Genomic DNA, 54,415 nt, shown 5'->3' on the forward strand with positions numbered 1-54,415 from the left:
GTTGCAGACAGTGGTTAAGATGAACCCATAACAAAGCATCCGGAACACTTGGATCAAGAGGTTTTGTCATGGTCGATTTCAGGCCGCTGCTGTTCATCAATGCACTTGCGCTCATGCTTCTGGTTACTGCCGGATTCGCATCGGTTCGCAAGGGTCTGGATACCACCGACACCACAGTTCCGGCTATGGCGCAAACCGTGGAGCATGCCACCGCGCCGGAAACCTCAGCCGCGAAAACACCCACAACCCGGATTGAAGCCGAAACACCCGCACCTGTGGCTGAAGAGCCGCTGTTTGCTGATACCCGCGAGACACCATTGGCAGACACTCCGGAGACGCCGCAGCCCGTCGACAACGCGCTTCCGGCCACCGGCGAACAGACCGAAACAGCAGCAAACAGCGAACCGTTCACCGTTGAACCAATGCCCGAAAACCCGGAAATGCTGGCCATGGCCGAACCAGTTTCGGCTATGCGTTCCCAACGCGACGTGCCGGAGACGAAACCCGCGCCCGAGCCTCCGAAAACCGGCACCCTGGTGTTACGCTCCAACGTGGTGGGCGATCAGGTTACGATCAACGGTAAATCCTATGGCGCCACCCGCCTGGACCTGGAGCTGGACCCCGGCCTCTATGACATCACCATCGAAAAGCCCGGATACCAGTCCTGGAGCAATTCAGTGGCACTGGAAGCCGGCGACGAACTCACGCTGGTCGGCAAACTGGAAGCCTTCACCACCGTAAACTACAGGAATGGTGAATGGCGCGGCGGCATCACCACTGGTGATGGCACCTGGGAAGATAGCTCCGGCCTGCGTTATGAAGGCCACTTCGTGGACGCCGAGTTTGATGGTTCCGGTACCGCCTGGTACTCCGATGGAAGCCGCTACGAGGGCGACTGGAAACGGGGCGAACGGCACGGTGAGGGGCGCTGGCGCTCCGCAGACGGCACGACTTATACCGGCCAGTTCCAGAACGATCAGTTCCACGGCAAGGGCACGCTTACCCTGGCCAACGGCGACATATTGACCGGAAACTGGGAGCAGGGCCGTATGAATGGCCATGGTTCCCTGACCACCGCCGATGGCATGCTGTACGTTGGCGGCTTTCGGAATGATGAATTCCACGGCCAGGGCGCCCTCACCTACCCGGACGGACGCTCCTACGAAGGCGAATTCTCCAACGGCGAATTTCATGGCAAGGGCTCGGAAGTCTTTGCTGACGGAAAGAAATACGATGGCCAGTACATGGAAGGCAAGTTCCACGGCAAAGGCCTGCTGCGCAACCCTAACGGCAGCTCCATCGAGGCCACTTTCCGCCATGGTGAACCCTATGGACAGGTTCGCCTGACAACCGCGGCCGGCGAAGTGTTTACCGCCCGCACCACGGAACCCGGTGTCTGTTATCGGGAAAAGAGTTATCGGGCAACCCAGTGCCCGCAACTGGAAGGCTGGTAATCACCCGGTCGCAGCACCCACGCGTTTGCAGTAACAGGTTGAGGTAGTGACATGGCAATCAAAAATGCTCTGCTGGTGGACGACTCCAAAGTTGCCAGGTTTGCGCTAAGCAAACTGCTCGAGAGTCGGGACATGGAAGTGAACATGGCGGGATCAGCAGAAGAAGCGCTGGATTTCCTGAAGAGCCACGACCGGCCAGACGTGATCTTTATGGATCACCTGATGCCCGGCATGAATGGCGTGGAAGCCACCAAGGCCATCAAGAACAACCCGGAAACGGCCGGCATTCCGATCATCATGTGTACCTCCAAGAAATCCTCTTCCTTTATGGAGGAAGCGCGCAACTTTGGTGTCTACAACATCCTTACCAAGCCGCCTCACAACGAAGGTCTCAACCTGATGCTGGAGCAGTTGGCCAGTGACGTCGAGCAGGGGAACGTGCCAGAAGCACCTGTTGAAATGAACGGCCATGACCTGCGCGAGTCAGATGACGAACCCATGGACTTTCCGGAGGATGCCTCTGTGCAACTGTCGCCAAAAGCAGAAAGCGGCCTGAACGGCCAAAGCGCCCCGAATGTGGTGCCTCTGACCAGCGACCTGATTGAGCAGATTGCCCGCTCGGCGGTCAAGACTCATATCAACAACCGGCTGCATGAACTGCTCAGCTCCCTTTTCGATGAACAGTTCGATCACCTCAAGCGTGCGCTGGACGAAACCCGCAGCAGGCAGGAAGCCACTATCGAGGAGCGCCTGGAGTCACTCAGCAAGATGCTGGATGAACGCACCCGCAACCTGCGCGACGAAGTGGCTGCCGAAGTTAACCTGAACCTGGGTCGCGAGCTTACTTCCCTGAAAAAAGAACTCTCCAAAAACGCCGGATTCACCTCCGAGCATATGGCAGAGCTGAAGGACCACATCACCAGCGTACAGACCATCGACACCGAGTTCTGGCAAACCCTGCAGTCGGAAGCCATTCAGCAGGCCCACGAGATTTCCCGGGAGACCGCCGAGGACATTGCCCAGCGCACCATCGATCTGTACGTGTCTCAGCAGCGCTCGGCCAACTCGCGCATCTATACCGTTGGCTTGGCCATCAGTCTGGGTATTTTCAGCGTAGGAATCGCCTGGTTATCCGGCCTGTTCGGCTAATTGCCCACGGACCTGCTGCCAGTCCTGAGGGGTGTCAACGTCCTGTTGCACCCCGGCTATTTCAACCGGACGGGTTCCGGCCCGGTTCAGAACCACCCCCGCCCCCGCATCGCCCTTAAGCAATAACAGATCTCCCCAGAGCGATTTCGGAATCCAGGCTGGCACGCCTACCCGCTTGCCATAACTGGCTGCCCAGGGCACCTCTGGCTTCCGCCGGGCGTTTGCGGACAGCCGTCTGAGCCCTTCGGTATCCAGTAAGGGCTGGTCTGCCAACAGCACAAACACACCCAAAGCAGCGGGAGAAAGCGCCTGCAGGCCGGCAATCAACGACGTCCACAAGCCCTCCCGCCAACGCTCGTTAACCACCCAGTGCGCCGGTTGCCGATTGCAGCGAAAGCGCACCAGAGGGTAGCCTGCGCCCGCAACCACCCACGTCTGCGCCGATAGCTGCCGCGCCTGACTAATGGCGTGCCCCAGCAATGAATCGCCACCTGGCAGTTTCAAGGCCTGCTTGTAACACCCCATTCGTCTCGCCTGGCCGGCTGCCAGCACCAATGCCGGAAACTGCGGATCCTTGATGCTATGATTCGCGTTTATGATGCGCCCCCTGAAACTGCTGAATGCAGCGATTTTTGCTAGAATTCCGCCATCATGCAACCTGACCACGCCGGACCCTCCATGAACCATCTCTTTGTCGACAACCTCACTGTGATTGATTTCGCCTATCTGGATCCCGCTCGAGGCCTGGTTGGCGAAAGCTGGATTGCCGATGTGGTGCTGGGAGGAGAACTGGACGAACAGGGTATGGTCTTTGACTTCAGCAACGTCAAGCGCACCATCAAAAGGGTGATTGACGAACGCGTTGACCACCGGTTGGTGATTCCCCGCGGATACGAAGGCCTGCAATGGAGCGAGGACGCGCCCAACACTTTCCGCTGGGCACTCTCTGGCGGCGGTCACATCGAGCACAGCTCGCCGGACGAAGCCGTTGTCTGGCTGTCCTCGGACCGGGTCGTCCCGTCTGCTGTGGCCGCCCTGCTGGAAAAAGAGCTTAAAGCCGTTCTGCCCGGCAATGTCACCTCCGTCGACATCAACCTGCGCGAAGAAGTCATCGAAGGCGCTTACTACCACTATGTTCACGGCCTGAAAAAGCACTTGGGCAACTGCCAGCGCATTGCCCATGGGCATCGCTCCCCGATACGCATTGACCGCAACGGACACCGGGCCTATGACCTGGAAGAACGCTGGGCGAAGCTCTGGCAGGATATCTATGTGGGCACAGAAGAAGACGTGGCTCGCCGGTTCGTGGGCGAGGATGGCATTGGCTATATCACCTTCGAGTATGAAGCCAACCAGGGAGAGTTTGCCCTGACACTGCCTGAGCACCGGGTATACATGCTGGAAACGGACACAACCGTAGAGCTGATTGCCGCCCACATTGCGGACAAACTGAAAGCGGAGTTCTCCGGAGAGGAAATTCGGGTAAAAGCCTACGAGGGAGTGGGCAAAGGCGCTATTGCCATACGAGCCTGAACCGGCCATCCGGGATTGGCGCCCTAAACGGCGCGAATCCCGCAGCTCATTCGTTCAGACACAAAAAAACCGCCCGAAGGCGGTTTTTTTGATGGCTATCCGGTGGACTAAACCGTCAAGCCTAATTGGCGTCCCCTAGGGGGTTCGAACCCCTGTTGCCGCCGTGAAAGGGCGGAGTCCTAGGCCACTAGACGAAGGGGACTAGAAATTGGTGGAGCCAAGCGGGATCGAACCGCTGACCTCAACACTGCCAGTGTTGCGCTCTCCCAGCTGAGCTATGGCCCCTCAACGGATGCGTATATTAAGGATCCGCCCTTGGGGCGTCAACACCCGATTCCGCTTTTTTTAAAGTTTTTTGAACATCCCTGTTCTCATCGTTCAATTAACCAACAAACCGCTCATCAAACACCCAGAGCGGCGTATTCCTTCTCTACTTTTTTGGTTTCTTTCTTGGAAAAACCACCCATAACCTCAAGGGCATGACGCAAACGGGAGCGAGTCATGTCCGGGCCCAGCAACGCCATGGAGTCCATCACTGACCAGGAATTGGGCGTTCCGGCAATGGCCACAAAGATCGAGAACATGAAATCGCCCATCTTCAGGTCCATGGCTTTCGCCAACGCCTTGATGTCGGCAAAGATGGTGTCCTTGCTCCAGTGGCGCTGAGCTTCCAGCTTCCAAAGGGCGAACTGCAGCACCCGTTTGACCTGGCTCTCATCCAGCTTGTTATGGGCAAAGTCCTCCGGCTTCAGATTCAGCATGCCGCTGAACATGAACTGGGCCATTGGCGCCACATCGGAAAACACTTCTGCCCTACCCTTGATATGGGGCACCAGGGCTTTCAAGTCGTCCTGGTTAAACCACCACTGTTGCATCCGCGCCATGAACTGCTCGTCGCTCAGCTCCTCACGAATCCACTGGCCGTTGAGCCAACGCAGTTTTTCCACGTCAAACACGGGGCCACCCAGGGACACGCGCTGGATATCAAAGTTCTCGATCATCTCATCCAGAGTGAATTTCTCACGCTCGTCCGGCATGGACCAGCCCATACGGCCCAGGTAGTTGGTCACAGCCTCTGGCAAGAAGCCCATACGCTCGTAAAAGTTGATACTGGTCGGGTTCTTGCGCTTAGACAGCTTGCTCTTGTCAGGGTTACGCAGCAGCGGCAGGTGACACAACTCTGGCATATCCCAGCCAAAGTACTGATACAGCAGCTTGTGCTTGGGCGCAGAATTGATCCATTCCTCACCTCTCAGCACGTGGGTAATGCCCATCAAATGGTCATCAACAACATTGGCCAGGTGATAGGTCGGCATCCCATCAGACTTCAAGAGGATCTGGCAGTCCACCTGAGCCCAATCGATCTCAATGGTACCCCGGAGCATATCCTGAATTTCACACACGCCTTCGTCGGGCACTTTCATGCGGATAACATACGGATCACCCGCATCCAGACGGCGCTTTACCTCTTCTTCCGGCAACTCCAGATCGCCCTTGATGCCGGGATTCAGGCCCTGAGCCTTGCGCTCTTCGCGGATAGCATCCAGCTCTTCCGGTGTACGGAAGCAATAGAACGCATGACCAGCGGTGACCAGGTCCTCGGCATACTGACCGTACATGTGCTTGCGCTCAGACTGGCGATACGGGCCGTGGGGGCCGCCAACGTCGGGACCCTCGTCCCAATTCAGACCCAGCCACCGCAACGCTGTCAGAATATCCTGCTCGGATTCAGCGGTACTGCGGGCCTGATCGGTGTCTTCGATGCGCAAAATGAACTGGCCGCCGTGCTGACGGGCAAAGCAAAGGTTAAACAGGGCCACGTAGGCGGTACCAACGTGTGGATCGCCGGTGGGCGACGGGGCAATTCGGGTGCGTACTGTCATGAAACCATCCTGAAAATAAGTGGCCGATTTATAAAGGGCGCATTATAGCGGCCATCCTGAGGTTTCGCATGGGCGGCTTTTGCATCCCCGACACAAACTGTTATATTATAACGTTTCACGTACACGCAGGATTCGATACACCATGCCACAGAATGTCACCCGCCTGGCCCTTGCACTCTCAGCCCTGGCTATAGCAACACCCGCCGCCGCAACCAATGTGGTTGCGTCCATTAAACCTGTCGAACTTCTGGTCAAAGCTGTCGCGGGTGACAGCGTGGAGGTATCAACGCTGGTACCACCCGGCTCCAGCCCCCATAACTACAGCATGAAGCCCTCTCAGCGGCGTGCCCTGGAACAGGCGGATGTCATCTTCTGGGTCGGCCCGGATATGGAAACCTTCCTCAACCGTCTGCTCGGTGGCAAGGAATTCGCTGGCCGGTCGGTGGCTTTCCTGGAAAGCGAAGGCGCTGAATCTGAGCACGACGAGCATCATGATGAGCACAACCATGAGCCTGAACATGAAGAGCACGATGATCACGGGCATCATGACGAACCCGATGTCCATCACCACGATCACGGCGACGGCGAAGACCCACATATATGGGTAGACCCGATGCTGGCACTGGACATGGCGAAAGACATCCGGAATGTACTGAGCGAACTTGAGGGCGTAAACCCCGAGGAACTGAATGCCAACCTGGAGCGTTTTCAAACCGAACTGCTCAACAAAGAGCAGAGTATTCGAGCGAGCTTTGCCGGCCTGGATGACATCAGCCTGTTCGCCTATCACGATGCCTTTACCCGCTACGCCGAGCACTATGGGCTGACGCTGGAAGGCGTTCTGACCCTGAACCCGGAACTTTCCCCTGGCGCCCGACACATCGCCGATGTTCAGGCCAAGCTCGAAGCTGCCAATCACCCGTGCCTGCTGACCGAGCCCCAATTCAACCGCCAGTGGTGGCGTTCCATTACCGAAGGACTGAACGTCACCTTCAGCACCTGGGACCCGCTGGCAACCGACATTGAATCGACACCGGCAGGCTACATCGAGTTTCAGCAATCTGTGGCCGATGCGGTTCTCAAGTGCTTACCAGAGCAGGCTCAGTAGCACCGGAATAGAGACCATCGCCAACAGGGTTTGCCCGCTGATGATCCCTGCCATCAGCGGCGCATCCCCGCCAAGCTGGCGCGCCAGAATGTAGGCCGACGTGGCAGTAGGCAAGGCCGCCAACAGCACCGCCACTTGCACCAGCAGCCCCTCCAGCCCGAGCATCCAGGCCAGGCCCGCGGTCATCAGTGGAAACGCCACCAGTTTAAGAGCCGAGGAGACAATAAACGGAACCGAACCGCCACGCAGGGCACTGAGCTGCAAACCAGCCCCCACGCACATCAGCCCCATCGGCAGCGCCAGATTACTCAACGGCTCCAGTATGCCCGCCAGCAAGGGATGAAACCCTACCTGAAAATAGCTCCAGAGCACGCCAATGACCGAACCGACGATCAACGGGTTGGTGACAATCGCCCGAATCACCGCCGCCAGATTGATTTGCTCTCGCCCTGCTACCAGAGCGAACATCAGAATACACAGCAGGTTCAACAACGGCACCATAATGGCCACGGCGATAGCCGTGAGCGAGAGCCCATCATCCCCCAGGAGCATGCCACCCGCGGCCAGACCCACGTAGGAATTGAAACGAATCGCACCCTGGTATAGCGAAGAAAACACCGGACCAGACCAGCCCCAGAGCCACTGCGCAGCCACCAGCACCAGCGTCATCGCCAGCAGCATGGCGATAATCAGCATCGCCGTATCACCGTAGGCGGAAGGAGGCAGCCGGGCCTGCCCAAGCTTGAACACCAGCATGGCAGGAAACAGTACGTAATAGGTGAAGCGCTCCGCACGGGGCCAGAAATCACCTCCGGGAAAGTCCACGCGGCGCAAGCCATGGCCCAACATGATCAGCACGAAGACAGGAATCAAAGCCTGAACCACCATTGGCATCACCACCTCCCGACTACCAGACACCAGCCCGTTCACAGGTGCAAGACACTAGCACAGATCTTCGGCAAGTTCGCAGTTGCCATTTTGCTCACCCGGGGGTAGATTCAGAGCTTCTTCAACTCTAAAGGCGAAGTGCAATTCCCGTGAACATTCTGCGTTCAGGCAATTACACGATATCTCTGGCACTGCGGTCCTCCTTCGGGAACACCGGCAGGGCTGCCATCCGCCTCTGATTTCGCTGAATCCACTCTCTTCCCCGTCCGGATTCAGCGCCTAACCAACAATCGATTGTTTACCTGGAGATTGCTATGGCTGAATTGCCACCTATCACTGTTGCAGAAGAAGATTATAACCGTCTCAGCACCTTGCTTGAGCGGGTCGCCGGCCAGTCTGATGTGGCCGATGGGCTGGAAGACGAACTCAGCCGTGCCGACATGAAGCCACTGGCCGACATGCCAGAGGGCGTGGTGACCATGAACTCACGAGTGCGCTTCCTGAACGAAGACACCGGCGAGGAGCACGAAGTGGCGTTGGTGTACCCCCATGAAGTAGGCGACGCCGATCACAAAGTCTCGATACTGGCACCGGCCGGTGCCGCCATGCTGGGGCTGAGCATTGGCAGCAGCATCGAATGGCCCATGAAAGGCCGCAAGCCCATCCACCTGAAAGTGATCGGTGTTACCCGAAACCCATAAGCACTTTCCTTTACAAATATCAGGACTTGATATTTCTCCAAAGGCAGAACGGCCTCCGGTGGTAGCATTTCATCAATGCTAACCGACAGATCAGGAGGCCGTATGGCAGAGCAGCACCACGAAGACTGGGACCCCAGATCAGCCGAGGTTCAGACGGACCAGATCCGCGCCTACGATGCCATGCGCAAGGAATGCCCGGTAGCCTGGAGTGATTACCAGCAGTGGACGTTGTTTCGCCATGCCGATGTCATGCGGGCACTGGAGGATCATCACACCTTCAGTAACGCCGTCTCCGCGCACCTGTCCGTACCGAATGGCATGGACCCGCCCGAACACACCCCTTACCGCAAGGCCATCGAACCCTATTTTGCGCCGGAGCCCATGGCACGCTTTGAACCGGTATGCCGGGATGTGGCCCGGGCGCTGGTACAGACCCTGGACAAAAACAAGCCGCTGGATGTGGTCAATGCTCTAAGCCGCCCCTTTGCGCTACAGATTCAGTGCGCGTTTATGGGCTGGCCGGATAGCCTGCATCAACCGCTAGCCGAGTGGGTGATGAAAAATCACCGGGCAACCCTCGCCCGCGACCGTGCCGCCATGGCCGACGTTGCTGAAGAGTTTGACGGGTACATCCGCGACCTGCTGGATTCCCGGCGCCAGCCCAATAAGCCTGCGCCAGATGATGTCACCACCCGGTTAATGCGTGAGCAAATCAATGGCCAACCCATGACCGACGAAGAGCTGGTCAGCCTCCTGCGCAACTGGACAGTCGGCGAACTCGCGACCATTTCTGCGAGCATCTCGATACTGACCAACTATCTGGCCCACCACCACGAGTTGCTGAACAACCTTAAGGCCGCGCCAGAGCAGCTCCCCGAAGCCATTGACGAAATCCTGCGAATGGACGCCCCACTCATTTCCAACCGCCGAGTAACCACCCGAGAGGTCGAGATAGGCGGCAGAACCATTCCCGCCGGCGAGAAAATCACCCTTCTCTGGGCATCTGCCAACCGGGACGAAGATACTTTCGGCAACCCGGACCAGTTCTGCCCGCAACAGAACGCCTCGCAGAACCTGCTCTACGGAGCGGGCATACATGTATGCCCAGGCGCACCGCTGGCGCGAATGGAACTGAGAGTTTTCATGGAAGAGTTGTTGAAGCAGATCGACACCATCGAACCAGTGGCAGGCGAACGGCCTGAGCGGGCGATGTTCCCTACGGGCGGATTCAACGCTCTGCCGCTGGTATTCCGGTAAATGCCACACTGAAAAACAGAAAAGCCGCAGCGGAGCAACTCCGGTGCGGCTTTAAAGTACTCTGGGATCAGTCTTCGATAAACACCAGGCTTTCATCGGAGCCCGCGGCTTCCAGGCGCCCGAGAGGCTGCAGATCCAGCCCATGCTCACGGGCGATGGCCTCAAAGGCTTCCCGACTCGCTTCTTCAACACTTACCATCAGACCACCGCTGGTTTGCGGATCACAGAACAACAGTTTGTCGGCGTCGGTCATGCCGGAAATCGCCTTGCCGAAGGCCGCCGCATTGCGGTGGGTACCACCCGGGATGCAATCAGCATCTATATAGGGTTTCAGGTTGGGCAATACCGGCACGGCTTTGCGGCTGACCTTTGCGACCAGCCCACTGCCCCGGCAGATTTCCAACAGATGCCCGGCAAGACCAAAACCAGTGACATCAGTCATGGCATTGACACCGTCCACCTCGGCAAACGCTTCCCCAACCTTATTAAGGGTCGCCATGCTCTCCACCGCCACGGCCAGATCTTCCGGGGTAACCTTACCTTTCTTGGAAGCACTGGTGAGAATGCCGACGCCCAGTGGCTTGGTGAGATACAACAGATCGCCCGCCTTGGCGGTGTCATTGCGGATAATACGGTCAACAGCCACCTGGCCGGTTACTGCCAGCCCGAAAATCGGCTCCGGTGAGTCGATGCTGTGGCCACCAGCCAGAGCAATACCCGCCTCGGCACACACTGCGCGACCACCATCGATCACCTTGGCGGCAATTTCCGGTTCCAGCTCATTGACCGGCCAGCCCAGAATCGCGATGGCCATCACCGGCTTTCCGCCCATGGCATAGACATCGCTGATGGCGTTGGTGGCAGCAATGCGGCCGAAATCAAACGGGTCGTCCACCACCGGCATAAAGAAATCGGTGGTACTGATAATGCCAAGGCCGTTACCCACATCGGCAACCGCAGCATCGTCTCGGCTGCTGTTGCCCACCAGCAGTCGCGGATCGTGAAATTCCGGGGCATCCGTGTGAAGGATGCGGTCCAGAACGTCCGGAGCAATCTTGCAGCCACATCCGGCGCCATGGCTGAACTGAGTCAATTTGATGGACAAAGCGTCTTCCTTCTTTCGGTTGAGCAACTCGGTTACGTCAGAATACGCAACAGTCTACAATGCAGCTCATTCTCCGGCCACCAAATACCCGAGAGCCCAACTTCTGAACACTTATCCTCGATAAAGGATAAATAGACTTTATCCGCCCGAGGGTATAATGTTTACAAAATCCTTTGCAGGGGATAGGCGTGAAAATCACTTCACCAGAAATGTTGGCGCAAGCCCTGAAGAATATCCGGAAAGAGCGTCAACTCAGCCAAAGCACGGTTGCGGATAGTGTTGGCGTGAAGCAGGCGACCATATCTGGATTCGAGAACAGGCCGGAAGCATCCCGGGTAGAGACCCTTTTCAAACTGCTTACAGCCCTTGACCTGGAACTGCATTTGAGTGACCGCAACTCAAAACAAACTGAGTCCGGTTGGGATCAGGAGTGGTGAAATGTCACAACTACTGGTAGCGCTAAACGGGATAGAAGTTGGCATCCTGGAAAAGGCTCGCTCAGGAGCAATGACCTTTCAATATCTCCGGGAGTGGGTAAACCGACCTGGTGCCCGTGCCATTTCACTATCTTTACCGCTCACCCTTTCGCCTTACAAAGGCGAAAGGGTGTATAACTTCTTCGATAACCTGCTACCAGATTCCGATACCCTTCGAACGCGTATGCAGGCCCGATTTCGTGTCGCCAGCAACCATCCATTCGATCTACTCGCCAGCGTTGGCAGAGACTGCATAGGCGCCATCCAGCTCTATCCCAATGGGACGACGCTTCCATCCACTGAACAAACCGTAGCGATACCACTCAGCAACCAAGAGATCGAACACCTTCTGGAGGGCTACCAAGATGCCCCTCTGGGCATGAGCAAGGATCACGATTTCCGCATTTCTCTGGCCGGTGCGCAGGAAAAAACCGCATTATTGTGGCACCAAAACCAGTGGCAACTTCCACAGGGAGTAACCCCCACCAGCCACATATTCAAACTACCGATTGGTTTTCTGGAGCACAGCAACATAGATCTGCGCGACAGCAGCGAAAACGAGTGGCTCTGTCTCCAGATTCTGAAGGCCTTTGGACTGCCCACCGCCAATGCGGACATTGCGCACTTTGGTCGCAAAAGTATCCTGATTGTTGAACGTTTTGACCGGAAATGGTCCAGCGATGGCTCGTGGCTTATGCGCTTGCCGCAGGAAGATTTGTGCCAGGCATTGGGAGTCGCGCCCGCCCTTAAATACGAAAGCGATGGCGGCCCCGGCATTCAGCAATGCATGAAGCTGCTGGAAGGCTCCCAGAATGCCCGTCACGACCGGGAAACCTTCTTCAAAACCCAGCTGGTGTTCTGGCTACTTGCCGCCATCGACGGACATGCAAAGAACTTCAGCCTGTTCATTGAACCTGAATCGGCCTACCGAATGACGCCACTCTACGATGTCATATCAGCCTTTCCACTCATGGCAAAAGGAAGCTTGCCGCCCGCAAGGATCAAAATGGCCATGTCGCTAAAAGGCCGCAGTCGCCACTACCACTGGAGCAGAATGCTTACCCGACATTTCCTGTCAACGGCAAAGGCCGCCGGCTTTTCACCAAAGCGGGCTACAGCCATAATGCAGGAAACGGCAGCCAACACTGATAGCGTCATCGAATCCGTCAGCGCATTACTACCCACAGAGTTTCCCGACAAAGTCGCCGGTCCAATTTTCGCAGGTCTCAGGGAACAAGCTCAGAAACTGTTGTCGGGCCAAAAGACATTTTGAGTCACAAAATGTCTGCGGCTCCATCCAATACAATTTAGCGACGAACAGGAACCACCATGACCACCCCAGACAACCAAGGCCCCGCTACCCGCATCATCCACAATCGCCGCCACAAGGATGCCTTCGGCAGCCCCTACTCGCCGGTATACAACACCACCACCTACCGGTTTGAGAATACGGCAGCCCTACTGGATGTGATTGAAGGGCGAAGCGACGGCAACCTGTACACCCGCTGGGGCACCAACCCGAGCATTCAGGAACTGGAGCAGGGACTGGCCGGGCTGGAAAACGCAGAAGCGGCCCTGGGGTTTGCCTCCGGTATGGCGGCAATTTCGGCCACTCTTCTGGCCCATGGCCGTAACGGAATTGTGTGCGTGGGCGATCTGTATGGCGGCACCCAGGAACTGCTGAAGAATCACTGCCAGGCGCTGGGGATTCCAGTGACTTTCCTGTTCCGTGAAGAGCAGGACCAGCTGGCGAAAACGCTCACCGAACCGGGCAAGCTTGTCTATTTTGAAACCCCGGCCAACCCGAACATGGCGATCCTGGACATTCGCACCATCGCTGAAACGGCCCACCAGCAAGGTACACTGGTGGCGGTGGACAATACCTTCGCCAGCCCCATTAACCAGAAACCGCTGGAACTGGGCGCAGATCTCGTCTTGCACAGCGCCACCAAATACCTGGGCGGCCACAGCGACCTGACCGCCGGTGCCCTGATGACCTCTGCAAGCCTGGCAAAACCCGTGGTTGCCTGGCGCAAGAACCTGGGCCAGCTGATTGCCCCGGAAACCGCTGCCCTGCTTTCCCGCAGCCTGCGCACGCTGCCATTACGAGTCCGCCAACACAACGAAAACGCCATGGCCGTAGCTCAAGCCATGGAAAAACACCCGAAAATCACCAAAGTACACTACCCGGGCCTGCCTTCATTCGAAGGCCACGAACTGGCTAAACGGCAGATGACCGGCTTCGGCGGCATGCTCAGTATTGAAGTGGGAGGTGGCCAGCAGGCAGCCGAAAAAGTGGCGGATTCCCTGAAAGTCTTTCTGCTCGCCACCAGCCTGGGCGGCGTAGAAAGCCTGGTGAGCCAACCGAGCGCCACCAGCCATCATGGCCTGACCCGGGAAGAGCGCCTCAAACGGGGCATTGGCGATGGCATGCTGCGCCTGTCTGTTGGCCTGGAAGATGCGGAAGACCTGATCGCCGATCTCAACCAGGCACTTGGCTGAGATTGGGGTAGCGTCAGCACCGAGACATTTCGTGGCCTGAAATGTTCAGGAGATTGCCCCGGTACTTCAGCGGCTCACCAGAAAGTCGGCAAACTTGCGGGTAAGCGTGCCAGGCAAAAGCTTGTTCGTGAACCAAAGCCCCCTGGCCCGCCAACCCGGGATAATCATAAACCGGCGGCGATCGATACCTTTACGTATTTGCGCCACAGCAACTTCCAGAGGCAAGGTGCCGGCCATCAGCTTCAGCGCTTCGGTTTGCCTGGGGCGGTTCAGGCGCTCAGCCTCCACCATTGGCGTTTCCACTTCCGGAGGGCACACCACAGACACATCAATGCCCCGGCTAGCCAGTTCGATCCGCAACACCTCGGCAAGCCCCACCACGCCATACTTGGAGGCACAGTAGGCGGCGTACCCGTAACAGCCCACCAATCCGGCCATGGAAGCAACCATCACCAGGTGCGCCCCCGCTTTCATATGGGGCAGCACGCCAGCCACCACATTGCGTGAGCCCACCAGGTTGATGTTGATCACCCGGGCATAGGCATCGTCGTCTATGGCTTCGAAATCGGCCGCAATGGCAATACCCGCGCAATGAATAACCAGGTCTGGCGGTAAAGACTCCGCCGCGGATGCAAAGGCCTCTCTCACTCCGCCCGGTTTGGTCACGTCCATGGCAAACGCCCGAACGGATTCCGGCCCGGCTATGGCCGCCAACGCCTGCACAGCGGATTCCGTGGGCTGAATATCGAACAGGGTAACCGCCGCTCCTGAACGCAGGTAAGTCTTTGCCAGTTCAAGGCCAATACCACTGGCACCGCCGGTGATGTATACCTGCTTCTCAGAATGCTTGTGTGCCTTACCACCCTTCATACCGCATGCTCCGCAAATCGTTGTTATCCCGCCAGCCTACCCCCGGCCACCAGAATCCTCCATGCCTTCAATGCTGGCCAATGCCCCGAGTTTGGCTATTGACGCAACGAGGGCCGGTGTGATGCCGCCATCGTCCTATTTCCCGGGCCACGCGTTTATGAAACACTCTACCCCTTTCACGGACTCTCACAGAACAAAGGACGCAACATGGCCGTAAAATCCGTTGCCCTGGTGGCGCACGACAACAAGAAAAAGGAACTTGTGGACTGGGCGAACGAAAACCGCACCCGGCTTGCCCCGCTGCGCTTGTACGCCACCGGTACCACCGGCCGGCTACTGAGTAAAAGCCTCGGGCGCAAAGACCTCAACTGCCTGCTGAGCGGGCCTTTGGGCGGCGACCAACAGATTGGCGCCAAGATTGCCGAGGGCGAAATCGACCTGCTGGTGTTTTTCTGGGACCCTCTCGAACCTCAGCCCCACGACCCGGACATCAAGGCCCTGCTGCGCATAGCCGCCCTCTGGAACATCCCCGTCGCCTGCAACCGGGCCACCGCAGAGTTCGTGCTGACCTCCGCCTATATGACCGACGACCAGCACCAGCCACAGAAGCCGGACTTCTCGGAATACACTGGTCGTAAAGTTCAGTAACTGAAAAAAACAGCCAGACGTCCAGATCGGAACTAACATGTAGGAACACCCTTGAAAGGAGCCGAGGGGAAAGACTATGGAAGCAATACGTCGATTACTGATCGCAGTGCTTGCCTCTCTGGCATTCGTTGCACCCCATACAACGGCCAACGGGTTGCCGGCAGAAGTCAGACTGGCAGCCATTGAGGGGGTGCCCAGTGCGAAAGCCGCAAGGCAAATCCTGGAAATCGCCTACCAACGCTTGGGTGTCGGTGTCTCCGTGATGGAGGTGCCCACCAAACGCGCTCTTCTGCTGGCCGACAATGGCGGCCTGGATGGCGACCTCTACCGGGTTGATGCCGTCGCATCGAATTACCCCAACCTCGTCAGGGTTGAGTTCCCTCTTCTACAGGGCAAACTTCTGGCCGTTGTCCGGGAGACAGAAAACCACGACCTGCCACACTCGCCCAAGAATCAACCTCTTCGGGTATCTGTACTGCGGGGGGCCATCATCGCCGAGGACAAAGCCAGAGAGCTCGGCATGGAGCCTATCCTTGCAGACGATTACGATCAGGTCCGCTCCCTTCTGGAGCTAGGGAGAGTTGACGTGGCTTTCGTCTCGGATGTTGAGGGCATATCGCCGCTGACAAACGAACATTGGCATCGGCTAAAGCCGATCCGAAAGCCCGTGACGACTTTTACGTTCTACCACTACCTTAACCAGCGACATGCTGTGCTCGCTGATCAACTCGCCAAGGTGCTCGAACAACTGGAACGCGAAGGAATCAAAGCCGAAGTACTGGAGTCCTTCCGTCGAGATCAACACAGCAAAAGCTGACTCAGCATCGGAAAACCGCCTTTAAGGATCCCACATTATGCCCCGATCATGGCCGCATCCACTGTTGGACATACTGCACGTAGAAAAACCCGTCATCCAGGCTCCGATGGCCGGCGTTCAGGATTATCGCCTGGCAGCGGCAGTTACCAATGCCGGCGGCCTCGGCTCTCTGCCCTGCGCCATGCTCGGCCCCGATGCACTGAAAAAAGAACTTCAGGCACTGAATGAAGCCACCCAGGGTGGCCCCTATAACCTCAATTTTTTCGCCCATACACCGCCCACCCCGAATGACCCGCAGGAGGCCGGATGGAGGCAGGCACTGGCGCCCTATTACAAAGAATTCGAGATAGATCCAGCCTCCATCAGCAACGGCCCCGGCCGCATGCCTTTCAACGAAGAATCGGCAGCTATTGTGGAAGCCTTCCGCCCGGCAGTGGTGAGCTTCCATTTCGGGCTACCAGAACCGGCTTTGCTGGATAGAGTCCGGCAAGCCGGGGCAAAGATATTCTCTACCGCCACGACTGTGGAGGAAGCCATCTGGCTGGAACAACACGGCGCAGACGCAATTATCGCCCAAGGGTTGGAAGCGGGCGGTCATCGAGGAATTTTTCTTACAAAAGACATGAGCACCCAGATGGGCACCTTCGCCCTGTTGCCTCAGATTGTGGGCGCCGTGAACATTCCCATTATCGCGGCCGGTGGCATTGCAACTGCAGAGGGAGTACAGGCCGCGTTGAAGCTTGGCGCAGCGGCAGCGCAGATTGGCACGGCGTTTATGCTGTGTCCCGAGGCAACCACCCGCCCCCTGCACCGGCAGGCACTCAAAAGCCCGCAGGCCAGGCATACCGCCCTGACAAACCTGTTTTCCGGAGGCCCTGCACGGGGCATTGTTAACCGGATAATGCGAGAACTCGGGCCAATATCAGAGCTCGCACCGGCATTTCCACTGGCAACCAACGCCATCGCGCCGCTCAGGGCAGCGGCTGAAGCGGCGGGCTCCGGCGATTTTTCACCGTTGTGGAGTGGGCAGAATGTGAGTGGGTGCAGGGAGGTTTCGGCGGGGGAGTTGGTGAAACAGCTTATGCTTTAACTGGAAGGTTTTTCTGCAGCCAGGTAAACGGCGGTCTCCCACCACACATCGGAACGGTTTAACTGATCGGCCCGAGGTGAATCCGCCAAAGGCACCGACATAACCGCGCGACGAAGAGCAAAGCTGTCCAGCTCGGCCTTGGTGACTTCATAAAACTGCCGTTCACCATCCCCCGGCCCATGGCGCAGGGTGATCACCAGCATGCCGGACGGCGCCAGCAGCTCAGTCAGAATCCAGAACGCCCGCTCCCGGTGTGTGGGGGGCAGGTGCATCCAAACGGCAGACACTAGCACCAGATCAAACCGGTAACTGAGTTTGCGGATCTCGCTCAGATCCGGCAGGGCATCATCCACCCACTGGATACTGCGGTGAGCCGTTGCCGACTCGCTCAGCCGGCGCAACTCTGCAGCGGGTTCCACCGCCACCACGTCCCAGCCAAGCTCCGCCAATGCCAGCGCATCGCGGCCACTGCCGGCGCCCACATCCAGCGCGAGGCCGGTTACATTATCCAAATGAGGGAGCCAGTGGCTATGGACCTGTTCGAAGGTCAGGGACTGGTATTGGGTGAAGAATTTTTGGGCGTTTATGTTGTATGTAACAACGGTCATTAACGCGACCTCCGCGGTCGACTCAATGAGAAAGCAGCTTGGCTTGGAATAACTGAGAGCGTTTTATTTCGCGAATTGTCATATGAATATTACTCGGTCAAGATAGCTCCACCTACTTGAGCTTGCAGTCTTAGAGGATTCTTTATGCCAAGGGCAGATCGTTGGAGCAACGAAGAAATAGCACTTACAGTGGCAGATTACATGAAGATGTTGACCCTCGAGCTTGCAGGTCAGCGGTATAACAAAAGTGCCCACCGCCGAAAGCTACTAGAGAACCTCAATAATCGCAGCAATGCTGCTGTTGAGCTGAAGCACCAGAACATTAGCGCAGTACTCCGGGATTTGAATTGCTTTTGGATACCTGGCTACAAACCCAGAAGTAACTATCAAGAAGCGCTCGCGATTTACGTTGAGGACTGGATTGCTTCACATCCAGAATTCGATCGTATCTCCCAAGCAGCTGTCGAACAGCCAGCAACCGTTCCGAGCTCAGTAGAGTTTTCTAGACTTGTCGTTGAGGCACCGTCGACAGCTGCAGAAATCAGGGAGCCATCATCCGCGTACCATCCACAGCGCGCAGCCTCCCGAAGAGACTATGTTGCGCAGGAGGCCAGAAACTCAGCTCTAGGAAACGCGGGCGAGTTACTGGTACTTGAATACGAAGAGTATCGCCTCAGATCTGCGGGCGAAATCACTTTAGCAAATCGTATAGAACACGTTTCTCAATCTAAGGGAGACGGACTGGGTTACGATATCCTATCGTTCGAAACATCTGGGAAAGAACGATTCATTGAGGTCAAAACTACGGCATTTGCGAAAGAAACTCCGTTTTATGCATCTCGCAATGAAGTTTCGTTTTCGTCCGACTTCCAAAGCCAGTTTCAGCTATACCGCCTTTTCGAATTTCGGAGATCTCCCAAGCTATTCTCATTGAAGGGTTCAATCAGCGATCATTGCCATATGGATGCCGCCAATTTCCTCTGCAGGTTGCGATAGCCTATAGCAAATCGGACAACCAAGCCGCCCCCCTCACCCCACTGGAATCTCCATGGGCGGCTTTCACAATCGACGTATGACACTCACCCCCAAACACATAGCTCGAAAGCCTTCCCGGCAGTTCCCGATAGATCTGTTCCGCATTACTCATGCCGCCACCCAGCACAATGATGTCCGGATCCAGCACGTTGAAAACGGCGGCCAGGCCCCGGGCCAGGTGCTTCAGGTATTGCTGCAGGGTTTCGGTGGCTTGCGAGTCGCCATTTCGGGCGTTTTCAACAATGTTGTGGGCGGGCAGTTGCTGTCCGGTGTGCAGTTTGTGGGTGAGTGACAGCCCGGTTCCGGAAAGAAAGGTTTCGTTGCAGCCGTACCGGCCACAAAAGCAGGGGCGCTTTTGAAGTTCGGCTTCCGGTGTCCAGGGTAACGGGTTATGGCCCCATTCGCCGGCTACGCCGTTGGGGCCGGTCAGCAGCTTGCCGTTCACGCTGATGCCGGCGCCACAGCCCGTGCCCAGTATGGCGGCGAATACCGTGTGGTGGTTGCGCCCTACTCCGTCTGTGGCTTCGGAAAGCGCCAGGCAGTTAGCATCGTTGGTCAGGGTTACGGGCCGTTGCAGGAGTTCACGCAGGTGTTGCTGCATGGGCTGGCCGTTCAGCCAGGTGGAGTTGGCGTTTTTAATGCGGCCGGTTTTGCCCGAAACGCTGCCGGGTATGCCTATGCCCACGGGTATTCCGGTGGTACCGGCGTGGGCTTCAGCCTTTTGTACCAAGGCGTGGATGGTTTGCAGGGTGGCTTGATAGTTGCCGACGCTGGTCGGTACGCGTTGGCGAAAATGCTCCTGGCTATGCCGGTCCATCAGGATGACTTCGGTTTTGGTGCCTCCCAGATCAATGCCTATCAGCCAGTTGCTTCCCATGCCGCACTCTTTGTTCAACGGTTTCCCAGAAAATACGGTGTTATTCGCAGAAAGGGAACCCGGTATTTTTATGCGTTTTCTTTCTGATAAAAGCACAGGTTATTCATCAAGCTCTTAACCATTATCGAAAATCCCTGTTTGCCTTGATATTCGTCAGTGCCTATCATCCCGCCCCCTTGAACGCACCAAATAAGGGCATGAACAGGCAGTATGGGACGCAGGAACGAGCAAATCCGCTGGCAACTGACCAAAGGCCTGGTTCAGGCACTGCACCTGGAGCGCATGGCGAGCAAGTACAGCCGTACCACGGTGATGGCGGTGTTCAACCTGGTTAATGGCGGGTTCAGCATTGCTTTGGTGTCGTTTGTGGCGCTGGTTACCCAGGAGGCCTTCATTTTCCCCTCCCTGGGCGCCACGGCTTTTATTCTGTTCTATGTGCCCATGGCGCAACCGGCGTCTCCCAGAAATACACTCTGCGGGCACCTGATCGGCGCGCTGATGGGCTTGCTGGCTCTGTATATCTTCGGGCTTCAGGGGCAGGCATCGGCATTTATGACCGGTGTTGATCTGCCCAGGGTGGGTGCGGCGGCATTATCGCTGGGGCTTACCAGCTGTCTGATGGTAGTTTTTCGGGTTGCTCACCCTCCGGCCGGTGCCACGGCACTGATCGTTTCCCTGGGTCTGATGCCCAATCCGGCGCAGTTGCCAGTGCTCATGGCGGGGGTGGCGTTGCTGTTGGCCCATGCCTTTGTGATGAACCGGCTGGCAGGTATTCCCTATCCGCTCTGGTCGGCCAGCACGGGTTCCGCTCCCATTCGGCAGCAGGCCCCAGCGGCCGATTGAGACTTACTTCTTCACCCATTTGCCGTTGATCAACACAAACTGGCCTGCGGGCGTTTTTTCCATGGCTTTCTGACCGGCCACTGTCTCAACCTGTGTCACCGGAATGTCGTGTTTTTCAGCAATGCGGGTGTATTCATCCCGGCGGGCCTGGTTAATGGCTTTCACCACAGCCTGGGCATCGCCTTCTGCACGCACTACGTCCAGGTAGCCGGTTGGCGTTTCCCCCACCAGGCCCTGCTGTTTAGCCGTGTCCAGTTTCTGTTTCGCTTCTTCCAGCCCCATGGCCAGCGCCGGTATTGCTACGGCGAGCGCCAACACAAAGGCGCCCAGTTGTATCAATCGTTTCATATTCAACCCCTTGGTCAGCCGTTGGCATTGCCCGGTGTCGCTCAGAACAGCCCCTGTTCGCTGAACAGTTCGTCTACTTCTTTGTCCACCTTCACGTAGATCTCGTGCTGAATCTTTACGTTCAGGTTGACGGTAATCGGTTCTTTTGGTGCCGCCATCTGCACAGTGGGTGTGCACGCAAATAGCGCCAGCGGCAACATTAAAACCAGGAATGTTCTGGCCGCCAGTGGCCGGCACCAACGCCATAGGTTTGTCATGGCACTGCCTCCTGCCCGGATTGTTGTAGCCGTTCCCGAACCCTTTCGGTCACGGCTTCGTTCACTCTGCCACTCAGCTGAAGGCTGGTTAACAGGGCGGGGATATCCTCTTCAAGATTGATGTTGAGCACAACCGGCTGCCCGCCACGAAGATCCGGATTTTCACCTTCCAGCCTCAGGCCGAGTGCCAGCTTGCCCTCTTCATCGTAGTCTATCGTGCTCTCCAGCACCGAATAGTGAAAGTTTTGCAAAGCTTGCACCACCAGCTCCATGGCATCGCTGCTGCCCAGCATGGCCTGCAGGCGTTCTGCCGGCATGATAAGTTTGCCACCAGGCGATACCGCCCTTAGTGCGCCCTGGTCTACTCGCACACCAGCGTCGGTCACCGCGACCGGAATCCTGCCCGTTAATGAGCCAGTGCCGGAGAAGCCCTCTGCCGGATACACCTGCAGCAGTCGTTCCAGAGAAAGATCATAGACATCAACGGGAACATGCCAGGGCCGATTCGAGAGATCCACAGTGCGCGGCGCTACGCGAAGCCGGCCACCCAGAAACTCGGCCGTTGCCTGCTGAACGGCAAGCTGCCCCCTGAGCGGCGCAGCCAGGTTGGCTTCGTAATCCGCCAGGAGCTGAATCGGCCCAATGCCGATTCCGGAGTCGATTTCGCCTATCCGGATGTCTCGCAGGGCGGCGATTAATCTGTCCGCTTCCAGGTCAAACATCAGGCGTCCGTTCAGGTTGGTGACCGCCGTGCGGTCTATTACCCCGGAAACGTCAGTAAGGTCTAGCCAGGCATCCGCCGTCAGCGGTTCATTGGACTCCACCCCGAGATTTGCCTGAAGTGTCAGTTCACCGCTGTCCAGGGAGAGCAATTCCGGCCAGTTCATGAGCGTGGCCGCAAGCGCCTCTCCCGCATTCTGCGCAGCCATGGTCGTGCGGATGTCGGCAGTGAAGTTGCTCGCCGACCGGTTACGCAAGACGAGATTGGCTGTCAGGCCGGAGCTGGCATTCAGCGTCCCTTCAAGTTTCAGATCTGCCAGCGTTCCGCTCGTCTCGCCCTGAAACCACCAGCGTTGGGGCTTCAGGCTCGGGTGGCGGATCTCCGCTACGTCGATGCGCACATTTCCGGAGATGCGCGTGCGTTCCGGCATAGCACCGGGGGCGCCAAGATCAACGGCTACCTCGGTATCCGCGAGATCCAGCTGAACATCTATTAACTCTGCGGGGGTGCTTCCGGATTGCCGGGCAATGCGGGCTATTGTCAGCCGGGACCCCGGGCGGAAGGTAACGCCGACCTGCTTGTTACTTGCTTCAACAGAATTGACGATATCTGCGTGAATGCCCGTCGCTTTCCAGCCGGCGATTTCATAGTCAGGCAGCGCCAGGTCCATCCGACCTTGCTGGAGCGAGAACGTCCATGGCGTGGCATTTGCCTGAGAGAGTGTCAGGGCGCCAGCCACCACAGCAACCAAACAGAACCAGAGGGCCCGAAAGAAGCTGGCTGGGGATCTTGGCGGTGGCAGTATCATCCAGTCGTTCCGATAAATTGGATTACTCCATGCAGGTATAGAGAGCCGGATTTAGGATACTACGGAGGCAGGGCTGATCATATTTCGTGTTAGACTCCACTCCGAATTTTTCTGTATCCGGAATACGATGACTTCTGAACAAGCCACCTCAAAGGCCCTGTCCCGTCGCTTCTGCGTCGCTCCCATGATGGATTGGGGCCACAAATCTTATTTAACTATATAGAACAATAAGATAAGCATTCTTTAAAGATCTTTGGAGCACTATAGGAGCACCCTCAGGGCGAAATTCACCCGCCCCCTACCCTTTCAGCTACGTCCACCCTCAAGCCACACATGGCAGATCTCTCACACAGCAATAAGCCTTTTCTACTACTCGCAGTGGGTCGAGTTGGTAAGCTTTCGCACCGGGTGAGTGAACACCCAACGCCGGCAAGGATGCCTGGCAAACGCGACACCTGCCCAGTGGTGTGACTTCAGTGAGAGCGCTGTTCCTGAGAATTTTAGGGGCCAACTGGCCCCTTTTTTTATTCACTATTCGGTAATAAGCTAAAGGTGTGCTTACCGGAGGTGACAATGATAAAAAGGACTATTCTCACATTTGCGATCGCAATGCCCTTGATGGCTCAGGCTGCCGTTTATCAGTGCAAGGTTAATGGTCAAACGGTGTTCTCAGATCGCCCGTGTGGCAGCGATGCAAAAGAAATCGAAGTGAAAGCCCCTGCCCGCAGTGGAACCGGACCCATGGTAAACAAAGGAGCCCAGGATTTTCTGGAAGGCAGGGAGACAAAGTCAAAGATAGAGCGCATTGATCGTCGAATATCCGACTTGCAAAATCAGAAGGAAGATGCCAAGCGGGCGATGGATCAGGCGCTACTCAGATACCAGCGGCAAAAATCCTACGCTAACGACAACCTGGCCGGAGCAACTTGGGAAGGCGCACTGGCGCAAGAGGCCAACGTATTGCGAGAGCGCTTCCAGTCGGAGATTGATGGAATCGACCGCGAGATTGATCGCCTCCGCGAGGACAGAAGGCGCATTCAGGATCTGGCGAGAGAAAAGGGCGAATCAGGGGCAGAAAGCTAAAACGCCCTCAAACATATTGGATGGAAAGGACTCATGGCCACCAAATCATCACACCGAAATTACCCAGCGCTAAGAATCATCGCTACCTGGAACAAGCTGTTCGGGTACATAATCGGGGCACTCATACTGCTGAGCGGGTTCATAACCCTGTTTGGTGAAGGCAACAACGCGCTAGGGTTAGGACTTATTCTGGGTGCGATCGTCGTTGTGGTTGCATCAATTGCAGTGGCGGAAACGATTCAGGTATTTCTGGATACCGAAGGCAATACCCGAAGTGCAGCCGACTCTCTCCAGCAGCTTGTTGATCTGACGCAGAAGCGCCAATCCCCGCCGTCCAGCACGCCGCCATCAAAGCTACGGGAGAAGCCAGAGCCAGCGGGCACAGTCTCTCTGGAATCCGAACGTGGAAAGTCCATCAAGAAGCTCATCGTAAGCCTCACTGATGACGGCATGTCTGCTGAACAGATAGCAGCAGAACTGAACGAAGAGGCTATGCCCACGTTTGACGACCTGCCACGCTGGACTGCCGAGTCAGTCAGACAGCACATGCCTCTCATCTAACGCTAAACCGTCTGATCCACCCCACCCAAAGCCGGGGCAGGCCCCTCGATCTGCCTGCCCCGGATGAACACATGATCCCCCACCTGCGCAGTACCGCGCACCCGCACCCGGGCACCGGTCACCAGTTCCACGGTTACGCCGTCACTGTGCACGGATATCACTTCGCCTTTGTCCCTGGGCTCGGAGGGCAGCACGCCCAATAGTCGTTTGTAGAGGTTACTCATGGGTTTCAACTCCGATGGTTTGCCAGAGTTCTGGCCGGCTGTGGCTGATGCTCAGGCTGCGCACAAGGCCGCGGCGGGTTGTGCCCTGCTCCAGGTATTCCACCAGCGTACCAGGGCGGATCATGCCGGTTTCTGGCAGTACCGGGAGCCGCAGGCTGATCCGTGCTTGCTTGCCGGTATCGCCCAGCAGTGCAAGGCCGCGCTGGCGAGTCATGGCAGCGTCCGTTGCCAGGTCATCCACGATCGTTGGAGCCGGGTTGGTGCCTCCGCTGCTATCACGGATGATCCGGTCTAACCGGCCCTGGTCGCCGCCGTGTACCCAGACGGCGTTATAGTCCGGCTTTTCCTGCCACTCGATGCCTTCCACTTCCACCACGTCTTCCGGCAACTGGATATCCGGGGTGGCATCTCCCCAGTTCCAGGGCGCGATCGGGTACCGGGGCAGGATCTGCAATACCTGATCGGTGTCGTGGCTCTGTACATAAGCACCGCCCGCCTCTGCAATCCTTTTCGCAGCATCGATCCAGGTGCCGTTGTGGGACCAGATGCCGGCAGGGATCTGCCAGTCTTCTATCTGCCAGTCCAGGCTCCAGCCGATCGGCACGCCGTTGGTCGTCATGGTTTCATTCAGTACCTGCTGAGCTGTCATGGCCGTGTCGTTTGTGTACTGGGTGACCGGTGCCAGCGGCTCAGCCAAGAACGCAGCACGACCACGGCCGGAGACCCGCAGCCAGGATTCACCGAACCGTCGTTCACGCTGAATGGACTCGACAAGCACACGCAGGGGCTCCCCGTTGATGGTGGCCATCAGCTCGATGCGGGTGCTGCTGTCCGGTCGCACTTGGCTGATGGCTGCAGCCGGGATGCGGGCGTTCCAGCTCCATGTCCAGCTGTCGGCATCAATACTGGCTGCAAAGCTTTCTGCCGGTACTTGGGTGCCGTCCAGCTCGGTCAGAGTGACAGTGTTGATCACGGTGTAAATCTCCCTGATGGGGATGATGATGGTGCCGCCCGGGTCTGGCTTGGCATCCGGGCAACCAAATATCAGTGTTGTGCTGCCGTCCTGCTCGCGGCAAAACCGCAGGGTGATCTGATCCTCGGCAGGCGGTTCCGGGTCAATAGGTGGCGGCCAGGTGGCTAGCCCCGGGGGAGGATCGATGGCTTGTGCATGCCGTACCGCCAGCCGTAGGGTCAGTTTGGCACCCTGGTTGGCTCGGATGGTCAGGTGGCCGGCGGTCGGTATGGCTTGCTGTTCCGCCAACGCCCATGTGGTTCGCAGCTTGATGGTTTCCGCGTGCGGTTGCCCGCTGCCCCGGGTCAGCCGGATGCCGTGCTGGTGTTCGCTGGTAAAGGCCCGCCGGATGCGTACCGCGTCGGCGTGTCCGATGCGGTTGCTGGTGTCGAGCTTCTGGCCGTGCTGATCGGGCAGGCGGCGGCTGGCTTCCAGCTTTTCCGATTGCTGTTGCCGGATACTGTGGCCTTTTGTGACCGGCAGGGCGCTGGTCTGGATCGGTTCTGCGCGGGTGCGGGTGCGCTCCATCTCCTGCTGGGCGGTGGCCAGTCTGGTTTGACTGGCTTGGAAGTTCCGCGAGGGCATCGAGGCGGCTACACCGTCTGCGTCCGGCAGGTCGAGGTTCTGGGAACCTCCGGCGGTCAGGCTTACGGGTGCGTCCGGGGCTGGCAGAGCGGCCAGCAGATCCCCGCGTAGGGTCTGGTCGATGGCAGTCAGCGTCAGTGCCGGGATGGTCGCCGCTGGAATCGTTGCCTGCAGGGTGCCGGTGATTCTTGGCTCGGCCGCTCCGCCGTTGGCGGCCAGGGTCAGCTCCGGCAGGGCGGGCCCTGGCAGGCTTGCGCTCAGGGTGCCGTTGACGGTCGGGTATTCCGGTGGCACGTAGCGGCCAAACTGGAGCGTCACCGGCCCGGGTGTTGACTCCCTCGGGCGAAGCAGCTCCAGGATGATGCCCGGGTCTTGGGTAAACCGAAGGTCTACCGGCCCGGGGGTGTCCTGCCGTTGTTTCCAGAGCCGGAGCTTTATCACGGCTTACCCCGCAAAGGTGGCACTGGTGATCCGGGCGAACGCGCCGGCCTGCAGGGCGTTATCTTGCAGCTTGATATCGCCGGCCCCATTTTCATCGCTTACGGTGGCATCGCCCCACCACGCGCCAGCCCCGTCCAGAATCCGGGCGCTGTCGGCGGTGCCTGCCGTCGTCACCTGCCCCTCGATGGCAGTGGTGGTCTGGATCAGAACGTTCTCGGTGTCCAGGGTCAGAACATCGGCAGGCATCGCCAGCTCGGCGATCAGGGTGCCCGTGTCTGGTGCGCCATCGAACAGTTGGACGACCGCTTCCCCGGGAGTGGCGATCAGCAGGTCATAACTGGCCTGCAGGGCGGGCAGTCGCGCGGCTTCCTGTCGGGCGGCCTGATGGGCGGGGGATAGTGTCAAGGCCATGCGGCTACTCCATTGGCTCGGGTATTAAACCGGCTTTGATAACTGGGTCATACTGCCCTTCTGGGTCGAAGGCAATTACTGTGTAGGTTTTGCTTCCGTCTATAAAAGGAAGATCCCAGCCCCCGCCTTGATCGGTTTTCACAGCGGTTACGTGTAAAAGCCCTACGGGCCTTTTGCCCCCCGAAAAAGTAGCAAACTCTGCAAATACTTGAACCTTGTGGCTGACTGCGGGGTCGCCTGACTGTGTGAGTGCTGTGCCTCGCAACCGCCCCGCTCCCGAAAAACGGTTTACGCCTATTAGCCCAAAGACTTGTAAGTTGCTCACCGCCACGGCCCCCATAAGTCAATCCCGACGCAGATTCTCACCCAGCCAACCGCCATGATCGGCTTGCTGTACGTATGGGACGGCTCAACCACCACCATAGCCAGACCTTTACCATTGGGTTCACCAATAACCTGATCTGAGGCCACCAAAGACTGCATGATCCCCGGGAGCATGCCCCGGATCGGGCCGCTTACACTGGAAAGAACAAAAATCACATCTGCAAACACGTAACCATTGGATATTGTTGATGGGTAGTCATCTCCCTGACCCCATGATGAGCCGTCTGCTATGGAGTGTCCTGCCAAAAGCCACTGTTGAGCTCCTGACAATCCGGCAGCGTTGTCTGCGATGTTAAGGCCCTGAGTAGAATTTGCGTTTTCTATACGGTTGATACTGTAATAGTCAGTCGGTGAGTCCGCGAACGATCTTTCATGCCCGGTCAGAACGCAAGGGAACTGATCGGTGATAGCCGTATTCCGCAAGTCACCAAACAGATACGGAGTCGCATAATAAAATGTGTCGTCTGTTCCTGTGTTTGTAATCAATAACATGAAAAACCGCTCGTCGCAGGCAACAAACCACTTCAATCGGCCATTGGTTATTTGGGATAGGAATTCATATTTCATCCAACCGCAATAATCTGTTTCTGCAGGAAACGGGGAGGTTCCGGTGTTTAAATCGCTCATCGTTTTATAGCCTTGCACTACCGTGTGAGCATCACTTCCCGTGTCGGAATCCTCTATCTTCAGAAAGCAGCCCGAGCTGTCTGGATGTATAGAACGAAAGGCGGCAGTGCTGACCCCATCGTCGAATGTTTTTTCCCAATATCCGGGGGTGGCCATTTTGACCGTGATGCTACCCGTTGCGTTGCCGTCAGGAATGCCGGGACAGTCAAAGGTGAAGGTAGTGGCGGTTGTGCTGGTGACGCGCCAAACATCGCTCAGGTTTGCCGGGGTCGCCCCTTCAATCTCAATGACAGTGTGTTTTTCAAAGCCGTGGCCGCTGCTGAATTCAACCGTCGCCACGCCGTTGCTGATCGTGATCTTGTTCCCGTCCGGGGACTTGGTTCCGAAGCCGTCGATCAGGCAAGCGTCGAGAATCCTGATTAGTTCGCCGGGGGTTGCGTCGAACTGCGGTGCCCCTGGCATATCACTGTGAAACCATCGCACGGTGCTGTTTTCGTTCACTGCCATAGTCTTGCTCCTTTACGGTCTGTCGATGTTGCCGAGGGCGTGGATTTCGCAGCCGTCAGCGCCATCGTCCAGCGGCTCGTCGGATTGCTGGATCGCCCGCGCCATCCAGAAGTCTGCCAGAGCGCCGACCGTGTTAATACGCACAACATTGCCAGTGCTCCAGCCGCCGCCGTTGGCCGCGACCGGGATGGTCAGGTACGGCACGCCGCCGCTGCCGTCGCTCTCTCGGGTGCGGGGGTTGATCGGCGCTATGTCCTCGGTGAAGGATCCGCTATACACCAGGCCCACGCGCTGGCCGATCAGCTCGACGTTGGTGCTGCTGGTGAAGCGCAACACCCAGCGTTCAGTTTCCGCCCCCTCGTTGGTGACGGTGATTGGGTGCGCAATGGTGTTTAGGCTGGCGGTGGCCTCGTCGCCCTCGATGGTGTCCTGCCAGGTGCCGCTCCAGGTCTGCTCATCCCATGTTGCGGATACCCGTGCGCGCCGGTCTCCATGAATCAGGCAGCTCGCGACGATGGATTCCTGGGCTGGGTAGTTGTGCGTTAGCGGCCGGCTTAGGGTTATATCGCCGGTGATTTGTACGTCGGTCACCAGGCGCAGATCGCCCACGGTATGGCGCACGGTGACGGGCATGGCGATGCCGGTGGTGTCGTCGAAGGTCACGGTTCCGGTGGCGCGGTCCAGGCTGTAGCCCTCGGTTACTTGCTCCCCGTTGGCATCCATGACACGAACCCAGCCGACGCGCGGGCGGGTGGCGATGGTATCGCCGTTGGCAACGGTCTGGGGAGCTGTATCCTGCGGGTGCATCACCATCACCACATCACCGGGCCGGTATATGGGCACGCGGCCGTCTGCCGGCAGGCGCACGGCATCAATGCCCACAATGCTGGCATCCAGCGGGATATAGGAGAACGCCACGGCGTTATAGCGCAGGGTGCTGGTGATCATTGGGCGCGGCTTGTAGATGTTGCCCTCCCCGTCAACGTCATTGGGGTCATACCACCACTCTTCTTTCTCGTCCGCGGTCAGACTGCTATCCGGTACCAGCTTGCCGAAGGTGACGGCAGCGGTACCGAAGGTGTAATTCACGGCACCCTGCAACCACTCGTGGACGAAATTGCCATCTTGGTCAGCAGTAGCGATGATCTGTTCACCATCTTCCGTGGTCGCCACAATCTGCAGGGACTCCGGTTTCAGCGGCGCACTGGGAGTGCGGAAAAACCCTTCGGTCGCTGTCCACTCGCCATAGACGGTCAGCAGGCTGGTCACGTCCAGGGCTACCGGCTCGCCATCCTCCCAGAATGTCAGGTCTGCCAGCCGGGCATCGTAGTCCACGGTACCGGCAGCGAGGCCGCTGCCAGTTTGCGGATCGATGTCGGTGACGATATCCCCCGCCCGATCGTCATAGCTCTTGCCACCCAGCACAAAGCGCACGGAATCCGGCACGATGATGTCGGTTACACCCGGTGCCAGTCCCACCCGGACAGTGTCAATCGGCTTCACGGTGCTGCCGGCCTGGCTGTTTGTGGTAACGCCGTCCACCCGATAGCTGGCCAGCGCGTCTTCGGTAATATCGATCTGCATGCTTCCCCCTTATGCGCTGCCCGCGGCGAATGTGGAACCAAGCCATACGTTGCGCTTGACCTGAATATCCATGGTGGTGATGGTCACTGTGTCGCCACTGACCGTACCGATAACCTGCTCCGTATCTACTCGGTAGGCACTTGTATTTCGCGCTTCTTGCTCAGGCACAACCAAGTCGCCACTGCGATCTCGGGCGATCACCTTCACCTTTCCCCCCTTCCGGGGATCGGTGATCGTCAGTTCCAGAGCTAGGCTGCCCGCTGTCGGCGTATCCGGCAGGGTGATGGTACTGCCGGTAGGCACAGGCTCCTGCCGTTTGTAAACGCTGGCACCGGGATCGTCCGCCTCGTACCAGTTGTAATTGATCGTCAGATCACTGCCCCGGTTCGGCAGGCGCGTGACGTGGATTTCCCCCTCGCCACTGTTCGGATCGATATAGCCCGTGGCATCACCTGTGATGTTGCCGTCGGTATCACCCACGGCCGTCAACGTATCGGATCCAGCAGCCCAGCTCAGGGCCAGGCTGCCACCCAGTAAAGGGTTGTGGTCCAGCTGGATCGGGATGGTTGCCTGGCTGATCGCCAGCGAGTCACTACCGCTGCGCACTTCGTAATGCACGCGGGAGCCGTAGGTGTAGATGATCTGGCTCCCGGCATCCGGCAATGCACCGGTTGTCAGGCTCACGTTGCCGGTCACATAGTCGATGGTGCCGGTACCGAACCCGGGATCCGATCCGGAAACCGCACCCTCACCATCGTCGGTCAGCGTGTACCAGTTGCCCTGTGCCATGTAGCTGATGGAAAACGCATTGGGGGCCGGTACCGGGCTCAGGGTTTCAATCCAGTTGTAACGCCGGTTCTCCGCCGTTACGTTCCGTGCCACGGTATGAGCCTGCTGGGCAACATCCACATCCCGGGTGCCAGCATCGATGGTTTGCACCAGTTCCGGATTCAGGCGCTGGTTTGCCAGCGGTTCCTCGCTTTGGGCGGCGGGCACCAGTTGGGTGAACATGCTGGCCGCTTTTAATTTCAAGTCTCCAATGCTGGCTGCAGAGGTCAGCGGTTGCGCTCCAAAGTAACGGGTCGCATCTGCTACCGTCGTATCCCGCAGGCGCGCGCCGGTGTTGTAGTCGTAGCTGTCGTTTTTGTTGACCTGATGGCCAGTGAAATCGAAACGCAGAGCGTCGGACAGATCGAGCGAGACGATCAGGCGCTGGTAATCCTGGCCACTCTGAGGGTCGGTGAAAGTCTGCATTTCCGCGCTGACTTCGGTAACGCGCACGTACTGTTCCTTTTGATCTGGCTGGCCTTCGTTCTGCACCAGACAGAGCGTTTTACCGCGCGGCGGCAGGGTGGTGGTTTCGTCGCGCTGGATGATCCGGATCTGCCTCATCCCCTCAATGTGGTTTTCATACAGCGCCCCGTGCCACATTGGCCCCTTGAACAGGTATGCCTCCACCCGGTTTGCGGCCTGTTCCCGGGTATCAAACGGGTCATCCGTGCTGAAAAGGGTGTAGCCGATCGCCGGGTCTTCCGGCAGAGCAGTCACCACCGTCTTCGCACCACCGAACAGATCCGTGCTCAGGGTACGGACCGCCAGAAACAGCTTCCTCAGATTGAACCGGCCCATGGCACGGTCGAGGTCGCTGATATCCTCGAACACGTTATTCATCACGCCGTCCGGGATTTCGTTACCAGTGGCAGCCCCGCCGCCCTCCGGCACGTCATCCATCACCTGACTGGCGAGGAACTTGATGTTGTCTTCTTGAATCGGCATGGATTACGGCTCCACGGTGATGAATCGGAATGTGGGGATTACCTGGTGGTCCGGCCCGGGGTTAATCTGGTACCGAACCGGGGCACTCTCATAGCCCAGCCCATCGTGATGGCGGAACTGAACGGTGTGTATCTCGCCACGGTAGTCCAGCGTCAGGGTCTGGCCCGGCGTGTTATGCCAAGTAATTATCTGGGGCTCTGCGGTGGCCAGCATCCAGCCGCCACGCTCCGGCGCTTCCAGCGTGATCGGACGACCGTACTGGGCAGCGTCCACCATGATGATCGGCGCACCGGTGAGGCCCCGGGTAAAGCTCTGCTCTACTGGCGACCAGGTGCGGTCAGACCAGTTGAGGTCTTCCGGCAGCTCTACGGTGATGCTGCCGTCTGAAAGGGTGATGCTCACAGTGATGTACTCCTGGCATTCTCAAGGGCCCGCACAAACGCATCTTCATCGTCAGCCAGCACGCGGAAACTCTGGCCACCCAGATTCACGTTCACGGTTTTGACGGATTCTGTCCGGGCGGGGCTGATCGACGAGGCTTGATCCCGCTCACGAGCCAAACGCTGGCGTTCGATGTTGGCCATCTCCTGTTGACGCGCACGATCCGCAGCACGCTGCTCCCGCTCGTTTTCTTCCTCACGGCGGTTGCGCTGTTCGATCTGGTAGATCTGCTCCAGGGTATCCAGGGATTTCTGGTAATCGGCAGCCGCCTCATCCGCGCCGGCTTGTTGGGCAAGCTTCAGCTGTTCCTCCAGCCGCTCCCGTTCCGCCTCATATTGCAGGCGCTGGGCTTCCTCGGTGTCGCCACGGATATCGGCAAGCCGCTGGCGCAGGCTGTCCAGTGTGCTGTCAGCGGAGTCCGCCAGGCTTTTCATTTTCTGGCGGGCGGCATCGATGGCCTGCTGCAGGCCGTTCAGCCGTTGGTTATCCAGCAGGTCAAACTTATTGGCAGCGCTGGCGCTGATGCGGTCGAGCTGGTCCATGGAGTAGCTGCCGGACTGGATCTTCTCCTGCAGGTTCTCCATGGCCACGGCTTGCGACCAAAACTTTTCTTCAACTTCTGCAGCGGCCAGGGCTGTGTCTGCAAACCAGGCGGCCAGGCTGCTCGACATTAACCGCCGGCGGGCAGTGGCCAGTTCATCCGTGCGTTGACGGGCCTTTTCGAGGGATTCGGCAGCGGACTCTGCCTCACCTACAAAGGCGTTGCCGCCGATCTTCATTTCAAACAGGTTGCGTGCGGCCTTGGATAGAGCGGTCACCTGTTGCCGGGCGTTGGAGATGGCTTTGCCGAAGGCACCGCCCCATGCCGCCTGCCAGTTTTCCCGAAACTCTTTGGCGGCCTGGCTACTGTTGCCGATCGTGTCCGCCATGTTTTTGATTTTCGGGGATGCCTGGTCCGCTTCCTTGCCAGCGTCCGATATCGGCTTGCTGATATCACCGCCGCCACCATTCTGGATGCCTTGTATTTCCTGCAGCCGCTGGCGAACCTGAGCCAGAGCCGCACTGGCATCGATACCTTTGGCCTGCGCTTCCTTGAGCTGTGCCTGAAGCTCTTTCAACCCCTTCTCAGTGGATATCTTCTGCAGGGCACCGGTGAAGGATTCCTGAAGGATTGCAGCATTTTCCTCTGCAGAGCGGCCGGCAATGTCCAGGTTCTCTACTACAACACCGAACGCATCGATGGCGGATTGGCCAGTTGCAGTAATACCAGTTTGCGCCTTTGTGAGATCAGCCCCCAGCCGGGAAAAGGCCTCCCCCAGCACAGAGTCCATCACCTGCCCGGTGCGCTGGGAATCAGCAGCGGCACCGTTCATCACCTCCGTGAACTTGCGCTGAAACTGAGACAGACCCTGGCTGCTAACGTCCTGCAAGGGCTTCATCAGCCCGTCTTTTATCTCCTGCCCACTGACCTGAGCCGTCCGCACCAGACTGCCCAGCGCCTGAGCCATGGAGGTGATGCCCTCAGGCGTTTTCAGATCCAGGTCATCAAATGCCTTTTGCAGGGCATCCGTGGTAGACAGGCCTTCTGCCTTCAGGCTGGTGAAGGCGGTAACGGCATCCAGTGCCTCTTTCGTGATCCCCAGCCGCAGCGCTTCACCAGCCCGGACAGATTCATCCGATACCGTCTTCAGGGTCTGGTTGACCTGCTCCAGCTCACCGCGCATTGCGGCCAGCTCGCTGGTAACGTCCTGCCCCATGGCGGCCTGCCGTTCCAGGGCATCAATGGCGTATTCGTAGTATTCCTGGGCACCGGAGAGCTGATCGGCGTAGGCTTGCCGTTGCTCCTGGTTCATGGCGGCAACTTCTGCGCCGGTCCTCACAGTGACCGAGGCATACTCCTCCAGCGCCTGAGCCTTACGCTTGAGCTGATTGATTTCCCGCAGGCGCTGCAGCTCTATCTCTTTCTGCTGCAGTGCCAGCCGCCGCTCGGCATCTTCTACACCGCGGATCTTCCGGGTGATTGCATCCATGGCAGCGGTAGCCGCCTCAAACCCGATAATCGCTAGGGTGATCGGAATCGGTTTGGCCAGCGCCAGCATGGTGCGGCCAAGGGCTGAAAAGCCTTTGGCGGTGGCCACTGCCTGGGCACTGGCGGCCATCATTTCCGCCCGTGAAGCCCGCAGTGCGACCGTCCAGGCACCAATGGCTTTCACTGCACCTGCAACCTTCAGCGCGACAAACGCCTTGCCCAGTAGCAGCAACTGGTCCTTGTACTCAACAATGGCACCCACCGTGCCCTTTATGGCCTGCCCAATGGAGACCATGGCATTGCTGATGCTCTGAGCCCAACGCTCAAGGGTGCCGTTCTGACGCAGCTCTGTGATGGTATCCAGCAGGCTCTGCAACTGTTGCTTGGCATACTCCAGCGCCCCGGCCTCTGCCACGCGATTCAGGAACTGGTCCCACTGGTCCCGAAGATTCGACACGAGGCCAGACAAACGGCCCATACTATCCGCTGCAGCGCCCTCGCTGGCCTTGCCGATCTCCTGCACGAGGGCGGCGATGGTCTCCCGGCCCAGCTCACCTGCAGAAGACATCTCCTGCAGCTCGGTAACATTCTTGCCCGTGGCTTCCGCCAGCAACTCCCAAACCGGCACGCCGCGTTCAATCAGCTGCAGGATCTCCTCACCCTGCAGTTTCTGTTTTGCCCACGCCTGACCCAGTGCATTTACCAACCCTTCCAGATCCTGGAAGGAACCGCCCATGGCTTCATTCTGGTCAACCAGCGCCTGAAGCGTTCCGTTGGTGGGATCAATGCCGAAGTTTTTCAGGCGGATGAATGCCTGAGACACCTGTTCCAGCTGCAGGGGCGTGTTGGCGGTGAAGTCCTGAATCCACTGGGAGGCTTCCTGCCCGCGCTCCACACTGTTGAAAACCTGCGTCAGTTGCTGGTCCAGCTTCTCGAATCGGTCGCCGGTTTGCAGGATGGCAATAAAGCCCTGGCGGATCTTATCCAGCCCGACCGCAGCACCCACAAACGCCGCCAATGCAGCAACCGCACCACGGATGCGGGTTGAGAATCCGCCGGCAGCTTTATCAGCATCCCGCAGGGCATCACCGGAATCTTTTGCACTTGTACGCTGGCGCTTGAGCTGGGTATTTACCGCCGTCAGATCAGACTTCAACCGGCGGGAGGACTGCTCCAGTCCGTCCTGCGCCTGGTCCAGGTTACGCAGGTCAACACCAGCGGCTTTCAGCCGGGGCGATAGCCGGTCCAGCGCTTCCCGGTTACGAACCCACGCAGCCTTCGATTCGTCAGCCGCCTTCTCTGCCCGCTGCAGGTCACGGGCCATGGCTTTTGTCGGCTTCTCCGCCTTATTCAGAGCAGAGCTCAGTCGCTCTACTTCCGCTTCAGCTTCCTGCCAGTTTTGCTTCAGCCGATCGGTTTCAGTCCCCAGTCGCTTGAATTCAGTGATATTGCGCTGGGTCTGGGTCAGCCGGGACAGGGCCTTATTCAGTTCATCGCTTCGCTCCTGCAGACCGCCCACGCTTTTACGCGCGGACTCGGTTGCAGGGGAAAGCATGTCCTTTCCCTTGAGGATCAGATTGATGATGGAATCTTTAATGGCCATCAGAAACTCTCACGGCGGAACTGGTCAGGCGCACCAGCCGGTGCGCCTGACAGCAGGGTCACTTCGATCAGGCGGCAGCCCGGGTGAAGAACTTGGATTTGCCGGATGCCTGAATAGTCTCATCAGCCAGCACCTGCCCTTCTACCGTGAAGGTGGCGAAGTCATCAGAGATCAAGCCCAGACCGGAGGTGGGTGACGGCTTCCAGCGGTGGACCTTCACCGTTACCGGCTTGCCAGTCGCATCGTTCACGCCGTCCAGCACCACACGCACTTCCTGGCCGGATTCCACCAGGGCCTGCAACACGTTGGTTCCCTGGTTGTCATAACCCACAACCAGTTCCTCACCGTCAGTGATGCTGCCATCTGGCAAAATGCGCAGCCCGGCTGCGGTCACTTCATAATCGGTGCCCTCGACATAGGTGGTCGATTCGCCGGAATTCTGAACGGTTACGGTATTGGCAGTGTCACTGGTATCAATCATCTTGGAGGTTTCCGCCAGGCCACCGAGCACAGCCGTTACCGATTCGCCGGTTACGGATCCGGCAGCCACGGTTTCAACAACACCCCGCAACGCCATCGCCAGGTTCTCATTTGAGAAGTTGGCCAGTTCCATAGACAGGGTTACAGCGCTAACCGTCGTCACAGACGCGAAGTTGCCACCGCCGCCACGGTAGTTCCGCTGACTCTGGGTTTCCTGCTCGATCGCAAAGTTCACGTTCGAGCAGTTGCCCACGTCCCGGCCATTGATGTAGATGATGCCGGAGCCGATATAGGCCTCGTTAATTTGCTCAGCCATGGTTCATTCCTCTCAGTTCATGGGTTCAGTGAGTCGTTCTGCCCAGTCAATGGCCAGCAGCACAGAGACAGAACAGATGCGCGATCCATCCTCCGGCGGGTCAATCACACGCCCGAGGTAATCGACTTTGGTAAAGAGTCCGGGGTTGCATCTGGATTCCAGCGCCGGAAACAGGGATTGCTTGATGTCCGCCAGCAGGAAGTGGGCATCGTCCAGTGGATTCAGTGGGTCCGCCTCGCACCACCCCTCGATGGTGATGTTCAGCCGGTTGTGCACCTGCTGCTGCCCCACGGCTTTAATGACTTCCTCGTCCCCCTCATGGATAACCAGGAGGGGAAAAGTTTCATCCTTGCTGATGCGCTTGCGGCCACGGGTAATCCTCAAACCCGCATCCGTGTTGAAGCCTTCGCCCTGAATCTGCTCAAGGGCAGACTGCAGGGTCTTAATCACCCGAAGGGATTTTGGGTCCGCCATATCAGCTCCTCCGCGCTACCTGATCGGCCATCTTCTCTTCGAAGATCTCCGCCAGCCGGGCGCTGTATTTGTCCAGCCGGCCATCGTCCCGGGCGACCTTGAAGGCCGCAGCCACGCTGATGCCATGGGCAAGCACAGGCCGGCGGAAACGCCCCTTGCTGGTGATCGTCTTCATGGGTAGGGGCCGATCCGCTTCCGGGTTGATAAAGCCCGCGGCGACCTTCCACCCGCCAAACCAGCGAATCAGAATCCGCGCCCGGGTCGGGTGGCCGGCAGGCTCAGGCCGCCAGGTGTATTCCGTGATCGGCAGGCCCTGACTGTCCGGTACCAGCTTTGCCTGCAGAGTTTTCTGCTTCGCCCGGCTGATCCGGATCCGCTGTCGGAGCAACTTCTTTTTCAAACCGGTGGCTTGGTGGATGTCATCCACGAAGTCACGGCGAAATTCAGTACCGGCAGCATTCAGCGTGTTCACCTGAGCACGCAGAACTTCTTTGTCTAGCGCGCCAAACAGCTCACCCAGCCGGTCTTCGCCCTGTGTAATTACGGAATAGGTCATGATGTGAAGGTGACGACCGTGCCGTCATCACCGTCCTCCGCAAGGCCAGTCAGTGGATACTCAGTGCCATCCAGCAGGATCATGTCACCCGGCTGCCAGGGAGCGGGCTGATCCAGTGCCGGGATATCTACCCGATATCGGTAGTCCATAACCTGACCGCTCAGCCCAACGTGTGGCGTGTTTCTGGAGACATGCACCCGGACAGGCGATTCATCGCCACCGTATCGGCGGTACACACCGTTCCGCCCCACCAGCCTGGTGCAGCTCAGATGCACATCCTGGTGGCGGGAAAGGCGATCACCCTGGCCGTCAATTACGAACAGCTGACCATGCCCCTCAAGAAACAGGCCGGGGCGCAGAATGGCACGGGGCCTGACCAGTACCTTTGTCTGGCCTGACTCCCTGAGACCACTCTGCTCTCCCACCTCCAAAGGCGGGCGAACATCCGCCCAGATCCGGCCCAACTCCACTCCGCTGGCATCGAGGATGCGCAATCTGGAATTCATCCGCCCCGCCCTCATCAGCCAATCCTCATGATGCGATGGGGCTGCAGCAGGTACTCCACAGCCATTGGCAGGGTGCTGGTGATGGTCCCGATCACTACCGCTTCGCGGTTTTCATACAGGTGGCCCACCATCAGCAAGGCCGCGCGCTTCAGATCCTCTGGCAGCGCATCCATGCCTACCTCTACCTTGATCTCCACCACTTCATGCCCGTGCAGCAGCTCCGGCCAGGTTTCGCCCTTAGCCGGTCGAAGCTTTGCCGGGAACTGGCGAAGATCCAGCGCCATACTCTGCAGCTGCTGGGTTTCGCCCTGCGGATCCACGTAGGTGATGGACACAATGGAGCGGATCGGCCACCACGGCAGCACCACTTCAGCAGGCCACCGGTCAAGCACCAGCGATTCCTCCCGGATGCGCAGCGCTCTTCCGGTGTTGTGCTCCAGGTTCAGCACCGCAGCATCCACCAGCGACTGGATCAGGCCGTCTTCCTCCGTGAAATCCTGTTCCAGCCGCAGGTGCGCTTTCGCCTCATCAAGCGAGATCATCAGTCCTCGTCCTCGATGACCTGATCACCGCCGGCGGTTTTGGGCTGGTTCGCCTTACCCCGGGCCACGGCCTTCTCTGCTGTGTCGACAATGCCTTGCTCTTCCAGGCGAATGGCATCAACACCAGAGAGAGTGGCAACGGTGGCGCACTTCAGGCCCAGCGGGTTGTAATCCACCAGGACGAATACCTCCATTTCCTCCGGCGGCTCGTCATCCTCATTGTCGTCATCAGGATTAACGCCAGCGCCCGGCTGTTCATTGGTGCCCTGATCACCGGCCTGCACATCACCAGTTGCTGCCTGGTTCTGCTCAGCAGGCTGATTGCCCAGCTCCTGCTGCTGGCCTGCATTCTCGTCCGCCTTCTGCTCTGCAGATCCGGTGGCCTTCTCGGTCGATTTCTTGGCTGCCATGTCGGTTTCCCCCGTTCTGGCTGGTTATTGAAATGACTTCAGATCAGGGAGGCCGAAGCCTCCCGATGATCAGGAGGCCGCAGTAGCGAAGTGCTTCACCGCACCACCAACATCCATCAGCCCACCGCCGGAGCGCATGAAGGCAAGGAAGCCCACCTGCCCCTTCTCGGTGTACTTGGAATCGGTCATGCGGAAGAGCATGAACTGCATGACATCGCGGATGATGTACTTGCTGAAGTCACCGTAGAGCAGCGCCTTGGCACCGGCTGCCAGCTCCGGCATGTGCTGGTTGATTACATAGCCAGAACCGTCGATGGTGTCGGGCTCACCTACTGCCACACCGGGCACCCACAGCGGACGGTTCTGGTCGTCCTTCATCATTTTCAGGTGCTTCAGCGTCTGGTCATGGAACATGAACCGGGCACCGTTGCGGTAAGCAGGGTCCACACTGTGCTTCAGGTGCAGCAGATCTTCCCAAAGGACCGTATCGGTCTGACCGGATGGTGCGACACGTCCAGCGGCGGCACTACCAACAATGCCGCCAGGTTGGTTGCTACCGCTACCAGCAGTGAACATCCGGTTGGTGATCCGGCCCAGCCGCTGCTGCAGACGGGCAATGATGTGCGCCTGCAGATCAATCTCGCCGTCCTGCAGCAGCTCGAACGGCACGGCGATGGACTTGGAGCTGAACTTGAAGGTGTCCAGCGATTTGGTACCGAACGTGGCATCCTGACGGGAAACCGCTGCGTTCTCGCCAACGATTTCACCTTCCTCAGAGGTGGCATCCGTGGTAGGCCAGTCCATGCCGGCACCGGAGGCGGTGCGGATAATGGTGGCCACTTCACGCATACCGCCAAAGGACTTCAGCGCCTCCAGCATGGTGGTGGCGAATTCACGCGGTACCAGGTAACCACCTTCTGAGCCGGTACCGGTGGACATATCACCACGTACCTTCCGCGCCTTGTTCACAACATACTGGCGCTGCTCCATGCTCAGGGCATCGATACCGCCACGGAGATAGGAGTTGAAGATATTCTTCTCCTGATTGGCCTGGTGCTCGGCCTCATCGGTAGAGATACCATTCTCGTCCGCGCGATCCTGAATGGATTGCCGGTTGGCAGCCTCAATATCCAGTTGCTTCTGGTGGCGATCGATCTGACCGTCCAGATTCTCGATATTGGCAACCATCTGGTCATACTGAGCGTTATGCTCATCCGTCCACTTTTCGGGCTCGATATCATCGAGCAGCTTGCGGGCATCAGCCGCCACTTTGGTGCGCTCTTCGCGCAGGGCCTGAATCGACCGTTTCATAGTCATGCTCCTGTTTTTGCCATAAAAAAAGCCGCCCGGAGGCGGCTGTTCAGGTGCTTAACGGTGCCCGCTAAGCGCCAACCAGTTGCAGGCGCCGCTCAAGGTGCGCCCGGTGTGCCTGTTGCGCCTGATTGTCTGGCTCAGGCGGTTTTATCTTCGGTGCCTTGCTGTAGGCATTGAGATTAAAACGACTCATGTTCCGAGCCGCGCTGCCATTAGTGACTTCATCCACAGCGTCGATAAATCCCCGCTCCATGGCTTCAGCCGCAGACATCCAGGTTTCTTCTGCCATCCAGGCAATGATGCTGTCTTCGGACTGGCCAGACCGGGTGGCGTAGGTGCGCACGATGCTTTCATCCACCTGATCCAGCAGACCCGCCACACTCCGCATATCGTCAGCATTGCCGATCGCCAGCGTCCATCCCTTGTGGATCATGTAAAACCCGCCATCCGTCATCCGGATCTCGTCAGCGGCTGTGCTGACGAAGGTAGCTGCACTGGCAGCCAGACCGTCAATGTGAGCTACTACCCGTGCCGGGTGCTGCGCCAGCGCGGTTTGAATAGCCCGGCCAGCAAACACATCACCGCCGGGGCTGTTGATCCGCAAGTGGATAGTAGAGACATCCAGGTCTGCCAGCTCCCGGGCAACCATCTCTGCAGAGATCGCCCACATGTCGTCAATAACATCGTAGATATAGATGGTGGCTTCATCGCCCTCGCTTCGAACACGGAAATCCCGCTTTTCCTGCAGGTTATCCTTAATCAGATTCATCAGTTTGTTGCGCACTGGGCTGCCCTCCCGTTACTGGTTTGTATAATTCGTTGCCGCCTTCAATGGGCGGCAGATTCTCCAGGGCCCGGACCTCATTCACAGTCATATAGCCTGGTTGCTGGTTGCCACCCAGCGCGATCTTGTAGGCCTCATTGCGGCCCTTGATATCCCCCCGCAGCAGGCCGGAGACATTGAACTCCGCGAAATACTCAGGGGACCGGAACAGCTTCCGGTTAACCTCCTGTTCGATGCGGGTCAGATGGGGCTTCAGGGTGTACTGCACAAAACCAATGGACTGCTGCTCAATGCCCGTTCCCCAGCTGGTGGAAGCCTCCTGCGCACCGATCATATGGGGCGGCAAGCCGAATATCCGCGCGATATCGGTTACCTGGAACTTGCGGGTCTCTATCAGCTGGGAATCCTCCGCTGACATTGTGATTTCCTTGAACTCACCACCATCCGGAATGAAGGCTGGCAGGTGGGCATTACCCACGCCCTGGTGCTTTTCAAACCAGTAGTCCCGGATCACCCGGGCCTGGTCATCCGTCAGCTTCTTTCCATCGGGGAAGCGGATGTAGCCGCGGGGTGTTGAGTCATTGGCGAAGAACTTGCCGCTGTACTCATCTGCTGCCAGCGCAGTACCAATGCTGTTCTGCCCCACACTGCGGATAACCGAGAGACCCCGCCGGCCATCCCAGCCAACGCCGGGAATGTGCAGGATGTCGTCCTGGTCATAGGCGGCCCAGGTGCCGTCATCAAAGTAAACGAAATACACCAGCCGGCCATTCAGCTCATCCACATCCACCCTGCTGGGCTTCAGCGGGGTCAGGCCCAGAGGCTCACCACCGCGCGTTCTGGCAATCAGGCTGTAGTGGTTGCCGGCCAGCAGGATGTGCATGATCACCGTTTCCCAATACACCACGGCTGATAGCTGGGGGTTGGGTTCTGTGTGAATCACCCGGTATAGCGGGTGGCGGTTGAACCGCTCCCGGTGATGCTCTGTATGCCGGTACACCTGGAACGGCAGGCTGCCGATCGCGCCGGCGATGATGCGCACGCAGGCATAGACCGCAGAAACCCGCATGGCGGCGTTCTCATCAACGTGAACGCCAGCCACATTCGACTGGGCAGCAAAGAGCTCCTGCAGTGCCTCATAGCCGGAATTCCAGTTCTGGGATTCATTCCGGATGGTGGCCAGATCCCGCCGGGTGTTCTCAAGCTCAGCCTCAAGCCGCAGGATGTCCATGCTCGGTTCCTGCAGCAGTTCCTGCTCCGGCTCACGTCTACTCAGTAACAGTCCCATCAAAGCAGCCCTACAAATGAAGTATCAACAAACTGAGACTCCGGCTCCTGCTGCCGGATAGCACGCCCCAGCGCCATAATCAGCGCCACAACGCCGTCAATCTTGTTCTCCGGAAATTCCTTGCGCGGGTAGATGTTGTCCTTCGCATCCAGGTGCGCCACCACGTTCGACATCATCCAGGTCAGCACCGGATCACCGTTGTGACGGATCTTGCCTTCCAGGGTGAGCGCCTCCAGGGTTTTCATCGGCTCACTCATGTTGGCGACCGTCTGCCGGTATTCGATCATCGGCAGGCCTTCTTCCTGCATCCGGGTTGCCAGATAGATGGCCTGCCATGGGTCAAAGGCCACGTCCTGGATATCGAACCTGCTGGCGAATTCACGCAGGTCGCTCTCGATGTAGGCGTAATCGGTAACGCAGCCCGGGGTCAGAGTCACCAGACCCTGCCGGGCCCAACCGGCGTAGTGCTGGTTACGCCCCTCATCGGCGGCATCTTCCGGAATGTAGTAGCGCCCAAACACAGACCAGCCATCGTCTTCCTCGAACAGCAGCATCAGGCAGGCCACGTCGATCTTGCTGGCCAGGTCCAGCCCCACCCAGCACTTGCGCCCTTCGAACTGATCAAGCGTCCGGGCCGGATCACCGCACTTATCCCAGGCCTGCAGATCCATCCAGGCCGTATCGGCGTTTACCCACACATTCAGGTGTTTGGTCAGAAAGTTGTTTGTGGCAGCCGCCATCGTCATGGCCTTGCGCGCCTTTCGCTCGATGTCCTCCGGGTTCACCGAAATGTTCCAGTTAGGGTTCGCCTTGGCCCAACTGGCCGGCTCAGTCCAGTCGTCGTCTTCATCGATCGTATAGATGATCCCGAAGTAACTCTCATCCTTTACAACGCCTTCCAGGATCTTGGTCACGTAGGCCCGCTGCTCATAGCAAATCCCGGCTCGATTGAAGCCCGCCGTGGTGATCAGCCAGAGCAGCGGCTGCTTACGGGCACCGGTGCCGGTCTCGATAACGTCGAAGATCTCCCTTGTCTTATGGGCATGGAGCTCATCGATCAGACCGCCATGAACGTTCAGACCGTCATGGTTGCCACCCTGGTCACGACTGAGCGGGCGGAACACGCTGTTGGTCTGCTCCACAAACACCGTGTGCGAGCTGGTCGCCACACCAAACCGGGCCTGCAGACCCGGCGTGCGGTCAACCATCTGCTTTGCATCCTTCCAGGTAATCTGTGCCTGGTCCCGGGTTGTCGCCGCGCTGTAGACCTCCGCGCCGGGCTCACCGTCTGCGGTCAGCAGGTACAGACCAACACCAGAGGTTTCTGATGACTTGCCCTGCTTCCGGGGCATCTCGTTGTATGCCGTCTTGAACCGGCGATATCCTTCCTCATTGATCCAGCCGAATACGGTTGTAATCCGGAAGATCTGCCAGGGGGCCAGCTCCAGGCGCTTACGCTCCCGAGCCCACTCACCCTTCACATGAGGCAACAGCTCGATGAACTGGCAGACCCGGTTCGCGAGAGCCGGCTCAAACCAGTAAGGGAAATCGTCTTGCCCTTCCCGCTTCAGGTCATTCAATTGCCGATGGCAGGCCAGCTGCACCCACTTACACGCGGGTATATCACCAGACAACACACCGTTGGCGTACTCCATGGCAATGGCAACGTAGTCCTTCGCCATCACATATCCTCGAAGCCACCGAGATCCAGCTGGCCCTGGGGCGGAGCCTTCACCTTGCTGGCACCGGCAGGAGACAAACCGAACTCGCTGGCGCTTTTCATCACCTGGTCCCACAGCTTGTTCCGGATCTGGAAGAACACGTGCTGCACCGCATAGCCCTGCGGGGTCTCGTCAATCATGTCCTCCACCCGCTTCAGCTTCTTGGTGATCTCCTCAAACTTGCCGTAGGAATCGCAGTGAGCGGCAAACGCCGCCTGGTCCATGACAGAGATCAGGCCAGCCTTCTCCAGCTGCGGCCCCAGCTCATTCCAGTATTTCTTGGCAGAGCGCGGCAGCCACTTCGGACACTCCGGCAATCCGACCGGGCGCTGCTCACCAGCGCCATGGCTGTGACGATCCTTCCGGAAGTTGCCCTGCAATACCTTCAGTTGTGCTGGTTCTGGTCTGCGACCCATAACAAAAAAGGGGCACCCTTTCGGATACCCCCCCTACCTCAATTTTGCCAACGTAAAAAATCACGTGAGGCAAGCGGTCGAGCCTCAAAGGGCTCTGAACTTTTGACCCCCGCCCCCTGCTCGCGCGCGTTTCGATTCCATTTCCGTTTTCAGTTTGTGGCACCGCTTGCAAATCGCCTGCAGATTCTCCGGATCATCATTACCGCCTTCAGCCTTCGGCACGATGTGATCCACTGCCACTGCCGGCATTACCTTTCCCTCCGGCAGGCATATCTGGCACAACCCTTTGTCCCGCTCCAGTATCTGCAGCCGCAGCCTGCGCCACCGGCCACCATAGCCACGTTGCGTGCTACTCCCCCTGGTCGGACTCACCCAGCCACTGGCCTTCGCCTGGTGCTTGAGGCAATACCCATTGGCCTCGCTGGTTGTCTCCGGGCACATACTGGCCCTGCATTGTCTCGGGATAGCCTTTGGCACCGAACATCTCCATCAGTTTGCCCACACTGACCAGCGCTCCTAACAGCAACGCTGCACCGCCAATCACCTTTGCCAGGGTTCCCAGCTGGGTACCCAGCCTGTCCTGCTTTGATGCCAGCGCCTTGATGTCTTCAGAGTGAGCCACCCTCATCTCGTGGAAGGCATTGGTCTGATCCGCCCTGAAATCATTGAACGCCTGCATCTGACTGGTTCGGTATTCCTGGTGAATACCTATCACGGTATCAATCTTCTCGTTCAGCTCCTCGAAGTCGTCACCCAGCCGCTGAACCGACTTCTCCAGGGCTTTCTGGTTGGCAACAATCTCGCTGATCAGGGTGCCATGCTTGGTGACTTCAGGCTTGATCCACTCCATGGAGTCCGCCCGATGCTCCAGGGTGTGCACCTTCTGCTCCAGGGTTCCTACACGCTCGTGCACTCGGAAGTTCTCCATAGCATCCGCCTCACCCATGGTCAGCGGTACTCCACATATCCGCGCTCCAGCTCAAGCACATAACGCATCAGGCGTTCAGTGTCCCGCTTGTTAAGGCTCACTCCGTCCTGTGCGCTTGTGGTCCAGCTGGGCAGTGTTGGTCTTGCCGGAGGAGTCGGCATCTCCGGGCATCTCGGCAGGATCCCGCACCCGGTTAAAGTGATCACGGCCATAACCAACAGGATCTTCCTGCAACCGTTCCACTTCATCCTGGTACTCCTCCTGCTCACGTTTGCGACGAACCAGCCGGATGCGCTCAGCTACCATCCTCAAAAGGCGCAGCAGCTCAGCGACCCAGCCCGGCACTACTTCGCCTTCCCGATCTTCCGGCTCGCCTTCACGCGGCCATACACAGCAATCAGACCACCCACGGCACCCACAACAGACACGATGGAACCCACAATGGCTTCCTGATCCGCTGCCCCAATGTCATACCCGAAAGCCGCCAGGATGCTGGCAATCACTGCAACCAGACCGCCCCAAACGGTTTTTGATGCCCACCAGGGCTTTTCCTGTTCGTTCATGCTTCACCTCGCCTCATCAGTTCAGACAGCTCCTCCGCACGACTACCCACCTGCCGGGCCCATTTGCTGTCCATCATTTCCCTGGCTGCACGATCCCAATCCTGCTCAGCCAGGGCACCCAGCATGCGCCGGAACTCCAGCAGAGTCGGCACACCCATGTTGAACGCCATGTTTGCCAGCACCACCTGACGGACCGGGTTCAGGCTCAGGAACAGCGGCATCCGCTCCAGCTCAGCCACCACCTGGTCAATATCGTTATCAAGCATGAAGCCGGCTTCATCCTCGCTGATGCCACGGTCATCCAGGTTGCGGCCATAGCCGATCGTGGTCTTGCCGACGGTGTCCTGATACGGCTTCAGGCGCAGCCCTTCATGGCGCTGCAGTTGTTCCAGGAGGAGTTGTCTGTTCATGAGTCCAGCCATAAAAAAACCCGGCACCAGGGCCGGGTTGAAGGAGTATCATCAGGGTTTACGACTTGCTTGGGTGCACTTTCTGCACCTTACGCGACTGAGAGTAGTTTCCTGCATGCAGGATGTCAATAAAACTAACTGGCAATTAGCTTTGCATCCCGTGAAGCACAGCATCAATCCACGCCTCAGCCCCACCCAGCAGGTACCGCACCCGTTCCCTGCTCCCCTCTCCAGACTCACGGGCAATCCGGGCCAGGCTGAACTGGTTCAGGTACGCGAGGGTGAGCACCCGCCCCATCACCGGATCACGGCGCTTCAGCCGGGCAATGGCATTGTCCACGGCCAGGGCATCATCATCCGGGCAGATCGGCATGGCCACACTGCTGCCCACAGCCAGATTCACGCCCTTGATGCCCAGATCCACACCACCGGCCCGAACCCAATGCCCCCAGGCGGTCAACCGCTGTTGCGTATCACTGAGCATCACCACCCCCAAGAATCGACCTGAGCCTTGCCATACCCTTGCGTGCAGCCTTGAGCCTGGACTGCTTGACTGAATCGCCTTCCGGCAACACTTTCTGAAAGGTCTGGTGAGCAGCACTCCGCCTGTCCCGAGCAAGCCCAAGAATCCGCCCCACATCAGGCCAGTAGAAATCCGCATCACCCTCGATGAGCTTTGCCTTTGCGCGCACCAGAGCCGTTTCTAGCTGCTCCCAGCTCAACGCATCCACCTCACCAGCCCACTCACGGCGGGCCAGCCTGATGGTTTTCTCATCCGGCCACTGCAGGGTAAACCGGTGCCCATAGATCAACTGCAGCCGGTTGAAGAACAAAACCGTTTTGCGCTTCTGCTCCTGGCTGAATCCATCACCAGTGCTTGAGAGCGTAGTCGGGGTCTGAGAGTTGTCGCTGGACTGCAGATCGTTCGTCACGCCTTGAACGATGCTGTGGATCTGGCGTACCTGAGTCATGGGCACCTCGCTGTTGCTGGTTCTGGATTTCCTGATTCATTCGGTCACGCTCCCGCACGTAGCTCTCCGCAAAGGGAACGTAGTACTCCGGGCCATCCGGTACCCGGCCAAGGTTGGCTTCTGCACTGGTCATGATCTGGCGCATATCACCGATGGTGAGCTGCAACTGGATCCAGCGCTGGTAGGAGATAATCAGTTTGGGCCGGGATATCCGGTGGTAAGCCCACCCACGCTCACGGCCAAGGAAGGAACCCCAGTCCTGAGGGCTCTGGGGCTGGCAGGTGTCGGGCCATGCTTCATTGTCGCGCGCGCCCGCGTCAGTAGAGTTAAGTTCAGTATAGTTATACAGATGTGTGTTGTTCCTAGTGTCGTTCCTTGTGCTGTTCCCTGTGCTGCTCCCCCCCTGCTCTACCTGCAATATTTCCTGTTTTTTCGGCAGGTTAACCACTTTCCCGCTATGCGGTTCCTTGTGTTGTTCCCTGTGTTGTTCCTTGTGTTGTTCCTTTTCTGGACGGACTGATCCCGCATCAGCCAACGGCAGTTTAAAAACAAGCCCCCGGCTGCGGCTGGACTCGTGGTTAACCACCAACCCGGCCCGCTCCAGCTCCGCCACCCTGGCACGTACACGGCCCAGCGTTGGCGTATCTGCCCGCTTGCGCTGGCTGCCCCAGTCCGGTTCCACGGCAATCACCTCTGCCAGGGCCCGGTAAGACAGCTTGCGGGCACGACCACCGGCCACACCCGTCTGGTAGTCCATATACCGCCGGAAGCCCCGCAGGTAGATCACCTGCGCTTCTGGCGTAAGACCCTGCAGGGCTTCATCCTCAGCGTCATTCCACTGCGAGCGCATGCCAGCCTCCCAGCGCCAGATGCCAATAGTTTATTGTTTGTGCACTGTTCATGGTTTGTTCTGTGCCGTTTTGCTATTTTCAGTGCTTCACCAACTGGATGGAGAAGCCCAATGGAATACCGCTTGCACTACCGCGCCGATGCTGACGACGGAAACCAACCCACCTATGAAACCGATGACGACATTACGATCGGCAAGGTGATCAAGCTTGAGGACGGTTTTCACTACTGCGTAATTGGCGTGCATGAATTTCCCGACGGCGGTTGTCTTGATCTCTCAAAATCCGCTCAATCTCGGGAAGAGGCACGGCTCCTAGCTGAGCAGTATGAACACCTATAAGGCGCTCGGCTTTTTCCTTCGCCGAATGCAAAGGCGTGCCGGCGAGCGCGAACAGGAGCTTTCGGGTGTCGTTGATGCCATTGGCCTCAATCAACGCCACCTGGCAATCCACAAGCAGCCCTTTCGCCAGAACATTGATTTCGATATCAGATAAATCAGGATCGTCGCCAACCAGGTCTTGCCGGGTTTTGATGCCGGCCAATGCGGCATGGCCAAACGTTGAGATAAACAGGGCCGCCGACAGCATTTTCCCCAGGCGGGCACGGGGATCGTCGGTATCACTCATAAAAAATGACTCCTGAGGAGGATCCTGTGATTGAATACAAGGTGAAGTATCTGGACGATCATCAGGCGGGGCGGCCTGATCGCTATGAGTCCGAGCATCCGCTCCGGGTTGGGGATGTGGTGGAGCTGGATGATTTCCACTGTGTGTGTAACATTCAACGGCTTCAGACAATTCATCGGATAGACCTTGCTCGAGGCTGCGAATCCGAGCAGGAGGCAATTCTTGAAGCAGAGTATTCAGGACACCTATGATCACATCCCGGGCATAGTTCATGGCATCATGATCCCCGTAGACCTCATACGGGTGCATCAACCGCTTCCGAACACTGAGCGCGTCTGGCCTTCTGGTAAACGCCAGGTGCACCGCCTCCGCTATTCGTATCGTTAGGTCCGGCCCATGGTTCGCACTGAACGGTGCTTCGCTCATACAACCTCACCCTCCTGTTCAACCCGCTTGAACTCGACAACCCACACCCAGGGGTTTGCATCCCATGAGTCCGGACCGTTGATGGATTGCCAGAGCTTGCTGAATCCGTGGTAGTGCGCGTCACAACATTGGGCTGGTTCAACACCTTCCGCTTTTGCGTCCTGCTCACTGATATCCTGCAACCGCTCCACCCGAACGCCGGTGATCTCCAGGTTGATACGGCTGGCCCAGCGTGGCATGTGGATGGAGGGCTTCCAGCCGTGCCTTTCCTCGTCGTCAGCATCCACAAAAACAGGATCAGGGCCACCGTCCGCTCGATACTCGCAATACTCCGGAGACTCGAACTTCAGCCTGTCTTCATAGAATTCCTGGGCGCGATCGTAAGAAACCAGCGGCCCCTGAAACGTCTCCCTCACCCAAAGCCGGTCGCCGGGCCTGCCGTAGGGGCATGAGAAATACCTTTTGTCACTCTCAATCACGCTGGTTTTTTCAGCGTTGAGGACTGCCCAATGGCTTTTACCTACTTGGCGCGTGTTCGTTGAGTCCATGATGTGCAGCAGCTAGTGCCTATCGCTCGGCGGCTGAACCTTCATCACCCGCCGCGTCTGCGTCTTCCGGCCCTGCAGAATGGCCCTGACCATTTCGTCCTGAAAAAGGATTGGTCGCAGCTTGCTCATACTTCCCCCATCCATCCGGCCAGTTATGCGACAGATTGCCGCTCAGTAGACTGTGGAGACTGGCCGTATATGTCCGGCCTCATGGAGTAGCGATCGATGTCACCACCCTTTTCAGCAATGGCTTCCTCAAGAGCAAGCACGTAATGCGCAGGAATTCGCGTCCACTTATAGAGAGTCGGCGGCCTGACACCGCAGACCCTCGCGACCTCCACTTTGCTTCCCAGAGCAGACGCAACCTGATCAAGCATCCGATTAGCCATGCACTATCTCCCAATTAGTTTTAGACAGAGTAGCGTCACGCTAATTACTGATCAAGTTTAATTTCTTATGTTCGGATTAGTTTGAGGCTAACATGCGAGTCATGAAAGAAATCGACTTCAATGCCAGAGCCGCCCGTATCCGCGAAGCCATCGACAATGGCCCGCTTGCCATGAGCGAGATTGCGGACACCATGGGCGTTGCCCGCACCTCCGTTTTGAACTGGAAGCGAAAGGGCAATATCAACCTCGACAATCTGAAAGGCTTTTCCGAGTTGACCGGCTATCGGTATTGGTGGCTTGCCTTCGGGATCGGTCCGAAAACTTACGCCGAGGACGACGACTCCACCGGTTCATCACCTATGGCAGAGATCGCCAAGGCCTCCCCGGAACACGCCAGGATGATCGAGTGCATTGCGCACCTGACGGCGGCAAGGGTCATGACCCCAAGCATTGCTGAAGGCATTACTATGACCCTCAATGCATTTGCTGCCACAAAAAAAGCCGATCAGTAAAAAGACTCAATAGCTATCAAGCATGAAAAAAACTCGTCTTCCGAAAGGACTTAAGCAGAAGATCGACCGCAAGCGCCACTGGCGATCTATACGGCATGCAAAGACACACCACGCAGAGCGCCTCGTCCGACGTAAAAAGAAGGTGCAACGGGCCAAAAGGGAAACTTGGACCAAGGAAGTTAAGGCACCACCTAACATCAATCTTTACACCAGTAGAGATCACACCCGTACCGTTAGCTTTCTTAAAGCACTCCGTTTAGCAATTTCAAGAAGCAGTAAAGTGCGAATCTGTTTCAGGGATACCAAGTCGATCTCAGCAGCTGCGGGTCTTCTATTCGTTGCAGAACTGGATCGCCTAGTAACGCATTACCCCGACACGAAACTAAGCTGCATCAGGCCACCCCGTCGCCATGACTCCAGATATGGAAACGAAACCTATATTGTCGAAAGCGTTCTTAATCGAATCGGTTTCTTCAAATTAATTGGAAAGCCCGAAAGAGATGTTCCATCCTATGCCAATGTTGATTGCTGGCAGCACAGCCAAGGAACAGTTGCAGAAGGCAGCATAGCGGGGTCGCTGATTAACCAAGTGAATGATAGATTGCCACCCGTTGCAAAACGGCGACTTTATCGTGGGGCGATAGAAGCGATATCAAACTGTGTCGACCATGCCTATCCGACCATTCGTCCTGACGGACTGGAAATCGACGACCGCAGGTGGTGGATGTTTGTAGGCATTAATCTGAACGACCTTGTGGTTGTAGTATGCGACTTGGGTGTTGGGATTCCGACGACAATCCCACAAAAACACTCCAAAGCAAGCATAAATGCCGTTCTCAACTTCCTGAACATCAAAGGCAACAATGATTCAGACCTAATCCACGCGTCCACCTACCTGAGCAAAAGCCGGACCCAACAGAAACATCGAGGCAAGGGCGGGAAAGATATCATGGGATTACTGGATCACTACGTAAAAGCAAATTTGTCCATATACAGCAATAAAGGCTGTTTTCGCGGTAGCAACAAAACTACAAAATCCGGGAAGGTTCACCCCTGGGCAGTCAAAGATGAGCAGAAACTTTCGATCCAGGGCACTGTCATAGAGTGGTCGGTCCCGATCAAGGAGTTAGCAGCGTGAAAACGATCAAAGTTAGAGAATTCACCGAATTCCCGGGGCCTCGATTCAAAAAGCTGGGCCCGTTTTCTGGTGAGGAGTTCCGAGAAACCATTCTGGAACCCGCCATAAAAGAGTCAGGAACAAACATTCAAATTGACCTGGATGGCACCTTCGGTTACGGATCCTCGTTCTTGGAGGAAGCATTTGGCGGATTGGTCAGAAAACAAGTTATCAACGAGGCACAAGCTAGAGAGCTCTGCAATCACATAGTATCTGAGGAAGACCCAAGCCTCGCCGAAGAAATCAAAAGTTACCTGCTCGATGCAACCAAAGGAGCAGGAAGCGCAACGCAATGAGCGAAGGCGAAGGACTCACCTGGCTTCAAGTACTAGACGCGATAATGCGCTGGATAGTCGCGCTTGCGGGGTGGGGCATCGCCTTGCTTGGCTGGCGCGTGCGGGGTCGCCAAACCAGAGAAATCGCTGACAACGCAGAGATCAATAAATCTATCGAGGCGGCCTTGGGGAAAATCGAGGAAATGGAAGCAGTTGCGGTTGAGTTCTGGAAAGACGCAGATAGCAAAATAGTACCCGCTCAACTGACTTCCTCTGTCGTCAACTGCACGTTCTACACGCAGCAGATATGCAAATTGAGCCCCTCACGTGAGTTCCCTGCCAAAGCTTTCGCCGAGGTCCGAAAATCTGTGACGATGAACATGGAGCACTCGGATCGAGGAGTGGATGCCGAAAAAGCCAGAATTTCCAGAATGGTTAGACAAATAGCAAAACTCAAACGCGAGCCGATCTACCAGAAGCAATATCTTTTGAAGAAATAGAATTGCCAAAGAGAACCGCAAAGCCCCGCAGGCCACCACCTCCGGGGCTTTTTTGTGCCCGCAACACCAGCCACCAGACCATTTTCGTACCGTCACGAAAATGACCCCGCCACACCACACCACTCTCCTCCAAACGAAAAACAGTCCCGAAATACACAAAAATAGTTAGTTTTACTTGACTCACCGATTAGCTTTATTCTACCTTTCAACCATTAAAGCTAACTAAAGAGTTGCGTATGACTACTTCACACGGCACCGAATTCGAAATCCACGACCCGAACAACACCCTGACCCCGCGTCAGCGGGAAGTGCTGGTGTGGGTCGTGGAAGGCAAGGACAACGGCGCGATCGGCATTCTGGTCGGCATCACCCTGGGCACGGTGAAATTTCACCTGGCTGCCCTGATGCGCCGGTTTGATGCATCCACCCGGGGCCTGCTGATCAGCAGGGTCTGGGATGCCGGACTGGTGCGGGCGCAATCCGCAGGCCGGAAGGCTGCCCGCGCCACCAAATCAGCCAGCCGCACGGCAGGCTTCCTGTTGCTTGCCGCCGCAATGGGACTGCCCGGTACCGGCAGTGACACGGCGGTTGTTCGCACTCCGCGCACGGCCCGGGTTCGGGTCACTCAACGGCGCGGCAACGACGATTACAGCGTTATCCAGCCCATGAACCTTGAGCATCTCCGCCCGGGAGATAGGGAGGCAGCATGATTCCGGAAAACATCAGCCTGCAGGAAGCCGCACGGTGCCTGAATCTGGGCCCGCGCAAGATGATCCGCGCGATGAAGCAGCGCGGCATCCTGGACAACCAGCGCCTGCCCAATTGGCGCTACACCCAGCGCGGCCTGTTCCAGGTGCAAACAAAATCATTCAACCACCCTACCCGGGGCCTGCAGCACAGCGCCAAAACGCTGGTTACGCCCGCCGGCCTGGAATTCCTGCGTGAAGAATTCGCAGAGCAGATCGACATTCAGGAGGCCTCGTGAAGCAGATCTCTACCTTTTTCGCGCTGATGGCGGAGTTCGGTACTGCCGAAATCCCGCTGGAAGACGTGTGCGAAAAGTTCTTCGGCCTCAAGCCGGACATGGCCAAGAAGCGCGCCGCCCGCCAGCAGCTGCCGGTAACCGCCTACCGGGCCGGCACCCAGAAAAGCCCCTGGCTGGTGAGCGCGCAGGATCTGGCCAACTAC

At 57.8% G+C, this 54,415-nt stretch carries 63 protein-coding genes, 2 tRNA genes and 1 pseudogene (1 of these 66 running past the window's edge); 24 read left to right on the plus strand and 42 right to left on the minus strand.

From position 1 onward, the window contains the following. The first annotated feature begins 68 nt into the window (after positions 1-68). Both Q675_RS21890 and Q675_RS21895 read left to right on the plus strand, forming a co-directional pair. On the plus strand, positions 69-1,454 hold the full coding sequence (locus tag Q675_RS21890) for an MORN repeat-containing protein (RefSeq protein WP_023010481.1): 1,386 nt from the start codon (positions 69-71) through the stop codon (positions 1,452-1,454). Between the two features lie 51 nt (positions 1,455-1,505). After that, positions 1,506-2,603, plus strand: a complete 1,098-nt coding sequence (locus Q675_RS21895) for a response regulator (RefSeq protein ID WP_023010482.1) — start codon at positions 1,506-1,508, stop codon at positions 2,601-2,603. Here the strand turns inward: Q675_RS21895 and Q675_RS0118965 are convergent. Then, a complete protein-coding gene (locus Q675_RS0118965; protein WP_081698826.1) occupies positions 2,583-3,290 on the minus strand; it encodes an NTP transferase domain-containing protein in 708 nt (235 codons plus the stop codon). The two genes, Q675_RS21895 and Q675_RS0118965, sit on opposite strands and share 21 nt — an antisense overlap. Between Q675_RS0118965 and Q675_RS21900 the strand changes: the two genes are divergently transcribed. Further along, the gene (locus tag Q675_RS21900; protein WP_023010484.1) at positions 3,282-4,136 is read left to right on the plus strand and encodes a 6-carboxytetrahydropterin synthase; all 855 of its coding nucleotides are present in this window, start codon (positions 3,282-3,284) and stop codon (positions 4,134-4,136) included. The genes Q675_RS0118965 and Q675_RS21900 overlap by 9 nt on opposite strands. Before the next feature lie 126 nt (positions 4,137-4,262). On the opposite strand, the gene Q675_RS21905 is transcribed toward Q675_RS21900, so the two are convergent. The 3 genes from Q675_RS21905 to gltX form a co-directional block, all read right to left on the minus strand. Further along, positions 4,263-4,338 (minus strand) — tRNA-Glu (locus Q675_RS21905). Between the two features lie 7 nt (positions 4,339-4,345). Next, a tRNA-Ala gene (locus Q675_RS21910) sits at positions 4,346-4,421 on the minus strand. 116 nt (positions 4,422-4,537) lie between these two features. After that, positions 4,538-6,019, minus strand: a complete 1,482-nt coding sequence (gene gltX / locus Q675_RS21915; protein ID WP_023010485.1) for a glutamate--tRNA ligase — start codon at positions 6,017-6,019, stop codon at positions 4,538-4,540. Positions 6,020-6,161: 142 nt separating this feature from the next. Between gltX and Q675_RS21920 the strand changes: the two genes are divergently transcribed. Continuing rightward, positions 6,162-7,127 (plus strand): zinc ABC transporter substrate-binding protein, encoded by a 966-nt coding sequence (locus Q675_RS21920; protein WP_023010486.1) that lies wholly within the window; start codon positions 6,162-6,164, stop codon positions 7,125-7,127. Here the strand turns inward: Q675_RS21920 and Q675_RS21925 are convergent. Continuing rightward, a complete protein-coding gene (locus Q675_RS21925; protein ID WP_023010487.1) occupies positions 7,107-8,021 on the minus strand; it encodes an AEC family transporter in 915 nt (304 codons plus the stop codon). The two genes, Q675_RS21920 and Q675_RS21925, sit on opposite strands and share 21 nt — an antisense overlap. A 308-nt stretch (positions 8,022-8,329) precedes the next feature. Between Q675_RS21925 and rnk the strand changes: the two genes are divergently transcribed. Both rnk and Q675_RS21935 read left to right on the plus strand, forming a co-directional pair. Further along, complete coding sequence (rnk, locus tag Q675_RS21930) at positions 8,330-8,716, plus strand: nucleoside diphosphate kinase regulator (protein WP_014421109.1); 387 nt, start codon at positions 8,330-8,332, stop codon at positions 8,714-8,716. A gap of 102 nt (positions 8,717-8,818) precedes the next feature. Next, positions 8,819-9,973 carry a cytochrome P450 gene (locus Q675_RS21935; RefSeq protein ID WP_023010488.1) on the plus strand — a complete coding sequence of 385 codons (1,155 nt, stop codon included), beginning with the start codon at positions 8,819-8,821 and terminating at the stop codon, positions 9,971-9,973. Positions 9,974-10,040: 67 nt separating this feature from the next. On the opposite strand, the gene selD is transcribed toward Q675_RS21935, so the two are convergent. Beyond that, a complete protein-coding gene (selD, locus tag Q675_RS21940; RefSeq protein ID WP_023010489.1) occupies positions 10,041-11,078 on the minus strand; it encodes a selenide, water dikinase SelD in 1,038 nt (345 codons plus the stop codon). Positions 11,079-11,266: 188 nt separating this feature from the next. Here selD and Q675_RS21945 point away from each other — a divergent pair, with 188 nt between their 5' ends. Genes Q675_RS21945 through Q675_RS21955 form a run of 3 tightly spaced genes read left to right on the plus strand, consistent with a single transcriptional unit; the run spans position 11,267 to position 14,056 of the window. Further along, entirely contained in the window at positions 11,267-11,515 is a 249-nt protein-coding gene (locus Q675_RS21945; protein WP_031210983.1) for a helix-turn-helix domain-containing protein, read from the plus strand. 1 nt (position 11,516) lies between these two features. Then, on the plus strand, positions 11,517-12,827 hold the full coding sequence (locus Q675_RS21950) for a type II toxin-antitoxin system HipA family toxin (RefSeq protein WP_023010491.1): 1,311 nt from the start codon (positions 11,517-11,519) through the stop codon (positions 12,825-12,827). Between the two features lie 56 nt (positions 12,828-12,883). Further along, positions 12,884-14,056 (plus strand): trans-sulfuration enzyme family protein, encoded by a 1,173-nt coding sequence (locus tag Q675_RS21955; protein ID WP_023010492.1) that lies wholly within the window; start codon positions 12,884-12,886, stop codon positions 14,054-14,056. 66 nt (positions 14,057-14,122) lie between these two features. Here Q675_RS21955 and Q675_RS21960 read toward each other — a convergent pair whose 3' ends face one another. Next, entirely contained in the window at positions 14,123-14,926 is an 804-nt protein-coding gene (locus tag Q675_RS21960) for an SDR family oxidoreductase (RefSeq protein ID WP_023010493.1), read from the minus strand. 207 nt (positions 14,927-15,133) lie between these two features. Here Q675_RS21960 and Q675_RS21965 point away from each other — a divergent pair, with 207 nt between their 5' ends. The 3 genes from Q675_RS21965 to Q675_RS21975 all read left to right on the plus strand — a co-directional run bounded on the left by Q675_RS21965 (position 15,134) and on the right by Q675_RS21975 (position 17,481). After that, the gene (locus tag Q675_RS21965) at positions 15,134-15,574 is read left to right on the plus strand and encodes a methylglyoxal synthase (protein WP_023010494.1); all 441 of its coding nucleotides are present in this window, start codon (positions 15,134-15,136) and stop codon (positions 15,572-15,574) included. Positions 15,575-15,650: 76 nt separating this feature from the next. Next, the gene (locus Q675_RS21970; protein WP_023010495.1) at positions 15,651-16,391 is read left to right on the plus strand and encodes a hypothetical protein; all 741 of its coding nucleotides are present in this window, start codon (positions 15,651-15,653) and stop codon (positions 16,389-16,391) included. 37 nt (positions 16,392-16,428) lie between these two features. Further along, positions 16,429-17,481, plus strand: coding sequence for an NAD(P)H-dependent flavin oxidoreductase (locus Q675_RS21975; protein ID WP_023010496.1), 1,053 nt, complete (start codon positions 16,429-16,431; stop codon positions 17,479-17,481). On the opposite strand, the gene Q675_RS21980 is transcribed toward Q675_RS21975, so the two are convergent. Continuing rightward, positions 17,478-18,089, minus strand: a complete 612-nt coding sequence (locus Q675_RS21980; RefSeq protein ID WP_023010497.1) for a class I SAM-dependent methyltransferase — start codon at positions 18,087-18,089, stop codon at positions 17,478-17,480. The two genes, Q675_RS21975 and Q675_RS21980, sit on opposite strands and share 4 nt — an antisense overlap. 144 nt (positions 18,090-18,233) lie before the next feature. Between Q675_RS21980 and Q675_RS21985 the strand changes: the two genes are divergently transcribed. Then, entirely contained in the window at positions 18,234-19,085 is an 852-nt protein-coding gene (locus Q675_RS21985; protein ID WP_023010498.1) for a DUF3883 domain-containing protein, read from the plus strand. Between the two features lies 1 nt (position 19,086). Here the strand turns inward: Q675_RS21985 and Q675_RS21990 are convergent, their stop codons facing one another. Beyond that, positions 19,087-20,001, minus strand: coding sequence for an ROK family protein (locus Q675_RS21990; RefSeq protein ID WP_023010499.1), 915 nt, complete (start codon positions 19,999-20,001; stop codon positions 19,087-19,089). A 210-nt stretch (positions 20,002-20,211) separates the two neighbouring features. Here Q675_RS21990 and Q675_RS21995 point away from each other — a divergent pair, with 210 nt between their 5' ends. Next, positions 20,212-20,844, plus strand: coding sequence for an HPP family protein (locus Q675_RS21995; RefSeq protein WP_023010500.1), 633 nt, complete (start codon positions 20,212-20,214; stop codon positions 20,842-20,844). A 3-nt stretch (positions 20,845-20,847) separates the two neighbouring features. Here the strand turns inward: Q675_RS21995 and Q675_RS22000 are convergent, their stop codons facing one another. The 3 genes from Q675_RS22000 to Q675_RS22010 are packed head-to-tail and all read right to left on the minus strand — an operon-like array spanning position 20,848 to position 22,978. Further along, entirely contained in the window at positions 20,848-21,192 is a 345-nt protein-coding gene (locus tag Q675_RS22000) for a YdbL family protein (RefSeq protein WP_023010501.1), read from the minus strand. A 41-nt stretch (positions 21,193-21,233) separates the two neighbouring features. After that, complete coding sequence (locus Q675_RS22005) at positions 21,234-21,449, minus strand: YnbE family lipoprotein (RefSeq protein ID WP_011785390.1); 216 nt, start codon at positions 21,447-21,449, stop codon at positions 21,234-21,236. Further along, positions 21,446-22,978, minus strand: a complete 1,533-nt coding sequence (locus Q675_RS22010) for a YdbH domain-containing protein (protein ID WP_031210984.1) — start codon at positions 22,976-22,978, stop codon at positions 21,446-21,448. Before Q675_RS22010 ends, Q675_RS22005 begins: the two co-directional genes overlap by 4 nt. Positions 22,979-23,551: 573 nt before the next feature. Here Q675_RS22010 and Q675_RS22015 point away from each other — a divergent pair. Next, complete coding sequence (locus tag Q675_RS22015) at positions 23,552-24,061, plus strand: DUF4124 domain-containing protein (protein ID WP_023010503.1); 510 nt, start codon at positions 23,552-23,554, stop codon at positions 24,059-24,061. Between the two features lie 33 nt (positions 24,062-24,094). After that, positions 24,095-24,622, plus strand: coding sequence for a recombinase family protein (locus Q675_RS22020; protein WP_023010504.1), 528 nt, complete (start codon positions 24,095-24,097; stop codon positions 24,620-24,622). 2 nt (positions 24,623-24,624) lie between these two features. Here the strand turns inward: Q675_RS22020 and Q675_RS22025 are convergent, their stop codons facing one another. The 28 genes from Q675_RS22025 to Q675_RS22135 form a co-directional block, all read right to left on the minus strand. After that, entirely contained in the window at positions 24,625-24,846 is a 222-nt protein-coding gene (locus Q675_RS22025) for a hypothetical protein (protein ID WP_023010505.1), read from the minus strand. Further along, positions 24,839-26,884 (minus strand): hypothetical protein, encoded by a 2,046-nt coding sequence (locus Q675_RS37665; RefSeq protein WP_023010506.1) that lies wholly within the window; start codon positions 26,882-26,884, stop codon positions 24,839-24,841. Before Q675_RS37665 ends, Q675_RS22025 begins: the two co-directional genes overlap by 8 nt. Positions 26,885-26,887: 3 nt before the next feature. Further along, complete coding sequence (locus Q675_RS22030; RefSeq protein ID WP_023010507.1) at positions 26,888-27,295, minus strand: hypothetical protein; 408 nt, start codon at positions 27,293-27,295, stop codon at positions 26,888-26,890. Positions 27,296-27,616: 321 nt separating this feature from the next. Then, on the minus strand, positions 27,617-28,813 hold the full coding sequence (locus tag Q675_RS37670; RefSeq protein ID WP_023010509.1) for a hypothetical protein: 1,197 nt from the start codon (positions 28,811-28,813) through the stop codon (positions 27,617-27,619). A 12-nt stretch (positions 28,814-28,825) separates the two neighbouring features. Continuing rightward, the gene (locus tag Q675_RS38265) at positions 28,826-30,397 is read right to left on the minus strand and encodes a hypothetical protein (RefSeq protein WP_023010510.1); all 1,572 of its coding nucleotides are present in this window, start codon (positions 30,395-30,397) and stop codon (positions 28,826-28,828) included. Between the two features lie 9 nt (positions 30,398-30,406). After that, a complete protein-coding gene (locus Q675_RS38270; protein ID WP_023010511.1) occupies positions 30,407-32,173 on the minus strand; it encodes a hypothetical protein in 1,767 nt (588 codons plus the stop codon). A 3-nt stretch (positions 32,174-32,176) separates the two neighbouring features. Continuing rightward, positions 32,177-32,575, minus strand: coding sequence for a hypothetical protein (locus tag Q675_RS0118985; RefSeq protein ID WP_023010512.1), 399 nt, complete (start codon positions 32,573-32,575; stop codon positions 32,177-32,179). Then, positions 32,572-36,246, minus strand: a complete 3,675-nt coding sequence (locus tag Q675_RS22045; RefSeq protein ID WP_023010513.1) for a tape measure protein — start codon at positions 36,244-36,246, stop codon at positions 32,572-32,574. The genes Q675_RS0118985 and Q675_RS22045 overlap by 4 nt, the downstream gene beginning before the upstream one ends. A 67-nt stretch (positions 36,247-36,313) precedes the next feature. Next, complete coding sequence (locus tag Q675_RS22050) at positions 36,314-37,042, minus strand: hypothetical protein (protein ID WP_023010514.1); 729 nt, start codon at positions 37,040-37,042, stop codon at positions 36,314-36,316. Positions 37,043-37,054: 12 nt separating this feature from the next. Further along, positions 37,055-37,516 carry a hypothetical protein gene (locus Q675_RS22055; RefSeq protein WP_023010515.1) on the minus strand — a complete coding sequence of 154 codons (462 nt, stop codon included), beginning with the start codon at positions 37,514-37,516 and terminating at the stop codon, positions 37,055-37,057. Between the two features lies 1 nt (position 37,517). Then, complete coding sequence (locus tag Q675_RS37675; protein ID WP_023010516.1) at positions 37,518-38,072, minus strand: hypothetical protein; 555 nt, start codon at positions 38,070-38,072, stop codon at positions 37,518-37,520. Beyond that, positions 38,069-38,578, minus strand: coding sequence for a hypothetical protein (locus Q675_RS22065; protein ID WP_152525342.1), 510 nt, complete (start codon positions 38,576-38,578; stop codon positions 38,069-38,071). Before Q675_RS22065 ends, Q675_RS37675 begins: the two co-directional genes overlap by 4 nt. 14 nt (positions 38,579-38,592) lie before the next feature. Then, positions 38,593-39,120 (minus strand): head-tail connector protein, encoded by a 528-nt coding sequence (locus Q675_RS37680; protein ID WP_023010518.1) that lies wholly within the window; start codon positions 39,118-39,120, stop codon positions 38,593-38,595. After that, a complete protein-coding gene (locus tag Q675_RS22075) occupies positions 39,120-39,530 on the minus strand; it encodes a hypothetical protein (protein WP_023010519.1) in 411 nt (136 codons plus the stop codon). Before Q675_RS22075 ends, Q675_RS37680 begins: the two co-directional genes overlap by 1 nt. Before the next feature lie 69 nt (positions 39,531-39,599). Continuing rightward, positions 39,600-40,841 carry a phage major capsid protein gene (locus tag Q675_RS22080; protein ID WP_023010520.1) on the minus strand — a complete coding sequence of 414 codons (1,242 nt, stop codon included), beginning with the start codon at positions 40,839-40,841 and terminating at the stop codon, positions 39,600-39,602. Positions 40,842-40,911: 70 nt separating this feature from the next. Next, a complete protein-coding gene (locus Q675_RS22085) occupies positions 40,912-41,613 on the minus strand; it encodes a head maturation protease, ClpP-related (protein WP_031210988.1) in 702 nt (233 codons plus the stop codon). After that, complete coding sequence (locus tag Q675_RS22090) at positions 41,600-42,916, minus strand: phage portal protein (RefSeq protein ID WP_023010522.1); 1,317 nt, start codon at positions 42,914-42,916, stop codon at positions 41,600-41,602. The genes Q675_RS22085 and Q675_RS22090 overlap by 14 nt, the downstream gene beginning before the upstream one ends. Further along, positions 42,916-44,598, minus strand: coding sequence for a terminase large subunit (locus Q675_RS22095; protein ID WP_023010523.1), 1,683 nt, complete (start codon positions 44,596-44,598; stop codon positions 42,916-42,918). Before Q675_RS22095 ends, Q675_RS22090 begins: the two co-directional genes overlap by 1 nt. Beyond that, positions 44,598-45,053 (minus strand): phage terminase small subunit P27 family, encoded by a 456-nt coding sequence (locus tag Q675_RS22100; protein WP_023010524.1) that lies wholly within the window; start codon positions 45,051-45,053, stop codon positions 44,598-44,600. Before Q675_RS22100 ends, Q675_RS22095 begins: the two co-directional genes overlap by 1 nt. A gap of 84 nt (positions 45,054-45,137) precedes the next feature. Further along, positions 45,138-45,494, minus strand: coding sequence for an HNH endonuclease (locus tag Q675_RS22105; protein WP_023010525.1), 357 nt, complete (start codon positions 45,492-45,494; stop codon positions 45,138-45,140). Further along, positions 45,403-45,999 (minus strand): hypothetical protein, encoded by a 597-nt coding sequence (locus Q675_RS38275; RefSeq protein WP_023010526.1) that lies wholly within the window; start codon positions 45,997-45,999, stop codon positions 45,403-45,405. Before Q675_RS38275 ends, Q675_RS22105 begins: the two co-directional genes overlap by 92 nt. A gap of 72 nt (positions 46,000-46,071) precedes the next feature. Then, positions 46,072-46,326, minus strand: a complete 255-nt coding sequence (locus Q675_RS22110) for a hypothetical protein (RefSeq protein WP_023010527.1) — start codon at positions 46,324-46,326, stop codon at positions 46,072-46,074. Beyond that, positions 46,326-46,544, minus strand: a complete 219-nt coding sequence (locus tag Q675_RS22115) for a hypothetical protein (RefSeq protein WP_023010528.1) — start codon at positions 46,542-46,544, stop codon at positions 46,326-46,328. The genes Q675_RS22110 and Q675_RS22115 overlap by 1 nt, the downstream gene beginning before the upstream one ends. Continuing rightward, the gene (locus Q675_RS22120; protein ID WP_031210993.1) at positions 46,541-46,954 is read right to left on the minus strand and encodes a glycoside hydrolase family protein; all 414 of its coding nucleotides are present in this window, start codon (positions 46,952-46,954) and stop codon (positions 46,541-46,543) included. The genes Q675_RS22115 and Q675_RS22120 overlap by 4 nt, the downstream gene beginning before the upstream one ends. 145 nt (positions 46,955-47,099) lie before the next feature. Beyond that, positions 47,100-47,438: an antiterminator Q family protein gene (locus Q675_RS37690; RefSeq protein ID WP_023010530.1), complete on the minus strand. Its 339-nt coding sequence runs from the start codon at positions 47,436-47,438 to the stop codon at positions 47,100-47,102. Further along, the gene (locus Q675_RS38190; protein WP_161629034.1) at positions 47,428-47,886 is read right to left on the minus strand and encodes a hypothetical protein; all 459 of its coding nucleotides are present in this window, start codon (positions 47,884-47,886) and stop codon (positions 47,428-47,430) included. The genes Q675_RS37690 and Q675_RS38190 overlap by 11 nt, the downstream gene beginning before the upstream one ends. Continuing rightward, positions 47,822-48,775: a hypothetical protein gene (locus Q675_RS22130; RefSeq protein ID WP_023010532.1), complete on the minus strand. Its 954-nt coding sequence runs from the start codon at positions 48,773-48,775 to the stop codon at positions 47,822-47,824. Before Q675_RS22130 ends, Q675_RS38190 begins: the two co-directional genes overlap by 65 nt. Before the next feature lie 202 nt (positions 48,776-48,977). Beyond that, the gene (locus tag Q675_RS22135) at positions 48,978-49,400 is read right to left on the minus strand and encodes a hypothetical protein (protein ID WP_023010533.1); all 423 of its coding nucleotides are present in this window, start codon (positions 49,398-49,400) and stop codon (positions 48,978-48,980) included. Positions 49,401-49,426: 26 nt separating this feature from the next. Here Q675_RS22135 and Q675_RS22140 point away from each other — a divergent pair, with 26 nt between their 5' ends. Further along, positions 49,427-49,651 carry a hypothetical protein gene (locus tag Q675_RS22140; RefSeq protein ID WP_152525344.1) on the plus strand — a complete coding sequence of 75 codons (225 nt, stop codon included), beginning with the start codon at positions 49,427-49,429 and terminating at the stop codon, positions 49,649-49,651. 171 nt (positions 49,652-49,822) lie between these two features. Here Q675_RS22140 and Q675_RS22145 read toward each other — a convergent pair. Together Q675_RS22145 and Q675_RS22150 are read right to left on the minus strand one after the other, a co-directional pair. Beyond that, positions 49,823-50,518: pseudogene (locus Q675_RS22145) on the minus strand (hypothetical protein). 8 nt (positions 50,519-50,526) lie between these two features. Beyond that, entirely contained in the window at positions 50,527-50,763 is a 237-nt protein-coding gene (locus tag Q675_RS22150) for a transcriptional regulator (protein WP_081698828.1), read from the minus strand. Between the two features lie 92 nt (positions 50,764-50,855). Between Q675_RS22150 and Q675_RS22155 the strand changes: the two genes are divergently transcribed. The 7 genes from Q675_RS22155 to Q675_RS22185 form a co-directional block, all read left to right on the plus strand. Next, a complete protein-coding gene (locus Q675_RS22155) occupies positions 50,856-51,275 on the plus strand; it encodes a hypothetical protein (RefSeq protein ID WP_152525345.1) in 420 nt (139 codons plus the stop codon). A gap of 22 nt (positions 51,276-51,297) precedes the next feature. Further along, complete coding sequence (locus tag Q675_RS38040) at positions 51,298-52,413, plus strand: hypothetical protein (RefSeq protein WP_152525346.1); 1,116 nt, start codon at positions 51,298-51,300, stop codon at positions 52,411-52,413. Then, positions 52,410-52,748 carry an STAS-like domain-containing protein gene (locus tag Q675_RS22165; RefSeq protein WP_023010538.1) on the plus strand — a complete coding sequence of 113 codons (339 nt, stop codon included), beginning with the start codon at positions 52,410-52,412 and terminating at the stop codon, positions 52,746-52,748. Before Q675_RS38040 ends, Q675_RS22165 begins: the two co-directional genes overlap by 4 nt. Next, entirely contained in the window at positions 52,745-53,227 is a 483-nt protein-coding gene (locus Q675_RS22170) for a hypothetical protein (RefSeq protein WP_023010539.1), read from the plus strand. The genes Q675_RS22165 and Q675_RS22170 overlap by 4 nt, the downstream gene beginning before the upstream one ends. 236 nt (positions 53,228-53,463) lie before the next feature. Continuing rightward, complete coding sequence (locus Q675_RS22175; RefSeq protein ID WP_023010540.1) at positions 53,464-53,937, plus strand: response regulator transcription factor; 474 nt, start codon at positions 53,464-53,466, stop codon at positions 53,935-53,937. Then, positions 53,934-54,212 (plus strand): phage antirepressor KilAC domain-containing protein, encoded by a 279-nt coding sequence (locus Q675_RS22180; RefSeq protein ID WP_023010541.1) that lies wholly within the window; start codon positions 53,934-53,936, stop codon positions 54,210-54,212. Before Q675_RS22175 ends, Q675_RS22180 begins: the two co-directional genes overlap by 4 nt. Then, positions 54,209-54,415 carry the 5' portion of a pyocin activator PrtN family protein gene (locus Q675_RS22185; protein WP_023010542.1) on the plus strand. 57 nt of this gene lie beyond the right edge of the window, so only the first 207 of its 264 coding nucleotides appear in the window; the start codon lies at positions 54,209-54,211; its stop codon lies off the right edge, out of view. The genes Q675_RS22180 and Q675_RS22185 overlap by 4 nt, the downstream gene beginning before the upstream one ends.

This window comes from Marinobacter sp. EN3 (genome assembly GCF_000475315.1).
Classification (GTDB): Bacteria; Pseudomonadota; Gammaproteobacteria; order Pseudomonadales; family Oleiphilaceae; genus Marinobacter; species Marinobacter nauticus.

Coding starts and splice junctions, on each gene's coding strand:
- Q675_RS22170 (WP_023010539.1), top strand. CDS start 52,745: ATGAGCGAAGGCGAAGGACTCACCTGGCTTCAAGTACTAGACGCGATA.
- Q675_RS21955 (WP_023010492.1), top strand. CDS start 12,884: ATGACCACCCCAGACAACCAAGGCCCCGCTACCCGCATCATCCACAAT.
- Q675_RS22000 (WP_023010501.1), bottom strand. CDS start 21,192: ATGAAACGATTGATACAACTGGGCGCCTTTGTGTTGGCGCTCGCCGTA.
- Q675_RS22130 (WP_023010532.1), bottom strand. CDS start 48,775: ATGCGCTCGCAGTGGAATGACGCTGAGGATGAAGCCCTGCAGGGTCTT.
- Q675_RS0118965 (WP_081698826.1), bottom strand. CDS start 3,290: ATGGTTCATGGAGGGTCCGGCGTGGTCAGGTTGCATGATGGCGGAATT.
- Q675_RS22005 (WP_011785390.1), bottom strand. CDS start 21,449: ATGACAAACCTATGGCGTTGGTGCCGGCCACTGGCGGCCAGAACATTC.
- Q675_RS22015 (WP_023010503.1), top strand. CDS start 23,552: ATGATAAAAAGGACTATTCTCACATTTGCGATCGCAATGCCCTTGATG.
- Q675_RS21925 (WP_023010487.1), bottom strand. CDS start 8,021: ATGCCAATGGTGGTTCAGGCTTTGATTCCTGTCTTCGTGCTGATCATG.
- Q675_RS21980 (WP_023010497.1), bottom strand. CDS start 18,089: ATGACCGTTGTTACATACAACATAAACGCCCAAAAATTCTTCACCCAA.
- Q675_RS38040 (WP_152525346.1), top strand. CDS start 51,298: ATGAAAAAAACTCGTCTTCCGAAAGGACTTAAGCAGAAGATCGACCGC.
- Q675_RS22175 (WP_023010540.1), top strand. CDS start 53,464: ATGACTACTTCACACGGCACCGAATTCGAAATCCACGACCCGAACAAC.
- Q675_RS37690 (WP_023010530.1), bottom strand. CDS start 47,438: ATGCTCAGTGATACGCAACAGCGGTTGACCGCCTGGGGGCATTGGGTT.
- Q675_RS22100 (WP_023010524.1), bottom strand. CDS start 45,053: ATGGGTCGCAGACCAGAACCAGCACAACTGAAGGTATTGCAGGGCAAC.
- Q675_RS21935 (WP_023010488.1), top strand. CDS start 8,819: ATGGCAGAGCAGCACCACGAAGACTGGGACCCCAGATCAGCCGAGGTT.
- Q675_RS21985 (WP_023010498.1), top strand. CDS start 18,234: ATGCCAAGGGCAGATCGTTGGAGCAACGAAGAAATAGCACTTACAGTG.
- Q675_RS38275 (WP_023010526.1), bottom strand. CDS start 45,999: ATGGGTGAGGCGGATGCTATGGAGAACTTCCGAGTGCACGAGCGTGTA.
- Q675_RS21920 (WP_023010486.1), top strand. CDS start 6,162: ATGCCACAGAATGTCACCCGCCTGGCCCTTGCACTCTCAGCCCTGGCT.
- Q675_RS22065 (WP_152525342.1), bottom strand. CDS start 38,578: ATGAATTCCAGATTGCGCATCCTCGATGCCAGCGGAGTGGAGTTGGGC.
- Q675_RS37680 (WP_023010518.1), bottom strand. CDS start 39,120: ATGATCTCGCTTGATGAGGCGAAAGCGCACCTGCGGCTGGAACAGGAT.
- Q675_RS21890 (WP_023010481.1), top strand. CDS start 69: ATGGTCGATTTCAGGCCGCTGCTGTTCATCAATGCACTTGCGCTCATG.
- Q675_RS22115 (WP_023010528.1), bottom strand. CDS start 46,544: ATGAACGAACAGGAAAAGCCCTGGTGGGCATCAAAAACCGTTTGGGGC.
- Q675_RS22135 (WP_023010533.1), bottom strand. CDS start 49,400: ATGAGTGATACCGACGATCCCCGTGCCCGCCTGGGGAAAATGCTGTCG.
- Q675_RS21990 (WP_023010499.1), bottom strand. CDS start 20,001: ATGGGAAGCAACTGGCTGATAGGCATTGATCTGGGAGGCACCAAAACC.
- Q675_RS22090 (WP_023010522.1), bottom strand. CDS start 42,916: ATGGGACTGTTACTGAGTAGACGTGAGCCGGAGCAGGAACTGCTGCAG.
- Q675_RS21965 (WP_023010494.1), top strand. CDS start 15,134: ATGGCCGTAAAATCCGTTGCCCTGGTGGCGCACGACAACAAGAAAAAG.
- Q675_RS22010 (WP_031210984.1), bottom strand. CDS start 22,978: ATGATACTGCCACCGCCAAGATCCCCAGCCAGCTTCTTTCGGGCCCTC.
- Q675_RS37675 (WP_023010516.1), bottom strand. CDS start 38,072: ATGACCTATTCCGTAATTACACAGGGCGAAGACCGGCTGGGTGAGCTG.
- Q675_RS22105 (WP_023010525.1), bottom strand. CDS start 45,494: ATGTGCCCGGAGACAACCAGCGAGGCCAATGGGTATTGCCTCAAGCAC.
- Q675_RS22180 (WP_023010541.1), top strand. CDS start 53,934: ATGATTCCGGAAAACATCAGCCTGCAGGAAGCCGCACGGTGCCTGAAT.
- Q675_RS22155 (WP_152525345.1), top strand. CDS start 50,856: ATGCGAGTCATGAAAGAAATCGACTTCAATGCCAGAGCCGCCCGTATC.
- Q675_RS22120 (WP_031210993.1), bottom strand. CDS start 46,954: ATGAACAGACAACTCCTCCTGGAACAACTGCAGCGCCATGAAGGGCTG.
- Q675_RS38265 (WP_023010510.1), bottom strand. CDS start 30,397: ATGCAGATCGATATTACCGAAGACGCGCTGGCCAGCTATCGGGTGGAC.
- Q675_RS22150 (WP_081698828.1), bottom strand. CDS start 50,763: ATGGCTAATCGGATGCTTGATCAGGTTGCGTCTGCTCTGGGAAGCAAA.
- Q675_RS22055 (WP_023010515.1), bottom strand. CDS start 37,516: ATGGCGGACCCAAAATCCCTTCGGGTGATTAAGACCCTGCAGTCTGCC.
- Q675_RS22030 (WP_023010507.1), bottom strand. CDS start 27,295: ATGGCCTTGACACTATCCCCCGCCCATCAGGCCGCCCGACAGGAAGCC.
- Q675_RS37670 (WP_023010509.1), bottom strand. CDS start 28,813: ATGGCAGTGAACGAAAACAGCACCGTGCGATGGTTTCACAGTGATATG.
- Q675_RS38270 (WP_023010511.1), bottom strand. CDS start 32,173: ATGCCGATTCAAGAAGACAACATCAAGTTCCTCGCCAGTCAGGTGATG.
- Q675_RS22025 (WP_023010505.1), bottom strand. CDS start 24,846: ATGAGTAACCTCTACAAACGACTATTGGGCGTGCTGCCCTCCGAGCCC.
- Q675_RS21975 (WP_023010496.1), top strand. CDS start 16,429: ATGCCCCGATCATGGCCGCATCCACTGTTGGACATACTGCACGTAGAA.
- Q675_RS22085 (WP_031210988.1), bottom strand. CDS start 41,613: ATGAATCTGATTAAGGATAACCTGCAGGAAAAGCGGGATTTCCGTGTT.
- Q675_RS22020 (WP_023010504.1), top strand. CDS start 24,095: ATGGCCACCAAATCATCACACCGAAATTACCCAGCGCTAAGAATCATC.
- Q675_RS21960 (WP_023010493.1), bottom strand. CDS start 14,926: ATGAAGGGTGGTAAGGCACACAAGCATTCTGAGAAGCAGGTATACATC.
- rnk (WP_014421109.1), top strand. CDS start 8,330: ATGGCTGAATTGCCACCTATCACTGTTGCAGAAGAAGATTATAACCGT.
- Q675_RS22050 (WP_023010514.1), bottom strand. CDS start 37,042: ATGGCTGAGCAAATTAACGAGGCCTATATCGGCTCCGGCATCATCTAC.
- gltX (WP_023010485.1), bottom strand. CDS start 6,019: ATGACAGTACGCACCCGAATTGCCCCGTCGCCCACCGGCGATCCACAC.
- Q675_RS21970 (WP_023010495.1), top strand. CDS start 15,651: ATGGAAGCAATACGTCGATTACTGATCGCAGTGCTTGCCTCTCTGGCA.
- Q675_RS21900 (WP_023010484.1), top strand. CDS start 3,282: ATGAACCATCTCTTTGTCGACAACCTCACTGTGATTGATTTCGCCTAT.
- Q675_RS22095 (WP_023010523.1), bottom strand. CDS start 44,598: ATGGCGAAGGACTACGTTGCCATTGCCATGGAGTACGCCAACGGTGTG.
- Q675_RS22075 (WP_023010519.1), bottom strand. CDS start 39,530: ATGGCAGCCAAGAAATCGACCGAGAAGGCCACCGGATCTGCAGAGCAG.
- Q675_RS21950 (WP_023010491.1), top strand. CDS start 11,517: ATGTCACAACTACTGGTAGCGCTAAACGGGATAGAAGTTGGCATCCTG.
- Q675_RS21995 (WP_023010500.1), top strand. CDS start 20,212: ATGGGACGCAGGAACGAGCAAATCCGCTGGCAACTGACCAAAGGCCTG.
- Q675_RS22045 (WP_023010513.1), bottom strand. CDS start 36,246: ATGGCCATTAAAGATTCCATCATCAATCTGATCCTCAAGGGAAAGGAC.
- Q675_RS21895 (WP_023010482.1), top strand. CDS start 1,506: ATGGCAATCAAAAATGCTCTGCTGGTGGACGACTCCAAAGTTGCCAGG.
- Q675_RS22080 (WP_023010520.1), bottom strand. CDS start 40,841: ATGAAACGGTCGATTCAGGCCCTGCGCGAAGAGCGCACCAAAGTGGCG.